Source organism: Brucella sp. HL-2, from assembly GCF_025846885.2.
Classification (GTDB): Bacteria; Pseudomonadota; Alphaproteobacteria; order Rhizobiales; family Rhizobiaceae; genus Brucella; species Brucella quorumnocens.
Genome location: NZ_JAOYTK010000002.1, coordinates 461,374 through 515,082, shown reverse-complemented (window position 1 = coordinate 515,082; position 53,709 = coordinate 461,374). Strand labels below are relative to the sequence as shown.

Here is a 53,709-nt window from a genome sequence, read left to right as displayed (position 1 = left end):
TGACGGGCGGATCATATCCTACATCCGCAAAAGGAGAATGACATGAAGAGGCTGCAGGACAAGGTTGCGATTATCACAGGTGCTGGATCTGGTTTCGGTTCTGCCATAGCGCGCCGCTTTGCAGCTGAGGGCGCCAAGGTTGTGCTGGCCGATGTGAATGTGAAAAGTCTGGAAGACGAACTTGCCGATATCGGCAAAGATGCGTTGTCCGTGCAGGCTGATGTGTCACGCAAGGATGATATGGAACGACTGGCACGTGCGGCTTTTGATAAGTTCGGTCGCATCGATATCATGGTCAACAATGCGGGTTTCACGCATCGCAATATGCCTTTGACGGAAGTGGATGAGCACGCGTTTGATCTCATCAATGCGGTCAACATGAAGGCGATCTACCATTCGACGCTGCTGGTCGTGCCAATCATGGAACATCAGGGCAGCGGCGTGATCATCAACACTGCATCTGCAATGGCCAATCGTCCGCGCAAAGGTCTTACGTGGTTTGCTGCGTCCAAAGGCTGGGTTGTAAGCGCGACCAAGGCGATGGCGCTGGAACTCGCCGAAAAGAATATTCGCGTCAACTGTATTTGCCCCGCTGAAAGCGACGGCGAAGCTTTAGGGATGTTTCTCGCAGAAGACACCCCCGCGGCACGCGAGAGCCTGAAAGGCACGATCCCGCTTGGCCGGTTCTCGAAGCCAGAAGACATTGCAGAGGCAGCGCTTTTCCTGGCGTCGGATGCATCATCGATGATTACGGGAACAGCACTCAGCGTTGATGGCGGTTATTCGATTTAGAGCGCATCCCTAAAAGCGTGAAACGGTTTTCGGACAAAGATGCGCGTTAAAACATACTGTTAGAGCGCCGATCTGATCCAACCAGATCGGCGCTCTAACTGCCTGCTTCACACAGGAAATCGTTGAATATAGCCTCCAGCTTTTCATGGCGCTCCGTAGCCATGCGGCTTCCGCTTTCTGTTTTGAATCCGGAAGCAAGCTTGAACAATTTGGCTCGGAAGTGATCAAGCGCATAGCGTTTGTCATCAAGTGGGCGGCTTTCTGCCTTTGGGTCTTGCCAATCATAAAGCGCGCTGCCCATACGGCCTGCGATGTAAAAGCAGCGTGCTGCCCCAATGACACCGATTGCATCGAGCCGGTCCGCATCTTGTAAAATCTTAGCCTCAACAGTGCGTGGCTCGATATTGGCTGAGAAGCTATGTGCCTCAATTGCATGCGCTGTTGCTGCGATCCGTTCTTCACTCCAGCTAAGTTCACGCAGCAGGCTGGTTGCTTTTTCCGCAGCAAATCTTGAAGCGCGGTGGCGATCAGGTGCGTTTTTTTCTACGCTCACACAATCATGCAGGAGAGCGGCTGCGCATAATACTTCTGCGTCGCCGCCCTCAGTCTGCTGAATGATGGCCGCATTTTTCCATACGCGAGCAAGGTGGGAGAGATCATGTGATCCGTCCTCATGGCTGTCGAGTGCGTGTGGCAAAAGCTTTGCTGCAAGTACGTCATAGGGCGCAAAAATTTGTGTTGTCATGGCTTGTCTCAGAGAATCGGGGAGTGAGGGTGACTATCGCCCTCATGCATCAATTCTGTGAAGCTTTTCTCAGAACACCCCAGTTATAAATTGCTCCTGCCCCCATGAGCGCGCATGTGCAGAGGAATACTGCGGGCATTCCAAAGCGACCGCCGATGAACCCGCCAGCAACTGGGCCTGCGACCTGACCGACATACTGCGCCGAAACTGAAAGCCCGAGAACACTGCCTGCGACCCGGTCGGGAACATTGTGCCGGATGACGCTGCTGATGCAGGGCAGAAGACCACCCAATGCCAGGCCCATTAAAAAGCGCAAGCCTATCAACTGCCAGGCTTGTGTGACGAAGGCTTGCGGGATCAGCAGGAGTGCTGCGATCGTCAGTGCGCCGATGATGACGCGTGTGTGGCCGATACGGTCTGCCAGACGGCCAAGTCTGGAGGCAGAAAGGATGCTGCCGAGTGCGGCAACAGCCATTACCACGCCGGAAATCAGCGTCACTTTGGTCTGGTCGTCCATCAGCTGCATCACATAAACGGTGATGATTGGCTCGATCGACATATTTGCGAACATCAACAACATGCCTGTCGCGAGCATGGCGATGATCGGTTTGCGATCTGGAATGGCAGCCCAGACAGATTCGCGGTTCTGTTCCTTGCTGCGCTTGGGTGGTTTCCGTTCCTCACGGATCAGAAATGTAGTGGCCAGGAAGGTGAGAAAAATCACGCTGCCCGCCAGCCAGAAAGTTGCGCGAATACCGATCAATGGCGGCAGCGCACCGCCGAGCAGAGGGCCAGCCAGATTGCCGCCCATAATGCCCGCCGAAAGTGCGCCCAGCGCCCAACCAGTTTTGTCTTTTGGTGTTTGCGTGGCGACAAGGATCATCGAACCCGACGAGTAGCCTCCCGCAATGCCGACGAATAACCGCAGGGCCACAAGTTGCCAGATATCTGTGACCATTCCCATCAAAGACATGGCAATCGCCATGCCGAGGCTAGCGCGGATCAGCATCAACTTGCGGCCGTAACGGTCACCAAGCCTACCCCAGAACGGCGCGACAATTGCTGCCGCGAGAAACGTCGCACCATAGGCGATGCCCGACCATTGCACGATTGCGGCATGATCAACGACGCCCAGTTGCTCCACATAAAGCGGAAGAAACGGCAGAAGCAGCGACATGGCGACGAGTGTCGTGAATGAACCGACGAGGCAGATAACAAGGTTCTGCTTCCAATAGCGTTCCTGGTTCTCGTCATTTGCAATCGCGGCTGGCGATTGTGTTGTGGCCTTGCTGCCGTATTCGGCCGGCTGGGTACGCATGCTCTGTTCCGTTGAAATTAGATATGATTGCTTTGTATTCCATTTTGGGATACCAAATTGGAATACACACATGCGCCTGTCGCAGTGGCTTGTCAATCAGCCGTTCGCCAGAATTATCGAGGGTCCAATGTCACAGATGCGGCAAGTCGAAGAACAGCTTCGCGATTTGATCCTCGGGCTTGAGCTGGGGCCGGGCGAACGGCTGACCGAACGCTGGATCGAAGCGCAGTTCAATGCATCGCGCACGCCTATCCGTGCTGCACTCTTACGTCTTGAAGCCGAAGGGCTCGTCGGACGGGAAGGGCGCGGCTGGACTGTTTCACCGATCAATCTTGCGGAGATTGAGCAGATCGGCGTCTATCGCGAGGCGCTGGAAATTGCGGCTCTGAAAGTTACTTGCGCATTGGAAGATCGCAGTGGTGTTGAGGCAATTGCTGAAATGCTCAATAGTTGCGATGCCGCGAGCGCACGCGAGAAATGGCATCGTGTGGGCATGGATTTCCATATCGAACTCGCGCGACTTTCAGGCAATGAATTTCTAAACCGTGGTGTTCGCGATGCCATGCAACGGCTTTCACGGGCACGCTGGCTAGAAGTGCGCGATGCGGACGCGCTAGCTTGCGCATGGCAGCAGCATCGTGCGATTCTTGATGCGGTGCGAGAAGGAAACGCGTCTCAAGCCATGGCTTTGATGACATTGCATCTTAGCGGAAGCCGGTCGCGCCTGATCGGTAATCTGCGCGAAGACCGGCGGGGTCTGAAAGCCCGTGGCTTTGCGGTGGTTAGTGGCTAAAAGCATTTCCGGCAAAAGTGCGAAGCGGTTTTGCGTAGGATAATGCGTAAAAACAGGTAACTTTCACCATTCAGGCAACTTATGTCCGTCGCGGGTAAATCGGGATGGTCGTCCCTCTTTGATACCTACATCGCGCAGCAGATATTCCGGCGAATTTTCGCTGATGACGTAATGGCTCGGCTTCCGCTTGAACAAACCTGCAATCCACGCACGCAGGCCGGACGACGCTATTTTTTCAGGGCAAACAACGGCAATCGCTGATGAGTTGATCTCAACATCACGCATGGTCGATCTCGATTTTTCTGAGCTTAGAGCCTAGTGGGAGGCTGGGCTGTCGGTTAAACTGTGCCTATAGTTATGACGGAAAAACGCGTTGTTTTCCAATTGAACGTCGATTATGATGCATAAGGAGAACTTATGTATTATGACGTCGCCCCTGCCGCCGCTCTCAGCTATTCGCGTTTTTGAATCCGCTTCCCGCCATGCAAGCTTTACGCGTGCTGCGGAAGAGCTTGGAATGACTCAGGCTGCTGTCAGCTATCAGATAAAATTGCTGGAAGAGCGTGTCGGCGCGCCGCTGTTTCTGCGCAAGCCGCGCCAGGTGGAACTGACCGAATTGGGCATGCGTCTTGCTCCTGCCATCAATGAAGCCTTCGAAGCCATGCGGACGGCATTCGCATCGGCGCGTGAAGACACGCAGGGCGTTCTGACGATCAGCGCTGTCGTCACCTTCGCGTCAAACTGGCTTGTGCAGCGGTTGGGGTCGTTTCAGATGAAGCATCCTTCGCTCGCGGTGCGGTTGGATACGTCCAATGATATGGTCGACTTCTCGACGTCGAATATCGATATGGCTATTCGCAGCGGAAGAGGTGATTGGCCGGGTATGATCTCGCATGAACTCATTAAGGCGCAATTCTCGCCGATGCTCAGCCCGAAGCTTATGGAGTCGGTGGGAGGAATTAACGAACCTGCCGATCTGTTGCGTCTGCGCGCGGTAGATCCAACGGATCCATGGTGGAAAATCTGGTACGAGGCTGCCGGAATTGAAAACCCGGAAATAAAGGGCAATGCATTCAGCCGTTATGGCGCTCAGCACCTCGAAGGGCGTGCAGCCGCTGCCGGGCAGGGCGTGGGCATCCTAACACCTGCATTCCATACTGCTGAATTGGCATCAGGGCAATTGATTCAACCCTTTGACCTTCTTTGCGATGACGGACGGGCCTATTGGCTGGTTTACCCAAAGGCGCGAAAGAATATGCCTAAGGTCCGCGCCTTCCGCGAATGGATTTTGGGCGAGTTAAGTTAAAGCTTGAAGACGAATGCCAAGGTCTTCAATCTGTGAATCGGGGAAGACTTCTATTCCGTGGCTGCGAAGAAGGGTGGCAGTGACACCGGCTCCGGAATGTTTTTGGCCGATGAATTTGCCGTCATAGATCGAGCGACTGCCACAGGATGGGCTGCCATCAATCAATAGAGCAAAACGGCAATCGTTTGCTTGTGCCACGGCAAGCGCTGCTTGAGCGCCAGCGACGAATTGTGCGGTGACATCGCCCCCATTTTCTTCAATAACACGACCTTGGCCTGAAAGTACTGCCTCGCCATCGTCTCCTGCTGCAATTTCTGCGGGGAGGCGAGGCACGCCAAAACCTGCCATTAATTCTGGGCAAACCGTCACTAACCGTCCTTCAGCACGCCACTGATCGACAAGCGGATGTGCGAGCGGTTTTGCCGATCCGTTGTAACGGACCGGATGCCCGGCGAGGCAGGCACTGATCAGTATTTTGCCGCTCATGGCGAGAAACTCCAATTACGGATGCGGATTGGGAAAACCATGCCGCTCGGAAAGCACTGCGAGAATTGCATTCTTGTCAGAAACAAAAGCATTGCCCCCATATTCACCCGTCTGATGGACCGAGCGATTACCTTTCGTCAATATGAACAAAGGTAACGACTGGTTTTCTTCCCCCACAAGCGCGATGACTTCTTGCCGCGGACGTGGCCAGGCTATGTGCCTGATGTCGAGATTTTTTCCGAGTTCAGGAAATGAAGCCAGAACACCTTCCATCAGGGCGCAATGCTCGCAATAGAATTTTTGACCGGGATAGGCCGGGTCATCAAAACCCGGCTGCAAAAGGTAAAGCGTATCGCGATTCATGATTTCAACTTCCATTATTGGTTCTGAACACGACACCAGAGTCATGATTGAGGGACTCGGCTCAATTCTTCATTCACATTAGCAGCCAGTTCGAAAAAACGCTGACGAATTTGCGGCGCAAAATCATTTGCACGTTCGATGGCATGGAAAACCTCCGGCGCATCGTGGCGCACCATGCCCACCGCCTGCATGATCAGGTCAAAGCTTCTGGTCGTCATGCGTGTGGGCAGAGGCTCCATCTGCACCAGCACTTTTGCGATCAGATGCGTCAGCCCCTGAACCATGGCCGCATCGCGATCATGATCTTCTGGAGTGGTCATGATGACATCAAGCGCCAGATGTTTGCGTAAGAATGCACCGATGCGAGGCCCTTGTTTGCCGCGAACCGGACAAATGGCAATCTTCAATCCGGCAATACCATTGCTGGCGCTTTGTGGGCCAAAAAGTGGATGCGTGGCGACAATTTCCACATTATCCGGCAGACCTCTGAGCATCACGTTGGCTGGGCCCACTTTCACTGATCCCACATCCATCACGAGCGCGCCGGGCCGCAAATGTGGCGCAATCGCTTCAACGACGGGCTCAAGATTTGAGACGGGCGTTGCCAGAATAACGACGTCGCAGCGGGCTGCATCTTCTATGCAGGTCAATGTTACGGAGAGAGCACCAGCAAGGTTATCCAGCCCTGCAGCAGGGTCATAAGCATACAGCCGGAAATATGGGCTGAGGTAGCGGGCGATAAGCTGCCCGAATGCACCAAAGCCGATAATTCCGATTGTTTTATGCTGATGATTTTTGTCGCGAGACATGGACTGACCTCTGAATGGCAGCATCGCCAGAGGCACTGTCTTCATACGAAACCGCTGGCAATGCAGCGGTTGAACTATGACAAAGCAAACCCGCCGCTATATGAGCGGGGCGTAATAAGAACGGGTGTTGATGAGCGCTTTAATCATGATGCTTTGCTATTCCTGCGAGGCCGCATTGTCAACAGCTTCAATGCGGCCTTGCGGTTAATTGAGCAATCAAAGATTGGTCACGCCGCCATCAACCCGGATCTCTGATCCCACGACGAACGTGGATTCGTCAGACGCCAAAAAAACCGCAGCTTTCGCGAGTTCGACAGGCTTACCCATCCGTCCGATTGGCACGAGTTTGCGTATATCTGAGCGTAAGATTTCTTCCTGCGCAGGCGCGAGGCCAAGTTTGCCGAATGCTGGTGTTTCTGTTGGGCCGGGGCTGAGGCCGTTCACACGGATTCCGCGATCTACTAATTCGCCGGAAAGGGTGCGTGCCAATGAAAGAAGCCCGGCTTTGCTCGCACCATAGGCGCTGCTTTGCGGAAGGCCGATATGCGCGCTGGCTGATCCGCACAGAATGACTGATGACGGATTGGCCAGAAGTGGTAGCAGTGCTTTGATCAGAAAGAACGGACCTTTCAGATTGGTCGCCATCAGCCGGTCGTAGGCGTCTTCATTAAAGTCCTGAAGCGGGCTGTGGGTGACGTCGCCCGCATTTATGTAAAGGACATCAAGTTGCGGCCACTGTTCCCGGAGTTTCTGTGCAAGCAGTTCCTGTGCTGCAACATCGCCGGAATCGCTTTGGATTTTCAGGACATTTTCAGGCAGTACGCGGGAAGCAGTCTCCAAACCTTGTGCCTTTCGTCCGGTGATGGCTACCGTTGCACCTTCAAGGGTAAATTGTCTGGCAGTTTCAAGCCCGATACCGCTCGTTCCGCCCGTGATGAGCGCGTATTTTCCTTCGAGACGACCCATAATTCACCTTTCTTCATTCGAAGCATTTTCGCTTCTGGGAGAAAGGACATTGTGTCCATTAGTATCTAATGTATAGTAGGCACCAATTTGGTACTAAAGGAATAATTTTCCAATATCGCGAGGCGGGCTGATGGACGACTTATCAGTAGACGTATCTAGCAACAGCCGGTGTCCCATGGTGGATTTCGTCAACCTGATCGCTGGAAAATGGGCGATACCAATCCTTTATCGGCTGATCGTTACGGATGGCCCCATTCGCTTTGGGGAGCTTCAACGTGCCGTTGCACCGATTACTCAGAAGGAACTTACGCGGCAACTCCGACTGTTTGAAACGCGCGGGTTGATTACCCGTGTCGTTTATCCAGAAATGCCACCGCGAGTGGAATATGAGGTTACCGCTCTGGGCAAGACCCTGCGTAATACGCTTGATTCACTTGCCTGCTGGATGCAGGCAAATGGATCAAAGCTAAAGGTATGAGAATGGTGGTTTAAAGCATTTCCAGTAAAAGTGGGAACTGATTCTACGTTCGGAAATGCGTAAAAACAAATAGTTACAGCGGTTCCAACGATTCAGTTTTAACTGGAACTGCTGTAAACAGTCTGGTTAGCAGCACGCATATAGCGAACTGTGGCAAACCAGAGCACGACACCGATACCGAGTAGTACCGCTGCAATAGCATATTGCTCCGTATCGCGGCCGGTCCATGGCCCCGCGAGGAAGGTGCAGCTGATTGCGCCTAACACCGGCAGGACAGTTGGTGTGCGGAAGTGCCTATGATCGACATGATCGCTGCGCAGGACCAAGACCGCAACATTGACCACCGCAAAGACGCACAGCAACAGCAGCGCCGTTGTGCCGCCGAGTGCCGGGACGCCGCCTGCGAAAAGAATGAGGCCAACAGCCAGCAGCGATGTGAAGATGATCGCGATATGGGGAGTACGGCGTCCTTTGTGTACTTTGCCCAAGGCCTCAGGGACAACGCCTTCGCGCGCCATACCGTAGATAAGGCGGCTTGCCATCATCATGTTGATGAGCGCCGAATTGGCGACGGCGAACATGGTAATCACTGCAAATATGCTGATAGGAAAGCCCGGCGCGCCTGCCTGAATTACCTTCAAAAGCGGTGTGTCCCCTTCGCCAAGTTCAGCAGCAGAGACCAGCGTAATGGCCGAAATGGAAACCAGCACATAGACGACGCCGGTGATAGCGAGACCGGTGAGCAGCACTTTCGGGAAAAGACGCGAGGGTTCTTTGCATTCCTCAGCCATGTTGACCGAGTCTTCAAAACCAACCATGGCAAAGAAAGCAAGAGTGGTAGCGGCGATGACGGGCCAGAAATAGCCGCTGCCTTCGGGTGTTTCGAAAGTCCATGCACGAGAGACATCACCTTGACCGCCAGCGATTGCCCAGAGGCCAATGCCAATAATGATCAATAGGCCGGTGACTTCAACGACTGTGAGAACGACGTTCATTTTCACGCTTTCGCCGACACCGCGAAAATTTACAGCGGCAATGAGTGCGATAAAGCCCACAGCAATGAGCGGTGTGCCCCAATCACCGAAACCTAAGCCCAGCGATGCTTCGAAGTTTGCTGCAAAGGCGCGTGAGGCGGTGGATGCAGACGTTATGCCCGACGACATGACGGCGAAAGCGACAAGAAATGTGATGAAGTGAATGCCGAATGCCTTGTGCGTGTAGAGCGCTGCACCGGCTGCACGCGGGTACTTGGTGACGAGTTCCAGATAGCTGCAAGCGGTTAGCAGGGCAACCACGAACGCAATAAGAAAGGGTAGCCAAACGACACCGCCAACTTCGGCAGCAACTTCGCCGGTGAGGGCATAAATACCTGTCCCCAAAACGTCACCGATGATGAATAGTAAAAGTAATCCGGGTCCCATCACCCGCTTAAGTTCTGTTTTTTCTTCGCCCGCATTACCGATCGGATTTTCCATCGAGTCCTCCTCATTCCGGGCACAAGCAGCTGTGAAACCGCAGGAAAGCAGAGAGTTGCAGCTGTTTTTGAAACCGTTGACAGCAAATCAACCCCGTCATCTTTAATGACGAGAATGCGAAGTGGTTCCGAACGAATGAGGAATTACGGGGCGGGCAAATCTGGTGGTTGCTTAATCTCGATCAACATATTCGGGTTTTCAAAAACCTCAAACCTCACCGAAACAACCACCTTTCGAGGTAGATCCTACGCCTATTCGCGGAGGCTTTAGCCCGGATTGCTGGAATATTTTAGGCCGGGTCATCAGGTATGATCAGATTCGTGATCTTGGGGCGAAGCAACAGAAGCGGCGATCCGCGCAACACGGATTGAAGCTTTAAATTTTTGATTTGGCGCATCGTGCTTTGCAAAAAATCCATGCTGATTTTAGCCCGATGCCCAGCACTCGAAAAGCGGAGGGATACATGTCACCTGATAATAACCCGCACTCGCCTCGCAATCGTGCGCGCCGACACTTTCTAGGAGCAGCCGCCGGGCTGGCTGCCAAAGCGGCAGCTATTGGCGCTTTGTCTGCTTCTCTATCGTCGCTGCCAGCGCGCGCTATGGGCACGAAATGGTGGGAAAGCGGAGGCGGAGGTTCCGGCTCCAACTGTCTTTTGAAAGGGACGCTCGTTGAGACGACGGAAGGTCCCATTGCTGTGGAAAAGCTCAGCGTCGGTGATCTTGTGGAAACCATTGATGCAGTGATGCCTGTGAAATGGATCGGTCGGCAAAGTCACAGGAAAAGCGGAGCAGAGTGGAACGAAAGCATCATGCCGATCCGTGTCGCGCGCCATGCGTTGGACGGCAAAACCCCTTACCGTGATCTCTATCTGTCTCCGAACCATGCGCTTTACATCGATGGTGTTCTGATCCGTGCAAAGGATCTCGTGAATGGTCGGACCATCACGCGTGTTTTGGCACAAGACGCTGTCGATTATTACAACATCGTACTGGATAGTCATGAGGTGGTTCTGGCTGAAGGGACAGCAGTTGAAACTTATCTGATGCGCGGCGAAAGCTACAAGAGCTTCACAAACTTCGCGGAGTATGAGGAGCTTTATTCAGAAGAGCCGAACGTTGTCATGCAGCCTTTCGCGCCAATCATGGGCTATGAAGGTGCACGTGAACACATGCATGCTCTGCTTTGCCTTAGTGGTGTGCTTCCATTCCGCGATGTCGTGGAAGAAACCTACCAGCGACTGGCTAGAGCATAATTCCTTAAACTTGGATCAGTTTAAGGGTAAAACTATGCTCTGATTTTAAAGTGTTCAAGCGACCTAATGTGCCTAATTGGGTGCACGCCGCTCTAATAGTGCCTGAGTAACAGTCTTATAGAGTAACAGGGCATGAAAACTCACGGGTGGTATATCAGAGGATATACCACCCTCTTTTTTTAAATCCGATCCATCAGCGCGTACCATGACAGAGCCACAAATAGCAGAGGTGCGCGGAAAGTGCGGCCGCCGGGGAAAGCGGGAATACGTAACTCTTCAAAGAGTTTGAGATTCTCGCGCTTGCCGCTGACTGCCTCTGCGTAAAGCCTGCCCATATAATTGGCCAGCATCACCCCATGGCCGGAATAGCCGCCTGCAGAAATGACACCGGGCATTACTTCGCGCACAAATGGCTGGCGTGGCATGGTTATGCCTACCGATCCGCCCCAGGCTTGCGTGATTTCAACCTTGTCCAGTGCGGGGTAAATCTCCGCAATCTGTCGGCGGATATGTTCGCTTATGTCGCGGGGATTGTCGGCTGTATAGGCCTCACGACCGCCAAACAGCAGGCGACCATCCTTGGATTTGCGGAAATAGCGTACAACGAAGCGCGAGTCATCGACCGACTCTCCGCCGGGGATGACTGGACTGTCATCGCCCAAAGGTGCTGTTGCGCCAATGAAAGACCGGATCGGCATGACGTGGGCGGCACTTGTCGGTTCCAGATCGCCGCCATGAGCATTGACCGCGATGAAGGCGTTCTTCGCTGAAATCGTGCCGCGCGGTGTTTCCACTTCGATGCGACCGCTTACCGTGCTGATCTTTGTAGCTTTGGTGTTTTCGTAAAGATGAGCACCAGCCGCTTCGGTAACTTTGGCCAAGCCGATCAACAGTTTCAGCGGATGAATATGGCCTGTGCCCGCATCATAAACGCCGCCATGATAGCGGTCAGAGCCGAGCAGCGTTGCCATTTCCTCGCGTTCGACATAGCGAATATGCGGATAGCTGAAGCGTGTCGCCATCAATTCCGCATGTTCCTGATAGTTCTTGAGGTAGCGCGGCTTATGCACGGCAGAGATTTGGCCGGGCATATATTCCATGTCGATATTGTGCTCGCGCGCAAAACCGAGGAGATGCGCCTTGGCCTCCTCCGCTATGTTGAAGAGAGCTTTCGCACGCTCCAAACCATACTGCTTTTCAAGATCTTCCGCCCATGTGCGTTGACCTGTGCCAAACTGTCCGCCATTGCGCCCGGACGCTCCATCGCCGAAACGAGCAGCCTCGATCAGGACGACGTCAGCGCCTTGTTTCGCCAGATGATAAGCTGCCGACAGCCCAGTATAGCCCCCGCCGATGACGACGACATCGGCCTGCCGAGCGCCATCAAGTTCGGCATATTGCGGACGCTCAGAAACACTCGCCTCGTACCATGAAAATCCGGGCGAGATGGGGCTTTGATAAGGCCGTTGATTGAGCATGTGGAACCGGTCAGACGTTGAGCAGCAGGAACTCACGCTCCCACGGGCTGATGACTTCCATGAAGGTTTCAAATTCAGCACGCTTGATCGCTGCATAAGTGGTTACGAACGAGCTGCCGAACAGGTTGCGCAACTCCTGATCGTTTTCAAATAGTTGCACCGCTTCAATCAAACCACGTGGAAGGTCGATCTCCTTGGTGTTCACGCTTGTCGATGCAGGTTGATCCGCTTCGATCTTGTTCACCATGCCGATCAGACCGCAGGCAAGCGAGGCAGCCAGCGCTAGATATGGATTGGCATCGGAAGAAGGAATGCGGTTTTCGACGCGCCTGCCGCCCGGCTCCGACCGCGGAACGCGGAAGGCCGTGGTGCGGTTGTCATACCCCCATTTGACGTTGACCGGAGCCGAAGCATCTGGCGTCAAACGGCGATAGGAATTTACATAGGGTGCAAACATGACGAGCGCGTTAGGCACATGTCGCTGCATACCGCCGATAAAGTGGCGGAAGGCTTCGCTTTCAGTGCCATCTTCATTGGAAAAGATGTTTCTTCCAGTTTTCTTGTCGACGATCGACTGGTGAATATGCATGGCCGAACCCGGCTGACCCTGAATAGGCTTGGCCATGAAAGTTGCATACATATCGTGCTTAAGGGCTGCTTCGCGGATCGTACGTTTGAACATGAAGACCTGATCGGCCAGTTCAACCGGGTCGCCATGACGCAGATTGATTTCAAGCTGGCCAGCGCCTTCCTCGTGGATCAGCGTATCGATTTCAAGGCCCTGACCTTCAGAGAAGTGATAGATGTCATCAATCAGTTCATCGAATTCATTGACGCCCGCAATCGAATAGCCCTGACCGCCACCAATCGCGCGGCCTGAACGGCCTACCGGAGGGGTCAGCGGATAGTCGGGGTCTGGGTTTTTGCGCACGAGATAAAATTCGATTTCCGGCGCGACCACGGGCTTGAGGCCACGCTTGTGGTAAGCGGCGACAACCGAGCGCAGCACATTGCGCGGAGTAAATTCGACAGCGCGTCCGTCCTGATAAACGAGGTCACAAATCACCTGCGCCGTGGCATCAGACTCCCAAGGCACGGTGCAAAGGGTTGAAAGGTCCGGCAGAAGCTTCAGATCGCCGTCGTCTTCCGGATATTGGAAACCATGGCCGTCTTCCGGGTAATCACCGGAAATAGTTGTCATGAACACTGCCGATGGCAGGGCAAGCGATGTGTTGGAGGTAAACTTCTTGGACGGCATCATCTTGCCGCGGGCAACGCCAGCCTGATCGGGTGTGATGCATTCGATGTCTTCAATGTCACGCCATGCAAGCCACTCAGTGGCCTGCTTCCAGTTTTTCACGCCGCGAAGCGATTTGACATAAGTAGGCGTACGGCGACGCGGCGCGCGCGTTACCTTCTTTTCCGTCGTATCAGCAGACATCCAACACCAAAAAATGATTTCGTATGTTGGCATGATAGCGGGGACGCTCGACAATGACAAATGGCCTTTGAGCAACAACAACATTAAATATCAGGAGTGATAAATGGGTGAAATCGAGTTCATAAGATGCTTGGTATAAACGTGTGGATTGCCATTTTTGTGCAATGTTGGCGCCATGTTTGAGAAGAGAATTCCCAGATGCATTCTTTTGGAGATTTTGTTGATGCAAAGACCAATCAAAGCGGCTTTGGGAATAGCAGGCGGCACCATGCTTGCGGCATTCGTTTTGCAAGGGCAGGCTTTCGCTGCAGGCGAAAAGCTCACCTGCATGATCATGCTCAACGCAAAGAGCGGTGAGGTGATCGCCAAGGAGGGTGAGATTTGTGACAAGCGCAATAGCCCTGCATCGACCTTTAAAGTACCGCTTGCGCTGATGGGGTTTGAGAGCGGCATATTGCAAGACAGTCATAATCCATCCTGGCCATTTAAGGAGGGATATCCAGCTTGGCGTGAGTCTTGGAAGCAATCGGTTGATCCGACATACTGGGAAGATCAGTCGGTGGTCTGGTTCTCGCAGGAGCTGACGCGGAAGCTCGGGAAAGACAACTTCCAGAAATACACAGATCAGCTCAACTACGGCAATCGCGACTTGAGCGGTGACCCCGGCAAGAACAATGGCATGTTGCGTTCGTGGATATCGTCGTCATTGACCATATCGCCGACAGAACAGGCCGATTTTCTTTTGAAAATGGTCAATAACAAGCTGCCGTTCTCGGAGGCAGCGATGACCAAAACCATGGCTATTCTTCCAACCCACTCACTTTCTAATGGCTGGACCGCCCATGGTAAAACCGGTTCTGCATTTGAAACAGGCCCGAAGGGGAAGCCTGATCGGCGTCGCCAGTTCGGTTGGTATGTCGGATGGGCTGAGAAAGGCGATGAGAAAGTGGTTTTCGTTCGCCTTAATCGGAATATGCCTGCACATAACAATGGCATGGGGACCGTAACGCGTGATGAACAATGGGCGATACTTGAAAAGACCCTGAAATAATTAAGAACGCGCCATCTGAATATTTTTGATGGCGCGTCAGAGCGCATCCCGAAAAGTGTGAAGACCACTAGCAAGTTTATGAATCTAGTGGATTTTTCGAATTTGACGTTTGAAACAGCTTGTGTGTCAGTCGGGATTCAAACGTCAAATTCAATCCACTAGAGACCGAAATGCTCTTTGATAGATGGTGCTGCGATGATCAGTTGATCTACCAGATCTGGATCGCGCTCGCGGATATATAAGAACACCTGATTTCCCGCATCGGTGATCTGTTCGCTGGAAAGGCCACTTGAACGTAAGCTGGCTGCGGCTTTCAGCAGGGCACTCATTTTTTCTCCGGCAAATGTATCCATCAGTCCTGAGAATATTCCCATAAAACCGTCACCCCCTGCTGCGAGTACATCATGGTTTGCAGCCAGTGGCTTTGCGTCAGGCAACAGCACAAACACTTTTTCTCCGATTTCAGGTGTGCTGTGCTGCAATACGGAAAAGACCGATCCTGTCAGTTTTTCTGCCAATGGTTGTTCGATGTTGACCCTATTGGCGACAGTATCGACGAGTGATTGAATAGACATGAAGGCTCCTGATTGTGTCTACAACGACGTTGGTTGCCATTTTTATTGCTGGTCATTGTCAAGAACGCATCAAGATTTGATCGAGGTGGTAACTTGCGATGCTTGGCGAAGAGGCGCAAAGACTATAAAGACAGTCGGTAACATTCTGGGAAATCCATTGAAATGATCGTTCGTCCGCGCCCGCCTTTGTGGAAACTGTTCTTCATCCTCAAAGGCTCGATTGTCACGCGGATATTGCCGCAGATATTTGCAGTTTTCGTGCTCTCGCTCGTTGTGGTCTGGGCACATCGCGCTTTCCCGGGTTGGGTGCCTGCTTTCAATAATGGCACGGCCTTTGCGTTGTTGGGTATCGCGCTTTCGATCTTCCTCGGCTTTCGCAACAATGCTTGCTACGACCGCTGGTGGGAAGCGCGAAAAGTCTGGGGTAAGCTCGTATATGTGACGCGCAGTTTCGCCCGCCAGACAATGGTTCTGGATCGGTTGCCGGGAGCAGAAAGCGCCCGTGAAAAGTTGCTCCACTATGTGATTGCATTCACACAAGCGATGGTTCCGCATCTTCGACCGGGTGATGGGCAAGCGAAGTTCCAAAAGTGGCTTTCCGCCGATGAGCAGAAGGCGTTTGATGCAAGCCGCAACGGGCCTGACTTCATCCTTCGCAAGATGGGTGAGACGCTCGCTGAATTGCGTGGGACGGGTCGTATTGAGGCAATTGATTTTCAGACACTCGATGAAACGGTGAACAGCCTTGCTGAAGTGCAAGCTGCAAGCAAGCGCTTACGTTTTACGCCGGTGCCGTTCGGCTACACTTTGCTTTTGCACCGCACCGCTTATCTTTTCTGCTTTTTCATCCCGTTTGGCTTTGCCGATATGCTCGGCTGGGGGACGCCTTTTGCAACCACGCTGGTTGCTTATACCTTCTTCGGCCTTGATGCTCTGGGCGATGAGTTGGAAGAGCCGTTTGGTACGCTGCCCAACGATCTGCCAATTGGCGCTATCGCTGATACGATTGAGATCAATGTGCGGGAAGCTTTGGGGGAAACGGATTTACCGGACATGCCGCAGCCGAAAGATTATCTGCTGATGTAAAAAAAACCCGACTGGCAGAGCCAGCCGGGGAGGTCAGTGGGGCCAGTCCAACATGAATGAACTGGTATATCAAGTTCTAATATATGTTCTTTGGATGAAACGACCGAATTGCGACTTTTACGCTTGATTGTTTCCGCCGCCACAGCGTTTTCGAAGTGAAAAGCACGGTGGCGACGGTGATTGCGATGACGACCATCATGGGTTTTTGGTGACGATAACCGGGATCAGAAGGTCGCCCCAGTTGCCTTCGCCGTTCCCGCGCTGCCGTAGGCACACAGAAGTATAGAACAGGGCGGCGAAGGCAATGATCATGGGTGCCGTTATGGGTACCGTCATGGGTTTCGGGTGACGATGACCGGGATCAGAAGGTCGCCCCAGTTGCCTTCTCCGCCATGATGGCGGGCTGAGCGAACCAGCTCAACGGAAACACCGGCCTCGACTGCATTCATGACCGACTGGTTGAGGCGGTGCAGATCATTGGCAAGCATACGGATCGCGCTTTGCTGATCGGTGCTCATCGAGGTTGACTGCTCTTCTGCTCTTTCCTTAACACGTGCAATCGAAGCCATGGTTGTTCTCCTCTTAAGAGCGCATCCCGAAAAGTGTGAAACGGTTTTCGGACAAGATGCGCGTTAAATAAATATTGGGTGTCACTCCGCAGCTGGGCGGAACTGTGCTGTTTCTGTCGATTCCTTCATGGCGGTGGTCGAAGACTGGCCGCCGGTGATTGCGAGAGACACGGCATCGAAATAACCGGTGCCAACTTCGCGTTGATGCTTGGTCGCGGTGTAGCCATTTGCTTCTGCCGCAAATTCCGCCTCTTGCAGCTCTGAATAAGCTGCCATCTGACGATCCTTGTAGCCGCGTGCCAGTTCGAACATGCCGAAATTGAGCTGGTGGAAACCGGCCAGCGTGATGAACTGGAACTTGTAACCCATCGCGCCCAGCTCACGCTGGAACTTGGCAATCGTCGCGTCGTCGAGGTTCTTTTTCCAATTGAATGACGGCGAACAATTGTAAGCGAGTTTCTTGCCCGGGTATGCCTTGTGCACGGCTTCGGCAAAGCGGCGAGCCTGTTCGAGATCGGGCTTGGATGTTTCCATCCAGATCAGATCGCAATAGGGCGCATAGGCAATCGCACGGGCGATGCATGGCTCGATGCCATTTTTCACCTGATAGAAGCCTTCCGCGGTGCGGCCTGCATCATAATCAACGAAAGGTTGATCGCGTTCGTCGATGTCCGAGGTCAGAAGCTTGGCGGCCTCCGCATCCGTGCGGGCGATAACCAGCGTTGCAGTACCCATGACGTCGGCCGCAAGGCGCGCCGCATTCAGGTTGCGGATATGTGCTGCCGTCGGGATCAGGACCTTGCCACCGAGATGACCGCACTTCTTCTCAGAAGCCAGCTGGTCTTCATAATGAACGCCGGCCGCACCTGCCTCGATGAAGGCCTTCATGATTTCAAAAGCATTCAGTGGTCCGCCGAAGCCAGCTTCTGCATCGGCAACGATTGGTGCAAACCAAGTATCGACCGACAGACCTTTGCCTTCTGATGTTTCGATCTGGTCGGCACGCTGCAATGTCTTGTTGATGCGCTTTGCCAGTTCCGGAGCAGCATTTGCCGGATAGAGCGATTGGTCAGGATACATGCTTGATGCCGTATTGGCATCCGCAGCAACCTGCCAGCCGGACAGATATATCGCCTTCAGACCGGCACGAACCATCTGCATGGCCTGATTGCCGGAGAGAGCGCCGAGCGCGTTGACGAAATCTTCTTCGTGGATCAATTTCCAGAGGCGGTTTGCACCCATCTCGGCCAGTGAGTATTTGATCTCCACCGAACCGCGCAGCCTCTTCACGTCTTCGGCTGTATGTGCACGCTGGATGCCGTCAAAACGACCCTTGGGTGCCGAAGGAATAAGGCTGTAAAAATCTGTCATTTCGGTGTCTCCTCACACTTGGACCAGGTTTTTGAAGAGCAGATTATCGCCGCTCGTTCTGTGACTAGATTTACATTTGTGAGAATCGAACAGCCAGAAAAACCCGTAAAACCGGCTTATAATTGAAGTAACGCTGTCTGAAAATTGACTGATGTGATCTGTAAATTTGTAAATGTTGTCAAAGCTATCAATTGCAGCTATTTTGTCATGAGTTGTAAAACTCATCGTTCTTGGTTTGGGAGGCCTGATGAGCGAACGCAAGATATTTGCTGGTCCCCGTATCAGGCGCATCCGCAACGAGCGCGGTTTGACGCAGACATCCATGGCCGAGGCGCTTGGTATTTCGCCGTCCTATCTCAATCTCATTGAGCGCAATCAGCGTCCGCTGACGGTGCAGCTGCTGTTAAAGCTAGCCAGTGTTTACAAGCTTGATCTCGATAGCCTTCAGGCAGAAAGCGGCGCGACGGTTGCGGGCCTAAAGGAAGTGTTTTCCGATCCGCTGCTGACGGGAGAATTGCCGGGCGATCAGGAGCTCGTGGAAATCGGCGAGGCAGCACCCAATGCTGCCAGCGGGATCGTCAAGCTTTATCGCGCCTATCGCGAACAGCAGCAGCGGCTTTCTGATCTGTCTCAACTGCTTTCTCATGAGGGAAGCGATGCGCAGCTTTCCGCAACGCGTTTGCCCCTTGATGAAGTACGCGATGTGATGGCTCGACGACCTAATCATTATCCGCGTATCGAAGAGGAGGCCGAAAGCTTTTACGCATTGCTTAAGCCCGAAGGGGATTTGTCAGGCGCGTTGAAAGAATGGCTGCGGCGTGAGCACGGCATTACCGTGCGAAGTTTGCCTGTTACGACTATGCCGAACTGGCGCAGACGTTATGACAGGCATTCGCAGCGGTTGTTTATTTCGGAACGATTGTCGCCCTTTGACCAGTTGCAGGAAATTGCGATGGAAGCAGCGCTCATCCGTATGCAGGTGATGATTGGTGCCGAAACCGAAGGGCTGAAACTGTCGTCCGGGGAGGCAAAGCGCATCGCAAGATTTGAATTGGCGCGCTATGCAGCACAAGCGTTGATGATGCCCTACAGGCAATTTCGCGATGCGGCAGTGCGCGCGCGTTACGATGTCGATGTTTTGCGCTCGCGTTTTGGCGTGTCGTTTCAACAGGCCGCGAACCGTTTGACGACCTTGCAACGCCAGGGCAATGCCGCTCTGCCGTTTTTCCTGATGGAAATCGACCACGCAGGCAATCGTCTTCGCATGGTCGGCGCTGAAGGTTTTCCAATCCGCTTTAGCGGGCAATGCCCGAAATTGCCGGTCTATGCAGCATTTGCTCAGGCAGGGCAGGTGTTGGTTGAACCTGCAGAACTGCCCGATGGTTCCGCTTTCCTCACAATAGCGCGAACGCTTGAAGGTCCGCAGGGCGCATTCAACGAGCGCCCCCGACGCACGGCGATACTTTTGGGCTGCTCTCGCGAACTGGGTGATGAAACCATTTATGGTGCGCGAAATGCTCTCAGCACGGAAATCGGACCAGCCTGCCGACTTTGTGAGCGTCAGGGTTGCATTACACGCGCCGAACCGCCACTGACCCGACCGCTCGGTCTCGACGAAATGGTGGCAGGATTATCGGCTTTTGACTTCCAGTAGAACCGCGATATTTCGGATCGGGACGTGTGCACCACAACTTTTTATGTTCGTGGTGTCATCACCCGGTTGACGAATGGTTCACAATCTAAAAAGGTATGAAGTTGAAACAGTTTACCCACCCTTGAGCTGTACCGGGAATGACGGTGCAGAATGGAGCACGCGATGAGGATGAAATCCTTTCTTCTGGCGACAACAATGGCGTCTTGCCTTGTGAGCGCCGCCGTATTTCCTGCAAGCGCGCAGGAGCGGGTGGTCAATATCTACAACTGGTCAGATTACATCGACGACTCGATCCTAAAGGATTTCACCAAGGAAACCGGCATCAAGGTCGTTTACGACGTTTATGATTCCAACGAAATTCTCGAAACCAAGCTCCTTGCTGGCGGTAGCGGCTACGATCTTGTGGTGCCATCGGGTGAATTTCTTGGCCGCCAGATCCCTGCAGGCGTGTTCTTGAAACTCGATAAGGACAAGCTCCCGAACCTCAAGAATATGTGGGACGAAATTTCGACCCGCGCCGCCACGTATGATCCGGGCAACGAATATTCCATCAACTACATGTGGGGCACGACCGGCATTGGCTATAACAAGGCCAAGATCAAGGAAGCGCTCGGCACAGACACGATTGACTCGTGGGATGTGCTCTTCGATCCGGAAAAGTCGGCAAAGCTGAAAGGCTGCGGTATCTATCTTCTGGATTCGGCCAGCGAAATGCTGCGTCCAGCTTTGAACTATCTCGGCCTTGATCCGAATTCGCCATCACCAGATGATCTGGAAAAGGCGCAGGAACTTTATCTGAAAATCCGTCCAAATATTCGCAAGTTCCATTCATCGGAATACATCAATGCGCTGGCGAATGGCGATATCTGTATGGCAGTCGGCTATTCCGGGGATATTTTCCAAGCCCGTGACCGTGCCGAGAAGGCCAAACAGGGCGTAGAGATCGGTTATTCTATCCCGAAGGAAGGCGCACTGATGTGGTTCGACCAGATGGCGATCCCGGCAGATGCGAAGAATGTGCCTGAAGCGCTTGAATTCATGAACTATATCATGCGTCCGGAAGTTGCAGCCAAGGCGTCGAACTTTGTGTTCTATGCAAACGGCAACAAGGCATCGCAGGAATTCATCGACAAGGAAATTCTCGAAGATCCGGCAATCTATCCAAGCGATGAAGTTCTGAAGAAGCTGTTTGTGCCGACGCCTTACGACACCAAGGTACAGCGTGTTGTTACGCGCGCCTGGACGAAGATCGTCACAGGCCAGTAACAGTCGAATAATATGACGGCTATTATTAGCCGATGCGGGCTTGCCCGTTTGAAATCTGAGAGCGGCTCACTGTTCATGCAGGAGGGCCGCTCTACGTCTTGTGACATACATCAATGGCAGGCTGCGGTCTGTGGATCGGGTTCCTGATAAGTCGATAGGGGAACGGAATGGAATCTTTTGGCAGCTTTCGCCGCAAATTCGCACCGTGGAATGATCCGGCAGCGAAACCTTATATTTCTTTTGAGAATGTGACGAAGGTGTTTGGCGATTTTACCGCCGTCGATAATCTGTCACTCAATGTCTTCAATCGTGAGTTCTTTGCGCTGCTGGGGGCGTCGGGGTGTGGCAAGACCACCCTCATGCGTATGTTGGCAGGCTTTGAAGAGCCGACTTCGGGCCGTATAACTCTTGATGGTCAGGATATGCGCGGCATTCCTCCTTATAAGCGCCCCGTAAACATGATGTTCCAGTCCTATGCCCTGTTCCCGCATATGACGGTTGAGAACAACATTGCTTTTGGTCTCAAACAAGACGGAATGGCGAAGTCGGAAATCGATGCACGCGTTGCTGAAATGCTCAAGCTTGTGAAGCTGGAGCAATACGGCAAGCGCAAGCCGCATCAGCTTTCCGGTGGTCAGCGCCAGCGCGTGGCACTTGCGCGCTCTGTCGCAAAACGTCCCAAAGTTCTGCTGCTTGATGAGCCACTTGGCGCACTCGATAAGAAGTTGCGTGAGGAAACTCAGTTCGAACTGATGGATTTGCAGGTCAAGCTCGGTATGACCTTTATGGTCGTTACCCACGATCAGGAAGAAGCCATGACCATGTCTGATCGTATTGCGGTCATGGACAAAGGGCGCATCATGCAGGTTGCAACGCCTGCGGAAGTTTACGAAGCGCCACGCTCCAAGTTTGTGGCTGACTTCATCGGCAATGTGAACATCATTGAAGGTGAGGTGGTGAAAGCTGTGAATGGCGAGGCGGAAATCGCCACTGAAAAATTCGGCTTCCATATTCACACCGAAACACGTGAACAACTTAATCCGGGTCAGAAGGTCTGGTATGCGGTGCGGCCTGAAAAGACCCGCATTACCCGCGACAAGCCGGAAGACGCATCGGTCAATGCGGTTGAAGGTGAGCTATGGGATATCGCATATTTTGGCGATATGACGGTTTTCCACGTGCGCCTTGAAAACGGACGCACCATCAAGGCTGCAAGCCTCAATGCCGTGCGCAAAACCGATAATCCACTCGGTTATGATGACCGTGTCTGGGTCTCATTCGATACTGACGCCGGCCTGGTGCTAACGGCTTAAGGAGGGGACGCGTATGCAAAAGCTGATCGCCTCCATAACCAGTCGCCTCGTGATTGCGGTGCCATATTTTTGGCTGCTGCTGTTCTTTCTGGTTCCGTTTTTCATCGTCTTCAAAATTTCTCAGTCTGAAGTCACGATGGCGATCCCGCCCTATATGCCAGCTTTTGATTGGGCTGACAGTTTTGCGCAAAGCTGGGAAAAAATTAAGCAGCTGTCATTCGATAATTATTTATGGCTGCTTGACGACCCGCTTTATTACAAGGCTTATTTGTCGAGCGTTCGGATTGCTGCCATTTCCACCGTTTTGGCGCTGCTTGTTGGCTATCCTATGGCTTACGGCATTGCGCGCGCACCATCAACGATCCGTCCGACACTCCTGATGATGGTGATCCTGCCATTCTGGACGTCATTCCTGATCCGCGTTTATGCGTGGATTGGCATTCTGAAACCAGAAGGCCTGCTCAACCAGTTTTTAATGTGGCTGAACATCATCGATACGCCGCTGACCATCCTCAATACGGATACGGCAGTTTATATCGGTATTGTTTATTCCTATTTGCCATTCATGATTTTGCCGATCTATTCATCACTGGAAAAAATGGATTATTCGCTGATCGAAGCTGCACAGGATCTTGGCTGTACTGCAATTGCTGCTTTCTGGAAAATTACATTTCCTCTGTCGCTTGCGGGCGTTCTTGCCGGCTGCTTCCTTGTCTTCATTCCAGCTGTGGGTGAGTTTGTTATCCCTGACCTTCTCGGTGGATCTCAGACATTGATGATCGGTAAGACGATCTGGAGTGAGTTCTTTTCCAACCGCGACTGGCCGGTTGCATCGGCTGTAGCTGTCGTTCTTCTGTTGATACTGATCATACCGATTGTGATCTTCCAGCAAATACAGGCGCGTCAGCAGGAAAAGGGGAAATAGGCCATGAACAATAATTGGTCCCGTTTCAATATCGCCTCAGTCGCACTTGGCTTTGCCTTCCTTTATCTGCCGATTGTTCTGCTGGTCATCTATTCGTTCAATGAATCCCGTCTGGTCACTGTCTGGGCGGGTTTCTCGACCAAATGGTATGTTGAGCTTTTCAGAAATCAGGCTTTGATGGATGCGGCGTGGGTGACAATCCGCGTTGGTCTTCTGTCGGCAACAATTGCAACCGTGCTCGGCACGCTGGCAGCACTTGCGCTGACCCGCTACACGCGCTTTCGCGGACGTATCCTATTTTCTGGCATGGTCTATGCACCGCTTGTCATGCCTGATGTCATCACGGGTCTGTCGCTGCTGCTTCTGTTTGTGGCGATGAACTTTGACCGTGGTTTCTGGACGGTCACACTTGCACATATCACCTTTTCGATGTGCTTTGTGGCCGTTGTCGTGCAGTCCCGACTGGTAAGCTTTGATCGCTCTTTGGAAGAGGCGGCGATGGATCTCGGAGCGCCACCGGTGACGACCTTTATGAAGATCACCCTGCCGGTGATCCTGCCTGCGGTAGTTTCTGGCTGGATGCTTGCTTTCACGCTTTCGCTCGACGATCTGGTGATTGCAAGCTTCACATCTGGGCCGGGTGCAACGACGCTGCCGATGAAAATCTACAGCCAGGTTCGCCTTGGAGTGACGCCGGAAATCAATGCGGTCTGTACGATCCTGATCGCGTTGGTGACGACGGGCGTTATCATCGCCTCGGTTGTTAACAAGCGTCGGGAAGTTCAGCGCCGCCGTGATGAGCAGGCTGCATTCAGGCTGGGGTAGTTCTTACAGCGGTTCCAGTTGACACTGATTGTCGGAACCGCTGTAACTATTTGTTTCTACGCATTATCCTTCGCAAAACCGCTTCGTACTTTTGCTGGAAATGCTATGAGCGAAACAGAGCGGTTTCATTGCCCCGTGGCTGTTCCTGTCGATGATGGGGAGATGAACGGACGATCCCATGAGCCGCCGACAAAGAAATGCAGCGGTGGCTTGGTGGGGGTCGTTTCGGCTTGTTGTCCGTCTGAGTTTTCTTGTTGTTGCTGTTGGCTTTCAGGGAAGATCACTTCACCACTGAGAGCCAGGCTGCGATCAACAAACGGGACAATGCCAGCAAGATTAAGCGTGCCGTCGGTCGTGCCAAGGCGTGCGTTTTCGAGTGTTGCAACTCCGTCCGAAAGATTGGCCTTAAGATCGAGCCGGTTGAAGGCAAGCGAAACATTTTCCTGCCGTTCGAGTGCGAAGAAGCCTTGGCTCTGAGCCTTAGTCAGAAAATCCTGTACCGCGAAACCTTGCATCTGGCCGTTGTTGAGCTGCACTGAAACATTGCCCTGTGCACCGGTCAAGAGTGCCGACCAACGGTTCGCCGGTCCTTTCATGAACAGTGAGACATTTCCTTTGCCGTTGACGAATGGCTTATCGAAACCGAATGCTGCGAAGAGCTGAGAACTATCAATATCAGATGCGTTGAAACGGAGTTCTCCAGTGGCAGTTTTAAGGTCGCGAACGATCTGCAGATTGGCCTGAAGGATGCCGTTGAAAGCTTTGGCATCACCAATATCAAACATCGCACGACCGCCCCTGATCTGCACAGCCGCAGCCACACCCGTCATGGAAACGGGACCGGCGGTAGCGGTTTGCGCCGAGAGGCGAAGGTCGAGTTCAGCGCGATCGATAAAGCTTGTATCGATATTGTCTTTCCCGCTTTGATCGCGCTCATTCGGGGGGCGAGGCCGGTTGTCGGGCAATGGTACGAAGATGGAAAACAGTCGCCGCAGATCGAGTTTATCGAATGCAAGAGTTCCGGTCACAGCCGGTGTATCTTGCTCAAATCCGATTTCGATAACGCCCTTGGCCGGGCTTTCGTCTGTGGTCATCTCGACATTATCGAACTTCAATCGACGTGGCGTCGAGGTGATCGTTGAATCGAGCGAGAAGACGCCAATTTCTGTGCTGCCTGCAACGGGAGGCAGACCAAGCCAGCGAACTGCATTGCTCAGGGAAGGAGTTTTGGCGCTCAACGCACCTTCGAAGAAGCGGTCGTTGGAGATGTTGGCCTTGCCTTCGAATGTAATGTTGACCGGATTGGAAGTGAAACTCGCGGTAACATCAGATGTACCCCCGGCAAGGAGTGGCAAAGCCTGCGATGCAGTCAGGTTGAACTGGGTATTTTCCCCGCGCCAAAGAGCGCTGCCACGCAGTGTTGCCGCGCTCGAGGTGCGTGGCCATTCAAGCGTGGCGTTCAACTTGGTAATTTGTTGATCTTCCTTCGGTTCCTCTTCAGCGTCTGCTCGATTGAATGAGACGGTACCGTCTCGGATAACGACGCGACCAAAAGGTTGTGAGGCTTGCTGTGCAGCAAGCGTTTTGTCGTTTGCACCATTCTGCTGCAATGCGCGTTGAGCGCGGATCGCGGTGCCAAGACGTCCGTTGGAACTTGCGATGGCATCAAGCAGGCCAGAGAAGTTATCGACTGGGCCACCGATGTTGAAATGCGGTCTCACAATCTGTGTTTCTGAGAAAGACAAGCGCCCCATCAACGCATCAAGAGGCGACAGTTCGACCTCGATCCGGCTGGCACTCATGAATGGCTTGGCGCCTTGCTCGGAAAGCTTGCTGAGTGTCACACCTTCAAGCGAGGCTCGCAAAACCGGGAACACGCGCAGACGCGGTGCTTCTCGCAGTTCGACACTATAACCGGTCCAGGCGCTGATTTCCTGCGCCACTCGAACACGGATTGAATCTGTGGAGACGATAAAAGGTATAAGGGCAAGCAGGGTTGCCACGGCTGCCGCGCTAAGAATGATGATCGCAACAATAAGGCGCGTAAATCTGGGCCAGCGCATCAACCATCCTATCAGTGAGACATATTCTGTAATCTAAACCAGCACTGTGGCAAAGCAAAGCCGTCCATGCTGATTCTGACATATGGTTAAACAAATGTTTCTAGGAAATTAACCCTGATTTTACAGGAGTTTCCAATGTCTAAACTCTGAACCTTAATTTTAACGACCGATTAACCGGCTATGCGTCATAAAAAGTGCAACACTGAGTAATGATCGAGCCGCCGTCAGGCCCTCATTTGCGATTGCTTTTGTGTCTCTTTGTCTCTGAGATTCTCCAACGCTGGTTTTTACCGGCGTTTTTTTTGGTTTGTATATAAAAAGCCCTCCATGTGGAGGGCTTCAAATTGTCAATCTGCGAGAACGCGGGTCGGCGGAAAGATTATTTCCACCACGGTGCCGCGTCCGGGCGTCGAGTCTATCGCAAACTGCGCGCGGTTTGCTTCGACCATCGCTTTTGTAAGGGGCAGGCCTAGGCCGGTACCCTCATTGCGCCAGTCTTTTGCGCTTTCTGTCTGTCTGCGCTGCATCGTGTTGACCTGGCGGAAAGGCTTCAGAGCCTGCTCAACTTCGGCCTTCGTCATGCCTACGCCCGTATCACGAACGCGCATGACCACATCACCATTCAATTCATAATTGGTGGAGACGATCACCTGTCCGCCGGTTGCTGTGAAGCGAACCGCATTAGACAACAGATTGAGCGCTACCTGCTTGATCGAACGTGCATCGGCAACAATGTCAGGCAAATTCGACTGGAAACTCGAGCGTATAATGACGCGCTCACGGTTTGCTTGCGGCTGCATCAGAGCAATAGCTTCACCAATCGCATCATTGAGCGAAACCGCCTCAAACTGCATATCGAGTGCACCGGCTTCTATCTTGGAGATATCGAGCAAGTCATTGACCAGTGCCAGCACATGATTGCCTGAACGGTTGATGTCGCGCAGATAATCGCGATAGCGATCATTGCCGATGGAACCGAATTTCTCGTCAGCCATCAACTCGGAAAAGCCAATGATCGCGTTAAGTGGTGTGCGAATCTCGTGGCTGATACGGGCCAGAAAGTCAGTTTTCTGGTTGGATGCACGTTCAGCTTCCTTGCGCGCATTCGTCAGCTCTTCTTCTGTACGCTTCCATTGCGTGATGTCGCGCAACACGGCGCAGAAACCGCTGGTGTGTGGAAGTTTACCCATTGTCATGAAGAGGGGGATAAACCCGCCCTGAGCTTCGCGACCAATCACTTCCCTGCCGTCGTTCAAGACGCTGAGAACACCATTTTCGGACAGCCCGTGCAGATAATCCATCGCTGCACGCTGGCTCTCGATCGCAAACAGCATCGAGAAGAATTTGCCTTCAGTGTCACTCCGGTCGTAGCCGAAAAGAGCAGCGGCAGAATGATTCATCGAGCGAATGCGACCTTCGGGATCAATCAGCACGACGCCATCTGTTGCCGTGTCGAGAATGATTTTCAGTTCTTCAACCTGAGCTTTAAGTGCCTGCTTTTCAGTATGGTCTTCACTGGATATTTCGGCTTTTGCAGGAGCCTCAACTTCGTTGGATGCAGGTGCGACCAGCATAAGGCTCAGCATGAGCGCACGACCGTTGCGCCAGCCAATGGCGTTGAGATGTGCATCTACTGGCTCTTCGCTGCCGTCTGCACGGCGCAGCACCATACCTTGAGGGTTGCTGCCTTCATCACTGTCACTGTTAAATAATGCCTGGACGCCACCCGCATCACGGATGTCTTCGAGCGTTTCATAACCTGTCAGGTCTAGAAGTGCCTCATTGACATAATGAATCTCGTCACCCGAATGGATGATGACGGGGATAGGCAAATTAGCGAGCAGTGCTGTCTCATCGGTACGGTGTTTTTGGTCTGGTTTTGCAGCTTCAGGTTTGTCGTCCGCCGCAGGCAAATTTTCAGACCCGACCGCAACTGGCGCGTTACGCTCTGCGGCTGGCTGCTTCTGTTCAATCTTTTCTGCTGGCTTTTCTACTGACTTTTCGACTGGTGCTTCGTCGTCCTGACGAGAATTAGCCAGTCCTTGCTTGCGCAGACGGTCAGCAATTTCTCGAAATGCGTTGCGCTCCGTTGCGGTCAATCCGCCTTCAGGACGCTGTTCTTTACCCTTGAACTGCTTTGCCTGATCAGCTTCCACTTTTTCGCGTGCGGCTGCATTGAGTAACTCAATGACCTTGTCGGACTCACGACGACCGGGGTTCGGCGTCAACTCAAAAGGCAACGTCTCTACAGCTGTGATCTGATGCCCGGTGTCCGGGTGGTCGTCATTGGCAACTTCTTCGGAAAGCGCCAACACATCGTCATCACTTTCAGCGCTCAGCATTTCCTGTATTGTGGGGGCTGCTTCACGCTTCTGCGGAATGCCGCCAGCAAGCACAAGGCCGATTGTCTCAGGGTCTTCTTCCGCATCTTCAGGGCGCACAAGGCCAAATCCCCGGAAGCCGATAAATTCACGATCACGCGAATAAACGGGCAGGGCGGCAAGCTCGACCGGCACGCGAAGGTTTGTGCCTTCCACGGGCCAAAGCAGTTTTTTGCCAGACCAGGTGTCGCGCTTTTCCAGAAGCGAGCCGATGCTGCCATCCGTATCGAAGGCGAAAACATTGGCGACTTCCGCAAAGCGCCTGCCTATGACATCAGCCGCATTTGGACCGATGATCACACCGAGTTCCGGTGAAACCTCTGTAAACGACCCCGCTGCGTCCGTCTTCCAGATGAAACGGGCAGGTGGGCCGTTGCGATCAAAGACAAAGCTTTTCGGCTTGGTTTCTGTCGCCGCAATCTCTACCTCACGCGCGATGTTATCTGCGGCTGCATTTGTTTTCGCATCATTGGTCGTTGCAGGGGTTATGGCTGCTTCTCCGACGATGCAGATAAGATGTAAGACTGGATTGTCGGTAAGCCGTGCGATTGCACCTGGAACTGAGCTTCTGCCTGCGCGAATACGGCGCTTTACGATCCGATCGCTGGTATCGCCTGCTTCAACAATCAGATCTTCAAGCGTTGATGCGGAAATATCGAGGGCTGCAAAGCGTGGGCTTGAGGCAATCACCTTTGCTCTAGCATCGATCAGCGCGACATGCGTCGTATTATCTCCGAGACCGGAAATAATTGCGTCAGGGGTAGCATTCTGCTTCTCGACAGCAAGCAAGAGCGCTTCGATACCGTCAGGCATTGTCAGGTGGGAAACTTGAAGGCGTGTGAGTTCTGAACGCATGCCAGCACCAAGACGCACGGCCACAACGCGCGGCGCAGTTTCAGCTTCGCTGCTCGAGCCCATAATCTGGCGGCGGGTTGAAACAGGCAGATCGAGTTCGTCACCGATGACATCTTCGATCCGTTCAAAACCGAACAACTTGGCTCCTGGACCATTGATCCATAGAACGGTCGAAAGGTCGCGCGTCAGCACGAGCTGCGCATCGCCCTTGGCAAAGCCTTCGCGGATATGATCCAGCGCGGCAATGTCGATGAAGGGGTATGATCCTGACATACCGGTCCTTTACCTGTTCTTCCGACCACCCAAAGTGCTCTTTAACGACCTGTTAATAAGCTTCTTGCGGGTTCGGGTCCATATTGCCATTCGATATGGACCTCATTTTCTGTTCCATTAGTTAATGCGGGTGCGGCAATTTTATGTGTCGAGCGATTATCCAGCTTTGTGCACAGGCATGCATAAAACATGGTAATCAAAACCCGTCCAATTTTAACGATTGGGCCGCTTTGGCTAACAAACGTGGATTTCTTCAAAAAAGATCATTGTAATCACTTGCAATGTGGATCGATTCTCCGTATGTGACCCCCTGTCAGCGGACACCACAAGCGAGTTCGTTGAGATTTAGGTACGCGGTCGTAGCTCAGTTGGTTAGAGCGCAGGATTGTGGCTCCTGAGGTCGGTGGTTCGAATCCACCCGTCCGTACCATTTTCAGCCACTTTTTTGTTGGGTCAAATTGTAATTTATACATATATTACAATTGCTTAGCTACATAAATTAATGCTGGTACGATTTGTATGTGTACCATTTTGTGCAACAATCAGTGCAACAAATAGCGATACAATACGCGACACATGTGATATTTTCTTTGCATGTCAGGATATCGCATCAAGAATAATCCAAATCGATATTTGCAAGAGCGGGATGGCGTATTTCAGTATGTGAGGCGTGTTCCCACCACTGTTGCGCCCACAGATGGTCGTGCCCCGATTGTTCGCATCAGCTTAAAAACCTCAAATATTGCCGAAGCCATGATTAAGCGCGATCATTATGAACGAGCTGATGATGATCTGTGGCGGGCAATGAAGGCTGGGGGAGGATCGATAGATGCGCATCGAGACAAGTATCGGTCAGCTGTCGCACGGGCAGAAGCTGTAGGAATCTCTTATTCGCCCGCTGTCTACATTGCTGACACACCCCTAGATCAATTCACGGCCCGATTTGTAGATCGTTCCGCGTCTGGAATAGAAGACGCTAAAACCATCCTCGGGGCTATAGATCGTCCGCCTGTTACAGTGTCTGAGGCGTTAAAAATATATTTTAATGAAATTACGCCTCATGAGGTCTCCAGTAAAAGCCCGAACCAGAAGAAGCGTTGGGTTGCTCATAAGCAACGCGCAATAGACTCTTTCATTGAAGTCCTCTCAGATAAGGCGCTGGATCAGATAACTCGTGAAGACGCTCAAGTGTTTTATCGACACTGGCTGCAAAAAGTTGCACCCAAAAAGGGCATGCCAACCCACTCAGCAAGTGCTGGAAATCGAGCCATAGGTGGAATGCGCGTGCTTTTTTCGGACTATTACAAGCACATGGGGGATGCGGATAAGCAAAATCCTTTTCGCGACCTTGGGTTCTCCGACAAAATCAAGCGAACCCGACCTCCTTTTTCATCGGCATGGATTCAAAACAAAATCCTTGCTGTAGGAGCCTTAGACTCCCTCAATCATGAGGCCCGTGGAATTGTTTTAGCTATGATTGAGACAGGTTGCAGGCCAAGTGAATTATGCAATATTACCCCGCAGCACATCATGCTGTCGCACAGGGTGCCGCATATAGTCATTCAGCCTCGGCATGATCCTAAAGACCCTCGTGAAATCAAGACAGGGTCTTCAGTGCGGACGATTCCTTTGGTTGGCATAGCGCATGATGTTTTCAAAAAACATCGCGCCGGTTTTCCAAGGTATAAAGACAAAGAGGACCTGCTCTCCGCTACCTTAAATAAATTCTTCAAAAATAATGAGCTGTTTCCAACAGACGATCATACGATTTATTCTCTGCGGCACGCGTTTGAGGACCGAATGAAAGAGGCTGGTCTCGACGATGAGCTTCGACGATTGCTGATGGGGCATACTGTTGACCGCCCGCGCTACGGAACGGGCGGATCATTAGAGTGGCGCAAAGAGCAAATGGAGAAGTTCACGCTGCCTTACAATGCTTCAATTGTTTAGCTCTGTGTGAAATGCGCTGTTTGGCATTGTCATTGTCTGCCATCGCCGCAAGCTCTCGCTCAAATCGTTCGTAAAGAGGTATCAATCCTTTTTCTGTAGACGGATCGTCTTCGATAATCCTGGCTATCCAATCCATCCAGTAGTTTATCTTTTCTTTCGTGAGCCGCATTCACCCACCGCCTTTCAGGGCTTGGCGACCGTCGCTGCCCGTATCGCCCCAAACGCTAACGATTTCATGGTTGCGTGTGCGTAAGAATGGCACAAAGTCAGAGCCTTCGTACTTTTGAGCATCACTCGACCTGGCTTCGATAATTTGGAACTGATCGCCTATCTCAAGCTGTTGTGATGCTTGATCTATCGCAGCCTCGCGTGTCGGGGCATCTGATACTAGATCATACGTAACGATCAGATCGCACGATGCAGAAACATCTGCGCAATCACCCAGGTACAAGGTAACGTTGCTATTCTCGAAGTAGGGCTTGCTCATTCCGACGCTCCCGGTGAGGCTGGGAGGGGACGCCAGTGGGTGAAAGTGAAGGGCTTCAAGTCCTTATTTCCCACGCAAAGCGTCCCGTTAACTGCCTTAAACCCTTCCGCAGCTACCTTATCCCCGTGCCTATCCACCCCGAAAAACAAGACATGTTCGGGAGGGCACGTCTCAATCGGCAACCAGCCATCCGATAGAGGCTGAGACGAGAGGGTGCGAATGGCGGCGGCAATGGCAACTCCCGGTTCCGACTGAGTTGGGAACACACCAGTTCGCATATCATGCGCAATCCAATCTTTGTTTCGGAATTGCTCTGCGACCTTCGCCGCTTCCTCCAACGCCTGCGCACGCGGGGGTGGCCCACAGTCTGGGCAGCGTTCTTCCCATCCATCTACATCGCCATCCCCAACCCGATACATGCCGCCAATGATCCCGTTGCCTTTGCAAGTCTTGCAGATGGATGGTCCTGACACCTCGGCCATTGACCAGAAACGAGCCTCATAGTCGGCCTGCGCTGCGGCTTTGGCTTCGTTCATTATGCGAAAGCGGCGCATCGTCGTGTAGCTGTCGACGTATAGAGGCTTGCCGCCTTCCATCCATATACTGATATCGTATACTCGATCAGTGACGCATCGTGATCCATGTTGATGATCTGACCACTCCAGCGCCTTCACCTTCACCCCCGTAAGGAAAGGCAGGGCGGCGGTGAGGGAGGCACGGGCTATACCGCTTGGCAGTATATATCGCTTCGACCGCAGATATGCTTGCATGGCGTCCACGGCCCGTTCATTAACCAACATAACGCACCTCATCACCAACGACGACGGCCCGACCAGTTGCTGCCAGACGGCGAGCAACGGGCAGGGGGATTCCAGCGGTTCCACGGGATGCGCGGCATATGCGCTGCGGGCCTAGCCGCAACGCGTTGAGATATGCAGCGTCGATACGGCTGCCCTGCCTGTCTGTGACGCGTATGTCCATTACGCCGCCCTCCGCTTGAAAGGATGGAGATTGTCGTTGGCTGGCCTAATACGGCGCATACGGATCTTCTCGCCCGTTTTGCGCGATACGTCATAGGCAATGTCCTTTAGTTTGGCTGCGGTGGCCGGGTCGCTCTCGCGATACCAACGCGCTATCGACAGGATTGCTGCTACAGAGGTGCCTTGAGCAATGAACTCGTCGGCAGTCAGGATGTGCGTCTGTCTGTTAGACATGAATAAGTACTCCTCGTGCGGTTTTGGTAAGCGTGACGACCCGTGGCGTGAAAACGCTCGGATCGTCTAAGGTTGGGAAATCCTGGGGCGCTATGCCCCGTCGCTATCTTTCGCGATAAATCATGTGACGCCCAGCCCCACTGCGCTGACGGTCACAAAGAAGCCGATGACAACCGTCATCTCAACAGCTTCGCGAGCTGCGTATCGTATCCAGGGCATGGGGCGAGCGTGCTTCTTTGCGCGGTAATCCGGGCGCCGCATCGGCTCATCACTGCCAGCACGTGCTGCGTCAGTGTGCAGGTCTGGTTCCATATCGGCGAGCATTTCCAGCAGGGCGCGGTTCATCACGCAGCCTCCGCTAGCTCGACAGTCTCAACGCTGGCGGGCAACGCTTCAACGAGTGCTTCATTGCTCGTCGCGATCGCGCCGCTTGTCTGGAAAACTTCGTATGTTTCGCCCGGGCAGAGCTTGGCGAGGCGCGTTGCCTCCGCCAGTGCTTGCTCAAAGGAGCCGTGTTCATACGGCAGGGTAGTGGCAACGCTAACACGGCCGGTCTGTTTTCCGCGGCGGAATACAAAGAATCCGCCGCCGATAACTTCGTTCTTGCGAGGTGCTGGAGATCTTCTTCTTCTCGGGGTCTTCGCGTTCATAATAGGTGTCTCCTCGTGTTTGGTTGGTTCAGCAGATCTGCGGTTGACTTATGGCCGGTGGCTTCTTCGTGCTGTTCTGTCACCTTAATATGTCGATTCGTCATCTGTTGTCAACACATGCGTTGACATAATCGCATCAATCAATCCACAAGGTTAACTATTACAAATTATGTTCTTGAAATGTTCCTATAAAAATGAAATCTAAGGCTTGAGTATGCGTGGGAGGCGTTATGTATCCGATATTTGTCGTTCAGTCATTTACCGCAGGAAGATGGGGTATAATTCCTGATGTGCCGATTCATGTTGAGAATGAGGATCAAGCGCTTCGATTAGCCAGAAGACTGTCAAATGAGAAGCCAGCCGTACTCGCGATTTATAAATGGAATAATGAAACAGAGGTAATCGCCGCTATAGGCAACGTGCCTGATAGCGCAATCGAAGCGATATCAAGCTGTTGAAATTATCGCGTATTATATTTGCCGACAACGCGATGGCAGACAGGCCAATCCGCACGAAACTGTTTGAATTCCTTATGCGGATTGTACTGTTCCAGCATCCATTCACGATCGTTGAAGCCGATCAACCGCTTGATGATCGCTTCATTTTCATCCATTGCGCTCGTATGATAAAGAATAACATCCTCATCGCGAACTGGTGGTAGATTAGGGTTCACAAGCGCCGTTTCTCCGGGACGATAGGCTGGAACCATTGATTCACCAGAAAGCAAAAGACCATACCCGCCTTTCACGCCCTGAAGCACCGCTGGCATTTTCATGTAGCTGATAGGGTCGAACGTTATGATAACGTGCCCGTCGCCGCCCTTAGCTGCTGCATAGACCGGAAGGTCGCGGTTCTGTCCTACTAATTCATCACCAGGAATAATGGATGGGGCGAAGACGTCGGATGGTTTCTGCGGTGACAATGCGCCTGCCGAAGCCATCTCGCCATTACCGAAGGCCAGCCAGTCCTCATTGAGATCAAGCGCGCGCGCGAGGCGTGCAACAAAATCAACGCTTGCTCCGCGTTTCCCGCCTTCCAGCAGACTGATCGACGACTTGTCGCGCCCAATAAGGGTGGCAAGGTCGGCTTGGCTCATTCCTTTAAGTTCACGTGCCGAACGGAGGCGCTGTGCGAAATCTTTGTCCATGATGCGCTTTTCGCATATAATTGTGAAAATGTAACGTGCGTTTTTGTCATCATGTGTTGACATGGATGCGAATCTGTCATATATAGGTGTCATCAACCGGCACAAAGAAGGTCGGGACGTAAAAAAAGGAGAATGAGTTGCAAAAAGAGAAGCCGGAGCTTCCGCGACCGGACAGATAGTGAATATCCATCCAAGACCAGTGACACGAGGAGTTTTACAATGACCAGATTTATTCCAGAGCTTAACAACTCGCCTTAGTCAATTTAACAGGGACACTGGCCGCAGAAATGCGGCTGGTGCTTTCGGCGTGCTTATTAGTGGGTGCTGGCGGCCGCAGTGTTAGAAGTTGAAGGCTAGCTGATTAGGCCAGGAGCGGGTGTGGCTCCTAACGTTCTCAATCTTGCCGAAGCGCGCACGGACATATGCCCGTACATGAACGATACGTTCAATAATCTTCTTCATGCGGTTTGACCCCTCGTGTTGGTGTTTGGTGTTGGTTTGCATAACGGTCATTCAAGATGACCAGGGTACGCGAACACCACACAGAGCAAGCACGTGAAGAAAGCCGCCAGCGCCTACCAATAAGCATGCGCAGGAATAAAAGCATATAGAACAAAAGAATAGGTGTCGGTGGGGATTGAGCTAGTTTGTAACGCCAGCCTAGAAATCGAAAGCCAGTTGTCCCGGCCATGAACGCCAATGAGCACTCACATGCTCTGAGCGTCCAAATCGCAGACGAACGTAAGCACGTACTGCGACCAACTTAGGTTTCAGCATTAGCCAATACCTCCAAGCTCTGACGGTTGAAGCCGCCTCTCAGCGGACGCAGTGATGCGCCGCTTGTCCTACATGAGAACAGCCGAAGCTGCAGAGTGGCTATTTGCTCCCCACCGACACCTACCCATAAGCATGCAACCCAGAAGTTTGCAACCTATAGAGGAGATATAAAATGCAAACAGTTCACGCAAGAGGCCGGGAAATTCCGGTGACGACCCGCAGCAAGAGATACACGCCTGAGCGCGCCCGCGCCGAAGCGCTGTTCAATAAGCCGATGGCCATTGCTAAGCCTCGTATTCTTGAAGATGCGGCGAAGCCCACCACAGGCCTTACTTCAAGGGCTGTTGCAATCAAGCCAGCATCGCCGAATGAAACAGATCATGAGAAGGTGTACCGCTTCGTTCGGGAAACCAAGTTTGAAGACGCAGCACGCCTTGCGGCTCGGCTCATCAACGCGGGCCAAGTGAACGGCTTCTTTATCTACGGAAAATCGCTAGAGTTCACCAAGGCATCCGAATGGCATCAGCGCCTCGTTCGCGATGGAGACGCTCGCGCCAATGTTCATATCATTTCGCCTGAGAGAGCGCAGATCCTGCTCGAGCACAACATCGGCAACCGCCGAGTTAATGCCGCGAACCTTGCCGCTATCATGCGGGATATTGCGAACCATCGTTTCGACCTCAACGGTGAATCGATCGTCGTATGCCAAGACGGAACAGTGAACGACGGCCAGCATCGCACGTTCGGTGTCCTGCTAACGGGCCAGCCGATTGAATCTGTCGTCTCTTACGGCGTCACAAAGGAATCGATGCGCACCGTTAATATCGGGCGTAAGCGCACCGGCGTCGATCGGCTGAATATCGCGAGCATTCCGAACGCAGTGCACATGTCTGCTATCTCAAACCTCGCTTTCGAAATGTATAATGGCCGATCCGCAACTCCTGCAGAGGCGCAGGACTATTATTTCGAGAATCAAGATCATGTCGTTCTTGCCAATTCTCTTATTGGTAATCCCCAGAAGGGGCTAGGGTCTGCTGCCCCAGGTGTTGCTGCGCTCCATCTGCTTTCCTTGGGAGCCAATGAAGATGACATCCGTCATTTCTTCACGGCCTTCCGCACTGGCGAGATGCTTAAGCGTCGCAATCCGATTTACACGCTACGCGAGGCTCTACGCGAAAAGACCGTCAAGTGGACACGCCAGCAGTGGGCGCGTGGGATCGTGCATCATTTCCTGATCTGGCGATCCGGTCGCTCCCTCGCTGTTGCAACGTCCCCTGCATCCTTGCCTGAGGTGATATAACAATGGAACGTCGGCGATTATTCATTGACGACATATTTATCGGCAATCGCCATCGTAATGCTGATGGATCTAAAGTTGCAGAGATTGCGAAGAGCATTGCCGAAGTCGGACTGATGAACCCGCCGGCGGTCTGCATTCGTGACGAAATCGTTATGGACGATGGAGAGTTGTGCGATGGGGTGGCTGTTCTGATTTACGGTCGCCACCGCTTGGCGGCTCTCAAACTGAATGGCGAAGAGTACGTCGAATGCGTCGTTCATGATGTTGACGATCTTCATGCTGAGCTTATGGAGATCGACGAGAACCTAGCGCGCTCCGAACTGTCGCCCGCTGAAGAAGCTGCGCATATTGCACGTCGTAAGGAAATATGGTGGGAAATGAATTGTGGGAAAAATTTGCCCACTATTCAAGATGGTCCCGGGAGGCCAAAAGAATTTGCAGCAGAAGTGGCGAGCGTTACCGGCAGTTCGAAACGCGACGTAAACCTTAAAATCGCTCGCGCCCGCGAGCTCGGCCCCGACATTCAACGCATCGTTGGGACTAGCCTTGATAAAGGCGTCGAAATGGACGCTCTCATGGCCTTGCCAGCGGGCAAGCGCGAAGAGCTTATTTCGCGAGCAGAACAGGGTGAAAAGGTCAGCGCTCGCACAACGAGTGACCCTGTCGACCTCAAAGCACGTCAACGCCAGATGTTCTGGGATATGTGGGCAAAGCTCGATGATGATGTACGACAGGAGCTGTCCACAGTCATTGTTGCTCAGCATAAAGATTAAAGGCGGAGTTTAAGAGCCGGCACCACCCGCTGCTCGCTCCGCCTCGTAATACCCCGGCTTACACGAGGAGGGCTTGCGCCACTTCTACACCGGGGGTTCCTTGCCAGGTACCACCCCGGCCAACGAGAGAGATGGCTGCCAGCTAGCCATTTGTCAATACCAACCAATACGAGGAGCTATGAATCAACCACAGCTACAAGACAGACCTGTCTTGCAGGCGGAGGCTCGCAGCCACCGTGATGCAGGAAAGGCATATAGCAAAATTGCATCGATCATGGGTTTAACCAAAGGGCATGTCTGGTCGTTGCTGGCTGAACGTGCGCCACAGTCTAAGCCCCCGGAGCCAAGCGAAGGCGTTGTTGTCAAACGGCGTACCAACCGAGGCTCATGCTCATCTACGTGTCGCGATGTCTTTATCGCGATGCCGCGTATTACTGTTCTGGACGGCCCGTTTGTTGGCGCCACAGTCCACTAGCCTTTAAGGCACGACGGCCCGGACGATTGGGCCACAGATCAACCTCCTGACAGGAGGCATTATGAAATCCCATAACTTGCGTGAGCCGCAAAAGGCTTCCCAGTCACTGAACTTGCTGCGATGCCAGACATTGCAGCCGATGCCACTCCGGTTGTCTTTGGTGACTTCCAGCGTGGTTATCTGGTCATTGATCGAATGGGCATCCGCATTCTGCGTGATCCCTACAGCAACAAGCCTTTCGTGCAGTTCTACACCACCAAGCGTGTTGGTGGCGGTGTGACCGATCCGACTGCTCTGCGCTATCACAAGATCGCAGCCGCTTAACAATTATAGGGTGCCTCCGGGCACCCTGTTATTTCACGGAGGCGTAATTGGAAGCGCGAGTTACAAAGAATTTTAAAGGCGTACCTGAAGGCGATGTTTATCCTCGCGAGTACGAGGTCGGCGAAAAAGTCACGGGGCGTATGGCCGAGGTTGCACTGTCCGAAAAGTGGGCCGAGCCTGTTGTTGATTTGAAGGGTAAGCGCCGTGGCGGTGACACTTGAACTTGCTAAAAAGCATTTGCGGGTGTCGCACGATGATGAAGATCAGGAAATCGAGCTTTATCTAGCGGCGGCCGTCAATTGGACGATGACATACACCAAGCGAACAGCAGTGCCCACGGGTGCTGAGTTTGCGTTTGATGCGGCTGCGTTGCTTATGATGGCGGGTATGTTTGAAAACCGTGAGATTATTATCACGGGCACAAACCAAGCGGAAATTCCCACGGCTCGACGTCTTATCGATCCATACAGATTGTTGAGGGTTTAATGATCTCAACCAGGCAGAGAAAATGGGCAGCCTATATTGGCTTTTGCCCATTTGTTCCAAACAGTCTCAAAACGATCATGTGGAAAGGCCTGCCGGTCTTTGTAAAATGACGCATCCGCATACAGCAGCTTGGTCCTCAATAGCTCCATCATGAAGTTGAGAAGCAAGTGCTTCCTTTTTGTGAGCAAATCAACAACCGGCTTATTTAGATCGGACTCAGAGAATTCACCGGCTTTGTTCGGCAGATCAAAAATCCTGACCCGTACAAGATGCCTCATGATTGGATCTGGATTGAGTCTCCAGACTGACCCACCCGGCTCATCATAAAATGGCTGAGTATGTTGATGATTGTCGATGACTGCTTCGCAGCACGTAAGAATATTGTTGACGATGTCGGAAAATACATCGGTCACAACTGAAGTGTGCGTGTTGTTCGGTAAGCTCAGAACAAGATTTGACCATCCATGCTTTCTTACAAGCAGGGAAATCTGAAACTCGTCAAAAATTTCGTTTTGTTCTGCAATCATCGATACACGCGCGCGGCTGATTGGCGTTTAAATTTTGCTCTAACCGCGCTTCTCCAGTCCTTGCCGCCATATGATCAGACTCGTTCTTTGCTGTCGAGCGAAGGAGGGAAAAATGCCCCACGTCCGCTTCTCCGAAGACTTCGACTGGTCGCCACGTTACGGCGTGACGATCGCCTATGAGGCCAGCATGGAACTGAACGTCACAACGCGGTGCGCCGAAGCCGCGGTAAAAAAGGGCAAGGCTGTAAAGTTACCGACGCCAAGACGTGAGGATTTAGATGGTAAATCGTAGTGGCGCAGGCAGCCTCGGTTCTAAGGTAACCTTCCAGCGCCGCGAGAATGTTGACGACGGGTTAGGCAGCACCCGCGGCATGTGGGTAGATCAATTCACAGTCGCAGCGCGATTGACACCTAAGTTCGGCGGTAATGCTGAAGGCCTCGTTGCATCACGTCTAGTCTCACAGCAGCCATACAACCTCACGGTTCGCGCAAGCGGAAAAACGAGGCAGATTACGGCTGCATGGCGGGCTTACGATGCGCGTGCCGGCGTCGCGGTCGGGGACAACGGCGAGCAACGGCCAAACCGAGTGTTCGGCATTAAGACCGTCGTCAATCCTGACGAGCAGAACGCTTATCTCGAGATGCTGGTGATTGAAGGCGAGGATGGGTGATGACGAGCATTGGTAAAATCATCGGCATGGAAAAGCTCAAACGAAAGCTTGCCCGCATTCCTGATGCCGTCAAGGCTCGTGCTCAGTCCGATCTCACGCTTGCCGGTCGTGAAGTAAATATGCAGCAGCGCTCATTCGTTCCTGTAGATGATGGCACGTTGCGAGGCTCAATTCGCACAGAGCCGCTAACAGACGGCACAATTGGCGTGTCCATAGTTGCTGGCGGTCCGTCGACGCGCAAGGTTGTTCGCAAGTCTGCTAAAGGAAATGCGCCATCCTATGACTATGCTCTAGCGGTTGAGTACGGCACCAAGAATATGGCGCCGAAGGCATTCTTCTGGCCGGGCTATAAGCTGGGTAAAAAGAAAGCGATGCGGCGCGCCAGATTTGGCATTAGGCGGGCGCTTAGGCAGGTGATGTCCAATGGCTAGTCCAAATCTCGCCATTCAGGCAGCGCTTGTATCAGCCATTCGCAACATGAATACAGCTGCTGGCCAGCGCGTCTTTAGCGAAATACCTGGCAAAGCGCAGCATCCCTACGTGCAGGTGTGGTCGGGATTTGAAACACCGATCGACGAAGAATGCTGGGACCGTACTGAAAGCACGATGCAAATCGATGTGTGGACGGATTCGCATACTTATGCGGGCTCAAAAAGTGTGGCCGCTGTAATCCGTGATGCTCTTCATGAAAAGACTTTGGAAGTTGTCGGTCACACCGTTGATCGAATCCGGGTTGAAACAATCGTCTACTCCGACGATCCGCCGCATTACAGGGCACGCATGTCAGTCGCAATCGATACCCAGCCCAAATAAATCCCGAAAAGCAGCCGCCATAGAGCGGCTTTTTCTTTGAAAGGAACAGCCGACATGGCCGTTACCAAACAGCTACTTATTCAGTTTTCAGATGGCGCCACACCAGCAGAGTGGTCGCATTCTTGTACAATTAATAGCTCACAAGAATTCTCGATCGAAGCGACGACCACCGATGCGAGCGCCCCGAACTGCGAACAGCCGGATGCACCAAATTGGGTCCTGCGTTCCGTCGATACGCTTTCTGCCGGCATCAATGGCGCTGGCACGATGGACCCGGTTAGTTACGGTGTCTTGCGATCTAAGATGCTGGGTGGCGAAGCGTTCCCCGTTCGCGTGACCCTCGGGGGGCTAACAGCGGTTCTTGGTGGCGGACATTTCGAAGGTAACTACGTGATGACCAACCTTGGACTGGCGAAGGAAGGTAAAGGCTATCTCACGTCGAGTCTTGCGCTTCAGAGCGATGGCGAAATCAAGTGGGTGCCAGCAACCTAATGACACAGACATATATGGACGAACTTGGCGGAGCGCAGCGCTCGTTCCGCCTCGGTATCGGTGAGTTGCGTACACTGCAGGAGAACTGCAAGGTAGGTCCTGCGACAGTCTTAGCGCGCTTGATGTCGTTTCAGCCGCAGGCCGCAGACCACAAGCGGCCAGATCCTGCAGATTATAGTCTTGGCGTGGACGATCCAGATTTTCGGGCAGACTTTAACGTCTATAGCTTGCTGCGTAACTTTGGCGGCGACTGGCGCATTGATGATGTGCGTGAGCCTATTAGGCTAGGGCTGATTGGTGCCGGCATCACTCCGACAGAAGCAAGTATCTTGGTTCAGGCTTACGTCGATAGCCGCCCGTTGACAGAGCACATTGGTCTTGCCGCGCAAATCATCATGAAATCGCTATCTGCGGACGAGCCGGTGACTTCGGGGGAGCCGAAGGTGGAGACGACAACGGAACCCTAGTCTTCTCCACGTATTACGGCATGGGTGCCGTAATGGGTTTCACGCCACGCGACGTCGATAGCTTGACCCTATGGGAATTGTCTGTCGCAGCAAAAGGCTGGTCGAAAGCCAATGGCGCCGAAGAAGAAGTTGTCCCTCCAAGTTGGGATGAGCATCTAGCTATGGTGAAATCGGCAGGGGTTAGTTAGGTAGGTCCGAAAAGGACGAGCTTTGGGATTGGGTTAAGGCTAGGTAGTCAGGGTTAACCCATAATCCCCTTATGTCGACCACGGCATAATAATAACAGGCTGAAATCCGGGCTGATCGAAATGCAGAATGCCGTCTACTGGACGCTTGGCTCTAATAATTTTATACAGGCCAAACTTGTTAAGCGTTCGGTTTCCTTTGCCAGCCTTGAAACTATCAATTGCATCGGTGGTCAATAGATACCTAAGCTTCTTATTATTGGATGAATCGCGGAAATCTCTAGCTCTGTGTTTGGATATCCAATGTAATAGTTCGATTGAGCGGTTCAAAACCAAAATTAATCGGGCTACGCAATCTGCCGGGGTTATTGGTGCTGGTTGCACAATTATTTGCGGCGATGTCGGTCTTGGCCGAGTTTCCTCGCGAAGTTCGCCGAATTTCCATATAGGTTCTAGGTGCGCAATTCGATTTCTTATATCTGCCACTAAATCCAGACGGCTGAATAATTTGTCTTGCCATTTTAATTTTGACCAATAACTCACAGACGAGTTGGGATGATTTGGAAAAGAAGAGGTTAAAACTTGAGCAAGTCCAACGGGTGTGCCGTCCTTATATTTCACCACATCTAGTAAGTGTTTCCAGAATCCGAAAGTAAGTCCCGCTACCACATCATTTGGGGAGGGGGCAGGAATCAATGGTAATTGATTTTGTCCTTTTCTTTTGTGGGTGATTTTCTTCACCTTCTCCTCGGATTTGAATTGCAAATCCAAATGCTCATACCAATTTTTTTGTTGATGATTATTCAGTGACAACTGAGCAGCTGCAAAATTCCTGTGCATTGAATTTCGCAGCGTCACTTCGATCGTGGCGAGCAAAATTTGAAAGCACTGAGAAACGCTTTCATTCCAACAGTAGACTCCGTATAGTTCGTATTCGTCGGCTGGATTGAAAATGTTTCGATAGCTACTCAATCTTGCTGGGGAGATAGCGTCCAGCGTTTCGATAATGTTTAAGGGTTGCATACGTCACCAAATGTTAGTACATTGGATTCGTAGGCACACAGATAGAACAGTCGGAAGTCCATTATGCGACGGGCCCCGGATGCTGTGATGCAATAGAGTTTACAAGGAAAAAAGGTTCTCGAAAGGGAGCCTTTTTTTCTTTCAAGCTGTCTTAATTCTTTCATCTAGCCCGCCCCGTCATCTTAGAAACTATGGATTCCTAAAGCTAAGGCGCGACCTTCCGCAAGGTGAACATTTAATGAACGCAATAATTCGTGAGCGAAAGCATCAGTGAATTCACTAATGTGCCCTTCACTTAACGTGGCGTGCGGATAGAACTTAACTTGATTTTGCTAATTCCAGTTTTTTCTCTAGCTCTTGGATGTATGTATCCATGACGTTGTCTAAATCGTGGAATAGATTCTTCGAAATAGACGATTGGATGCCAACTGCTTGTGCAAGTTTTTTAATGTCTTCATCAGTAAGTATCGCAGATGGCAGCAACTTATTCAAAACTCGCGTCATTTCGATAGATGCGTCTTCATAATCGTCAAAAATCAGACCGCGGTTGATCAGTAGGCGCATTGCTTCTGCGCGTGACGGAACGTGGTTCTCATAACGCCATTTATCGATAGCTTTAGCTTCTGACGCCGTGACCATGAACGGTAGGCGAACGTCTTTGGGTTCTTCTGACATAGTTGTAAAATGCCACATTTGTTGTGTTTGCACAAGTTGGGTTGACAAACCCTATTTCTCTTGTAGCATTTGGTTCACTTGTGCAAATGGCACAAGCGGCATCTAGGCCGTTGGCGCGGCACTAGATACCTCACTCCAGAATGGATGGACCAGATGACTAGAGCTATGCAGAACAATAGCACAAGAACGTTTACAATTGCAGACCTGAATACCGATATTGATAATGAACCGCGCGTTCATGACATCTGCTTAGCGGGTGCACTGGGTTTCTCGCGCCCTCGCGCAATCCGTCAGATTATTGATAGAAATATAATAGAATTAGATACTTACGGCTCACTCGCCACACGGCGTGGCAAGTCACGTGGCCAGTCCTTCACGGAGTATTTCCTGAATGAAGGGCAGGCGCTTCTAATCTGCATGTTTGCACAGACGGTTGCAGCCGCCGCGGTACGCAAGGCTCTGATCAACGTGTTCATGGAATATCGCCTCGGGAGAATCGAAAAGCCAATCAAAGTGCAGGCGCACACCATAAAGATCGATGTGTCAGGCGCGCGTGGCAACGCAGAAATCATGGACATGGTGTCAGCGGGAGTGCAGCAAGGCCTGACTCAGTTTGATCGAGAAATCTTGCCCCGGCGCTTCAAACAAATTGCGCAAGACCCTTATGCAGTGGGATGATGAATAATGGCTGATCCAATCCCGCAGTCTGAACTATCCGACCTGTTGCCAATGGTCAGCGCTCCATGGGTTCTCAAAGAACAGATGGAATATTCTGGCCTTGGTACAGGTGAAGTTCTGGCTGCCAAACTTGCGCCTTCCCGATGGTCTGCTGATGTGGTTCTGGTGCCGATGGTTCACACCCAAGCGCGTGCCATTCAGGCAAAGCTTGAAGCGCTCGACGGGCCGATTGGCAATTTCTATTTTGCCAGTTGCACAAACAGCTATCCAGCGAAAGACCCGGGCGGCGTTAAGCTCGGTTCAACGGCTCCCAAGATCGATATTCTGGGAGCGAATAATAAATCGTTCTCAGTGAAGGAACTGCCAGCTGGCTATGAGCTTTTGGGCGGTGACATGCTTTCAATCAGCTACGGCACTAATCCGGTTCGTCGGTATCTGGGACGCATTGTTTCGGATGCTTCGGCGTCAGCTGGCGGTTTCACAGGCGTGTTTGAAATCCGGCCGCATCTTCCGGCTGGAATTGTCGCCAACATGGCGGTGAACTTTCTCAAGCCTGCCGCCAAGGTGTTTGTTGTTCCCGACAGTCTGCAAGTGGCTCATTCGGGCCGCTTCAGCACAATCTCATTTTCAGTGATGCAGCGACCATGAAAGGAAGCGATATGAGTGAGAAAGAAAAGGCAGGTAAAGACCTGCCTCTACAATTTGTCAAAGGCCGTTTGGTGCTTACTTTAGCTCGGCTAGTCGGTCCTTCGTCATCGTTGCAATGCCCTCAACAACAGACTTAGCCATTTCCGAAATTTCTGTCGGGCGTGGAACATTCCCGCCTGCTTCTCGCACCATTGTATTGTTGATCTCTGTTACAATCGCGTTGCGAAAACCGTCTACCCATTGATTAGCTTGTTCACCCTTGGTTTTTGCTACCTCAAATGCCAACCGCTGGATCATAAGCAACATCGCCTGTTCCATGGCATTATAGCGGATCTCAAATTCTTCCATTTCAAGCCTCCCGTTGTTGAACTTGGCCAATCAAGCCGAGTCGCTGGCGCTTGTCGATCATTCCAAGGTCTAAATCATGAAAGCTTATGATCAGGCGACACTCACGGCCTTGCAGAACCGTGAGGCTATTGCGCCGTTTAATCTGCTGTGGATCGAAGCCAAGAACCGTGACAACGGCGGCTTGGAAGCAATCGGCTTCTGGAACGGTTTTGATGTTTCCGACGTGACGGTGATCAATCCAGAAACCAACTTGCCAACGGTGCGGACATATTACGGCGCAGGCGCTTTGCTTGATGTTCCGGCAATCCCGCAGGAAAGCGACCTGACCATTCGCTCGATCCGCATCTTGCTCAGTCAGGTGGATGCTGCAACGCAATTGGCTGTTCGTGGTTATGACGTGCGCTTGGCTCCGATCCAAGTTCACCGCGGCTATTTCGATGTTGATACGATGCTGCCTGTTGCACCTGCACGGCCCCGGTTTATCGGTTGGGTCAACAACATGAAGATCAACACACCGGCTGTTGGTGGTTCGGGCAACATCGAACTGACCTGTGTTTCTCACACGCGTCAGCTCACGAAAACCAATCCATTGCGCCGGTCGGATGAACAGCAGAAGCGCCGCCAAGGTGATCGCTTTCGTCGTCATACAGATGTTGCAGGCGAATGGCTTCAGAACTTGTTCTGGGGAGAGGCCAAGTCATGACCATTCAGCGTTACCTCGACTGGCGCACCCGGCTTTCTGGCTATCTGCATGAAGTTGCTCACAAGCCTTTTCAATGGGGCGAGCATGATTGTGCGTTGTTCGCAGCCGGTGCAGTGCATGCAATGACAGGCGAGGATTTCGCAAAGGATCATCGCGGCAAGTACAAAACGCTTATGGGTGGGCTTCGCAGGCTGAAAAAGGCAGGCTTTTCCGATCATGCAGCTATGGCCGCATCGATCTTTGAGGAATGCCATCCATCATCGGCACATGTCGGTGATCTGGCTGCGATTGAAACACATGAAGGCATCGCGCTCGGCGTGGTGCAGGGACAGCGCATCTATGTGCTTCGTCCAGATCAAGCCGGTATTGGCACAGTGGCGCTACTCGACGCCAAGCGGACGTTTCACGTTCCCTTTAACTGACAGGTAAACAGCCCAGACCGCACGCGACGCACAATCCGCAACCAAAGCACGGAAGATAGAAAATGAAGTCAGCCGTCTTGATGACAGCGCTGTTGACGCTCGGCTTGCTAAGTGGATGCGCGACAAGCAGTAATTACTGCGACGTGGCGCGCGCTATCTACGCCAGCCACGACGACACGTCAGAGACCAAGCGCCAGATCCTGGCGGAGAATGAGAAAATGGAAAAGCTATGCAAGGTACGGCCGTGAGCCTAGTTGACACTTGGTTGAGTGGCTCCGGCAACACCAGTTGTCTGCGCGATGTTCCTGTCTCTATCGTAAGTGACGATCATCGCCATAGCCACGAGAGCAATAAGGATCGGCAAAGAGATGCACAGGACACGGAGCGCCAAGCAAGTGGCGCGGCGGATGTTAATCATTGGTCTAGCTCTCGCCGGATAAAAACACACAAAAAATCTATCAAGCCCATGAAAGGCTACATTTATGTCTAATCTAAGGAAATCAGATAGATGACCGGCACTGAAATCATGGGCGCTGTCGGCTTCATCGTGATGCTGTTCGGCTTTCTGTTTGGTCTATGGAAGTATGTCGACAGCAAGATTAATGCGGCAAGAAACGAAACCGCCGCCAAAGCCGACGCAGCAACCGCACTCGCGGCGCTGACGAGGCAGGAATTGTCAGATTACAAACTGCGAGCCGCCGAAACGTTCGCCACAAAGGCCGGGATGCAAGAGCAGACGTCGCAAATCATGCGCGCCATCGAAAGCGTTGCGAACCGTATCGATGGGCTCACCGAGCGCATGGATCGGGTGTTTGAACAGAAGACGACGCGGGCGCGATCCTGATGTTGAAAGAAAGCGGTCTCCGGGCCGCTCTTTTTTTATGTTTAGGACTTGACAGATTGTCTCGAGACTCTTTCCATCCTGCTCATCGGACGACCAATCCGACTCTGCGAATAGCCCTGACGGGCAACCGCAGAACCAACCAAACACGAGGAGACTGTATGTCTGAACAGGTACAGGGCGCGGGTGCGCGCGTAAATACGGGTGGTCCAGCCCATCCATTCCTTACATGGCAAAGCCCGCAAGGGTTCGGCATTGGCAGCCTGCATGAAGGCCTGACAATACGCGATCATTTTGCTGGGCAGGTGCTGGCCGCTTGGCCCGTAACTGACCACGGCACCGATACTGATGCCCTAGCTCGTAAATGTTACGCGATGGCCGACGCCATGATTGCTGCCAGAGGACAATAAATGCTTTCAAAACAAGAACTAGCACGCCGTGTTGCTGCGTATCAGCAGCACGGCACAATAACGAAGGCTGCGCACGCATGCGGCGTAAAGAAGTCTGCGTTTCACGACAGCATCAAGCGCGCCGCTGAACTTGGGTTGATGGGAACTAAGCCTGTACTAGAAGGATTCAGGCTGACTAAAACAACCGCCGTGACTAATTCTGAAGGCGATGTAGTTCGTGAGTTTATACAGCAGAAGCCAGATGTTGGCGGGAAGTTCGATGTTCCCGATGGGCACTCTGTTAAAGGCGTATCTGCTCTGGTCGACTCGCAGGGTCGGCTTATGCAGCAATGGGTTAAAACACGCGAAGAGCCGTCTGCGGTAGACATTGCCGAGACAGTCAAAGCGGCATTTGATGGCTGGCAGCCAGCAGCGGAGCCGAAGCCCGCTCCTGCCGTTGCAAACACTGATCTACTGACGCTGACGCCATTGGCAGACCTCCATCTTGGGCTTTTCTCTTGGGGCAAAGAAACAGGCGTCAATTGGGATCTGGAAATAGCAGAGAAGGTCATTGGAGAAGCGATTGAAGATTTAGTCGCCAGAACTCCGCCAAGTGGGAATGCGATTGTCCTTGGAGGCGGTGACCTGCTGCATAGCGACAATAACGAAAACAAAACCGCACGCTCTGGCAACGCCTTGCAGGTCGATGGGCGTTATCAAAAGGTGCTGATGGCAGCTTGCCGTCTGATCGTAAAAACCGTTGATGCCAACCTCCGACGACATTCGCGTGTCACGGTACGCATTTTACCGGGCAACCACGACGAGCATGCATCGGTTGCGGTCGCTTACTTTTTGCTTGCTTGGTATCGCAATGAGCCGCGCGTCGTCGTTGATGTCGATCCGTCTCTTTTCTTTTGGTTCCGCTTCGGTTCGGTTCTCTTAGGCGCTACGCACGGCCATACGGTCAAGCTGAAAGACATGGCCAGTATCATGGCCCACCGCCGCGCAGAGGATTGGGGAGCAACGAAGCATCGCTTCATTCATGGCTTTCACATCCATCATTCCAGCAAGCTTGCGACTGAAGGAAACGGCGTAATCTCTGAATCGCACCAGACACCCACGCCTCAAGATGCTTGGCACTTCGGTTCTGGATTCTTGTCGGGTCGTTCCATGCAGGCGATCACGTACCATTCCACGTTCGGCGAGATATCGCGCGTTCGAGTTGCCATGATGGACGGGGTGAATACGAAGTATCAGGCGACGAATGACAATGTGGCAAGCGAGAGGAGGGTGGCATGATATTTCTTCAGAGCGTGCTGATGATCGTCGGTGGCTTAGTTGTACTTATTGTTTCAACCAGCTTCATCGTCGAGGTTGTGCGCGCGGTAAGAAACAGCCACAGAGTTGCAACCGTAGTAGTCAGGACGAAACAAAGGCGTAAGCCAAGTCTAAATGAATGGTGGTTCGCTTTTAAAAGAGACCTCTACTCAGGGTACAGCGAACTTCAGATCGGATGGATTGGCATTCCGCATAATCCGTCGATGCCTTTGCGAAATCGCCTTCCACGGCATTAACCATCAACGCGCCGCCCACCAAGCGGCGTTTCACCACAGACACGAGGAGAGAATATGCTTGAAGAAGCAGAAGACAAAGCCGCACGCAACGCTGTTGAAGGATTTAGCAATGGCGTCTTGGTCGGCAGCGGTTCCGGCAAGCCTGCGATTTTGGACACGCAGTACGTTATTTCGCGTGAGCGATATGAGCGTGTTAAGTCAAGGTCGGCGGCAATTCTTGCAAAGTTTCACTATTCACTCGTCATTATCGAAACGCCTTACAGCGGCGACGTGGAATCCAACACCGCATATGCACGGGCTTGCCTCCTAGACAGTCTGCGACGAGGCGAGGCGCCAATTGCCAGCCATTTGCTGCACACGCAAGTGCTGGACGATATGCAGCCCGATGAGCGGACGTTGGGCATCGAGGCCGGCCTTGCCTGGTATCGGGTGGCAACGAAATGCGTTGTTTACAATGATCGTGGTATTAGCGGCGGCATGAAGATGGGCATTGATCGAGCCATATTGCACGGAGTGGCAGTCGAGTATCGAAGCATTGAGGCATGGCGAGCAGGAGAAGCACATGAGCAACATTGAAACAGCAATCGCAGTGGCTTCAGCGGCTCATATGGGGCAGCTGGACAAGAACGGCGAGCCTTATATTTTTCACCCTATCAGGGTGATGATGGCTCAGACCACTGCCGAAACGCAAATCGTCGGCGTGATGCATGATTTGATTGAGGACACAGACACTTCTCTGAACGACATCTATTCGTTCGGCTTTGATGACGACATCGTGCTGGCCTTGAATGCAATTACCCGTCGGGATGACGAGGACTACTTCGTTTATGTCAAACGAGCTTGCTCTAACCCTATCGCAAGGCCAGTCAAAATAGCTGATCTGCGAGACAATCTTCGCCCTTCAAATGACGATGCTGACAGGCGCGCTCGATACACTAAGGCGCTCGAAATGCTTGGGGAGGCCCCATGAACCAATTCCACGTCGGGCAAAAAGTGGTCTGCATCGATAGTGCTGTCGGCTTCGAGCAGTTCATCGAGGTCAAGGAAGGTGAGATTTACGAGATCGATTGGATCGGACCTTTCGAACATTACATTCACGGCTCTTATATTGGCGTTCGGCTCAACGGCGTTGATCGCGGAACCTGTCCGCAGTTCGGTTACGAGAACCCGCCTTTTGCAGCGAGCCGATTCCGTCCGCTTGTTCGTGACAAGCTGTCATCCTTGCGCGGATTGCTGGACGACGGGCCTATTACCGAGAAGTTTGAAGAGCCGAAGCGTAAGGTGAGGGAGGAGGTGTAATGGGGATTTTAAATTACACCATCGAAGATGCCGCCAATTCATACTTCCGAGGCAACACTGACCTCGCCCTTGAAACATTCGGCCCACTCGAACGCTACACGCATGCTAACGACAATTGGCCGAAGGTAATTGCTTTCACAGGAAAGGCAGGGAGCGGTAAGTCGACGGCGGCCAAATACGTCATGCAGCGCGGTTATAAGCTGGTGAAGTTTGCCGACCCGTTGAAGGACATGCTGCGCGCTGTTGGCTATAGCCAGCAACAGATTGAAGGCGAACTAAAAGAAGTTGTCGATTCATCAGGTCGGACACCACGCCATGCAATGCAGACTCTCGGCACAGAGTGGGGCCGCAAGTGCATGGGCGAAGACTTCTGGATTAGCATCTGGCGTGAACGCGTCACTGGTGCCACGTCTGTCACTGACGACTGTAGGTTTGCAAACGAAGCCGATGCAGTCCGCAAGGCTGGAGGCATAGTAATCATGCTGGAAGGTCGAGGCGGCATAAACAGCAGCCATCCATCTGAGAAGTTAGATTTCGAGCCGGATTTGGTTATCGCCAACGATGGCAATCTTGCCAATCTCCATGAGACGATCGACAAAATCCTTGTTGCCTAAACAAACAGCCGCCCTTCGGCGGGGTTTTTCTTTTCAGGACTGGAACATCGTTTCAGATGTTTAGGCCTCTTCTGTCATTGAGTTCTTACTGCACCGAATTGACGGACGCTAGAAATTCAACCTAGTAGAAGGCCTTGGTTTTGACAATTCAGAACGTCGTCGAGTGCCAGTCCATACAGCATCGCGTATCCTTGATCGGCCGTTACCATTACAGCCGATGGTGCCTCTGAGAATGTCAGGTTTGTACCAATTAGTCTGTCTTCTCCCAATGAGAAATCAAAAAACACGTCAGTTCCAGCGCTTATCTGGAACTGGTCACTTCCCGATCCCCCGGTAAGCACGTCATCGCCAGCCCCACCATCAAGGAAATCGTTACTGTCTCCGCCACTCAGGTGATCGTTCCCGTCGTCACCATATAGATTGTCGGTTTGATCGCCGCCTAACAAATTATCATCGCCACCACGACCGTGGGCTTCGTTCTTTCCACTGGACAGGGAGAGCGTGTTGTTGGCAGCGTTGCCGAAGATTAAATCGTTCCCATCATCAGCGTAGATATCCTCGATATTCTGTAGGTTCAAAGTGACACTACCTGGTCCATCGATGTCTGAAATCGTTGCGGTTCCGACGGTTTTGTTGAGGTCAATGACAATGTTTCCGGTATCCAGGCTGAAATGAATACGGTCAGCTCCTTCACCTCCGTCGATTGCAAGCGTGGGAAACTCCCTGGAACTGTGCGAACTTAGCGTAAATTTATCGTCCAGACTGGTTCCGGTCAGGGCTTCAATATGATGAAACTTCTCGCCCTCGATCAAATCATGACTATTGTTGAAATATGTCACATTGCCGGAGAACCCTTGGTCGATGCCATTGATAGTGGTGTCGGTACTTCGTACATCCGACGGAGTCTGCAAAACCAACCGATCAGAACCGCTGCCGCCGTCAATTCTGGCATCGGTGCCGTTACCGAGAATGGTATCGTTGCCGCCAAGGCCAAGCACGATTGTCTGCTTGCCTGCCACCATCAGGTCGTGGGTGTCGAGATAATCATCGCCCCGTGTACCCATATTCACGACTGCAGTATCGGCATTAATCGGAAAGGCGGGCGACCGTGAGACGTCAGCGATGGCTTCCCATACGGCTTCAGTCCACATATCAGCCAGTGGACCAAGGCTTCCACCTGACCATTGAGTAAGCTCGATGGTAGCAAGAATTACTGCGGATCCCGCTTTGAAATCCAGATAGTCGCCACTGACAAGCCAGTCCCAGGCGACAGTCTCTCCGAGAACCTGAACTGGCAACCACGCCGTCCAGGCGGCAATGCTCACCCCCTGACCTTCAGGGACCGTTCCGCCCAGCGTACCGAACGCTCTGTCGTGGTAATTTTCGATGTCCTGATAAGTGAGATCGGAGTAAGTATAATAGTCGCGACCACCATCGGAGTGTTGGTCCCTCTTGGCAAATCTTGCATCAAGATCACGGTGCATCAGGTCGTTACCGATCGCATCCCATTGTTGGTTGCTGACGTTGACACCTTCGGACGCTGCGACGCGCATGAAATATTCGTTGGCAACTTTTCCAGAGAGCTGATCCTCAAACACAACACCAAGTGCCAGATTGCCATAGTCGATGCCATAAGAGGCAAGTGTTGTGTAATAAAGAGCACGTGCCCCGCTTTGTCCGCTATTTGCAATTTCGCTTAGCTTGTCAAATTGCTCTTGAGAAAGGTCTGTCATCAAATCACCTGAAATTATTTATCAACTTCAAAACTGTCTATTAATTGCTCTGCCTTGCGGCGTATCTCTTTATAATTCTCAACAAACTGGCGTCCGAAGGTGACCTGCCAAC

General features: G+C 52.4%; 65 protein-coding genes, 1 tRNA gene and 1 pseudogene (1 of these 67 only partly in view). 39 read left to right on the top strand and 28 right to left on the bottom strand.

Annotated elements, in window-relative coordinates:
* Positions 1 to 42 precede the first annotated feature (42 nt).
* Positions 43 to 792, top strand: a complete 750-nt coding sequence (locus OIV19_RS05610; RefSeq protein ID WP_264230928.1) for an SDR family oxidoreductase — start codon at positions 43 to 45, stop codon at positions 790 to 792.
* 94 nt (positions 793 to 886) lie between these two features.
* Here the strand turns inward: OIV19_RS05610 and OIV19_RS05605 are convergent, their stop codons facing one another.
* Both OIV19_RS05605 and OIV19_RS05600 read right to left on the bottom strand, forming a co-directional pair.
* Entirely contained in the window at positions 887 to 1,537 is a 651-nt protein-coding gene (locus OIV19_RS05605; RefSeq protein ID WP_264230927.1) for an HD domain-containing protein, read from the bottom strand.
* Positions 1,538 to 1,586: 49 nt separating this feature from the next.
* Entirely contained in the window at positions 1,587 to 2,855 is a 1,269-nt protein-coding gene (locus OIV19_RS05600; protein WP_151091611.1) for a multidrug efflux MFS transporter, read from the bottom strand.
* A gap of 127 nt (positions 2,856 to 2,982) precedes the next feature.
* On the opposite strand from OIV19_RS05600, the gene OIV19_RS05595 reads away from it, so the two are divergent.
* Positions 2,983 to 3,648 (top strand): GntR family transcriptional regulator, encoded by a 666-nt coding sequence (locus OIV19_RS05595; RefSeq protein WP_264230974.1) that lies wholly within the window; start codon positions 2,983 to 2,985, stop codon positions 3,646 to 3,648.
* A gap of 63 nt (positions 3,649 to 3,711) precedes the next feature.
* Here the strand turns inward: OIV19_RS05595 and OIV19_RS05590 are convergent, their stop codons facing one another.
* Entirely contained in the window at positions 3,712 to 3,933 is a 222-nt protein-coding gene (locus OIV19_RS05590; protein ID WP_191792728.1) for a hypothetical protein, read from the bottom strand.
* Positions 3,934 to 4,072: 139 nt separating this feature from the next.
* Here OIV19_RS05590 and OIV19_RS05585 point away from each other — a divergent pair, with 139 nt between their 5' ends.
* Positions 4,073 to 4,954, top strand: coding sequence for a LysR substrate-binding domain-containing protein (locus tag OIV19_RS05585; RefSeq protein ID WP_151091609.1), 882 nt, complete (start codon positions 4,073 to 4,075; stop codon positions 4,952 to 4,954).
* Here the strand turns inward: OIV19_RS05585 and OIV19_RS05580 are convergent.
* From OIV19_RS05580 to OIV19_RS05565, 4 genes are all read right to left on the bottom strand, one after another.
* Positions 4,946 to 5,440, bottom strand: a complete 495-nt coding sequence (locus OIV19_RS05580; RefSeq protein ID WP_264230926.1) for a 2-thiouracil desulfurase family protein — start codon at positions 5,438 to 5,440, stop codon at positions 4,946 to 4,948. The two genes, OIV19_RS05585 and OIV19_RS05580, sit on opposite strands and share 9 nt — an antisense overlap.
* Before the next feature lie 15 nt (positions 5,441 to 5,455).
* Positions 5,456 to 5,803, bottom strand: a complete 348-nt coding sequence (locus OIV19_RS05575; RefSeq protein WP_264230925.1) for a DUF3088 domain-containing protein — start codon at positions 5,801 to 5,803, stop codon at positions 5,456 to 5,458.
* A gap of 41 nt (positions 5,804 to 5,844) precedes the next feature.
* Positions 5,845 to 6,612 (bottom strand): prephenate dehydrogenase, encoded by a 768-nt coding sequence (locus tag OIV19_RS05570; protein ID WP_151091607.1) that lies wholly within the window; start codon positions 6,610 to 6,612, stop codon positions 5,845 to 5,847.
* Positions 6,613 to 6,828: 216 nt separating this feature from the next.
* Complete coding sequence (locus tag OIV19_RS05565) at positions 6,829 to 7,578, bottom strand: SDR family oxidoreductase (RefSeq protein WP_191792730.1); 750 nt, start codon at positions 7,576 to 7,578, stop codon at positions 6,829 to 6,831.
* 175 nt (positions 7,579 to 7,753) lie between these two features.
* On the opposite strand from OIV19_RS05565, the gene OIV19_RS05560 reads away from it, so the two are divergent.
* Positions 7,754 to 8,056 carry a winged helix-turn-helix transcriptional regulator gene (locus OIV19_RS05560; RefSeq protein ID WP_235901730.1) on the top strand — a complete coding sequence of 101 codons (303 nt, stop codon included), beginning with the start codon at positions 7,754 to 7,756 and terminating at the stop codon, positions 8,054 to 8,056.
* A 98-nt stretch (positions 8,057 to 8,154) separates the two neighbouring features.
* On the opposite strand, the gene OIV19_RS05555 is transcribed toward OIV19_RS05560, so the two are convergent.
* Complete coding sequence (locus OIV19_RS05555; RefSeq protein WP_264230924.1) at positions 8,155 to 9,531, bottom strand: APC family permease; 1,377 nt, start codon at positions 9,529 to 9,531, stop codon at positions 8,155 to 8,157.
* Positions 9,532 to 9,994: 463 nt separating this feature from the next.
* On the opposite strand from OIV19_RS05555, the gene OIV19_RS05550 reads away from it, so the two are divergent.
* Complete coding sequence (locus OIV19_RS05550; protein ID WP_264230923.1) at positions 9,995 to 10,786, top strand: Hint domain-containing protein; 792 nt, start codon at positions 9,995 to 9,997, stop codon at positions 10,784 to 10,786.
* A 179-nt stretch (positions 10,787 to 10,965) separates the two neighbouring features.
* Here the strand turns inward: OIV19_RS05550 and OIV19_RS05545 are convergent, their stop codons facing one another.
* The gene (locus tag OIV19_RS05545; protein ID WP_151091603.1) at positions 10,966 to 12,264 is read right to left on the bottom strand and encodes an NAD(P)/FAD-dependent oxidoreductase; all 1,299 of its coding nucleotides are present in this window, start codon (positions 12,262 to 12,264) and stop codon (positions 10,966 to 10,968) included.
* A 10-nt stretch (positions 12,265 to 12,274) separates the two neighbouring features.
* The gene (locus OIV19_RS05540; RefSeq protein WP_151091602.1) at positions 12,275 to 13,705 is read right to left on the bottom strand and encodes a glutamine synthetase family protein; all 1,431 of its coding nucleotides are present in this window, start codon (positions 13,703 to 13,705) and stop codon (positions 12,275 to 12,277) included.
* Positions 13,706 to 13,928: 223 nt separating this feature from the next.
* On the opposite strand from OIV19_RS05540, the gene blaOXA reads away from it, so the two are divergent.
* Positions 13,929 to 14,756, top strand: a complete 828-nt coding sequence (gene blaOXA, locus OIV19_RS05535; protein ID WP_151091601.1) for an OXA-919 family class D beta-lactamase — start codon at positions 13,929 to 13,931, stop codon at positions 14,754 to 14,756.
* 158 nt (positions 14,757 to 14,914) lie between these two features.
* Here the strand turns inward: blaOXA and OIV19_RS05530 are convergent, their stop codons facing one another.
* Positions 14,915 to 15,331: a DUF2267 domain-containing protein gene (locus OIV19_RS05530; protein WP_151091600.1), complete on the bottom strand. Its 417-nt coding sequence runs from the start codon at positions 15,329 to 15,331 to the stop codon at positions 14,915 to 14,917.
* 162 nt (positions 15,332 to 15,493) lie between these two features.
* Here OIV19_RS05530 and OIV19_RS05525 point away from each other — a divergent pair, with 162 nt between their 5' ends.
* Positions 15,494 to 16,417 (top strand): bestrophin family protein, encoded by a 924-nt coding sequence (locus OIV19_RS05525; protein ID WP_264230922.1) that lies wholly within the window; start codon positions 15,494 to 15,496, stop codon positions 16,415 to 16,417.
* Positions 16,418 to 16,749: 332 nt separating this feature from the next.
* Here OIV19_RS05525 and OIV19_RS05520 read toward each other — a convergent pair whose 3' ends face one another.
* Together OIV19_RS05520 and aceA are read right to left on the bottom strand one after the other, a co-directional pair.
* The gene (locus tag OIV19_RS05520) at positions 16,750 to 16,986 is read right to left on the bottom strand and encodes an SMc00767 family acetate metabolism repressor (RefSeq protein ID WP_007879671.1); all 237 of its coding nucleotides are present in this window, start codon (positions 16,984 to 16,986) and stop codon (positions 16,750 to 16,752) included.
* Positions 16,987 to 17,067: 81 nt separating this feature from the next.
* Positions 17,068 to 18,357, bottom strand: a complete 1,290-nt coding sequence (gene aceA / locus OIV19_RS05515) for an isocitrate lyase (protein ID WP_095444551.1) — start codon at positions 18,355 to 18,357, stop codon at positions 17,068 to 17,070.
* A gap of 247 nt (positions 18,358 to 18,604) precedes the next feature.
* Between aceA and OIV19_RS05510 the strand changes: the two genes are divergently transcribed.
* From OIV19_RS05510 to OIV19_RS05490, 5 genes are all read left to right on the top strand, one after another.
* Positions 18,605 to 20,011, top strand: a complete 1,407-nt coding sequence (locus OIV19_RS05510) for a helix-turn-helix domain-containing protein (protein ID WP_151091598.1) — start codon at positions 18,605 to 18,607, stop codon at positions 20,009 to 20,011.
* Between the two features lie 162 nt (positions 20,012 to 20,173).
* The gene (locus tag OIV19_RS05505) at positions 20,174 to 21,277 is read left to right on the top strand and encodes a polyamine ABC transporter substrate-binding protein (protein WP_191792737.1); all 1,104 of its coding nucleotides are present in this window, start codon (positions 20,174 to 20,176) and stop codon (positions 21,275 to 21,277) included.
* A gap of 167 nt (positions 21,278 to 21,444) precedes the next feature.
* Complete coding sequence (locus tag OIV19_RS05500) at positions 21,445 to 22,590, top strand: ABC transporter ATP-binding protein (protein WP_151091596.1); 1,146 nt, start codon at positions 21,445 to 21,447, stop codon at positions 22,588 to 22,590.
* A 13-nt stretch (positions 22,591 to 22,603) separates the two neighbouring features.
* On the top strand, positions 22,604 to 23,515 hold the full coding sequence (locus tag OIV19_RS05495; RefSeq protein WP_151091595.1) for an ABC transporter permease subunit: 912 nt from the start codon (positions 22,604 to 22,606) through the stop codon (positions 23,513 to 23,515).
* 3 nt (positions 23,516 to 23,518) lie between these two features.
* Positions 23,519 to 24,340 carry an ABC transporter permease gene (locus tag OIV19_RS05490; protein ID WP_151091594.1) on the top strand — a complete coding sequence of 274 codons (822 nt, stop codon included), beginning with the start codon at positions 23,519 to 23,521 and terminating at the stop codon, positions 24,338 to 24,340.
* A 125-nt stretch (positions 24,341 to 24,465) separates the two neighbouring features.
* On the opposite strand, the gene OIV19_RS05485 is transcribed toward OIV19_RS05490, so the two are convergent.
* Positions 24,466 to 26,403 (bottom strand): AsmA family protein, encoded by a 1,938-nt coding sequence (locus OIV19_RS05485; protein WP_264230921.1) that lies wholly within the window; start codon positions 26,401 to 26,403, stop codon positions 24,466 to 24,468.
* Between the two features lie 347 nt (positions 26,404 to 26,750).
* Positions 26,751 to 29,912 (bottom strand): cell-division control histidine kinase PdhS, encoded by a 3,162-nt coding sequence (gene pdhS, locus OIV19_RS05480; protein ID WP_264230920.1) that lies wholly within the window; start codon positions 29,910 to 29,912, stop codon positions 26,751 to 26,753.
* 353 nt (positions 29,913 to 30,265) lie between these two features.
* Between pdhS and OIV19_RS05475 the strand changes: the two genes are divergently transcribed.
* Positions 30,266 to 30,342: transfer RNA gene (locus tag OIV19_RS05475), tRNA-His, on the top strand.
* Positions 30,343 to 30,506: 164 nt separating this feature from the next.
* On the top strand, positions 30,507 to 31,862 hold the full coding sequence (locus OIV19_RS05470; protein ID WP_264230919.1) for a tyrosine-type recombinase/integrase: 1,356 nt from the start codon (positions 30,507 to 30,509) through the stop codon (positions 31,860 to 31,862).
* A gap of 169 nt (positions 31,863 to 32,031) precedes the next feature.
* On the opposite strand, the gene OIV19_RS05465 is transcribed toward OIV19_RS05470, so the two are convergent.
* From OIV19_RS05465 to OIV19_RS05435, 7 genes are all read right to left on the bottom strand, one after another.
* Positions 32,032 to 32,349 (bottom strand): hypothetical protein, encoded by a 318-nt coding sequence (locus OIV19_RS05465; protein ID WP_264230918.1) that lies wholly within the window; start codon positions 32,347 to 32,349, stop codon positions 32,032 to 32,034.
* Positions 32,346 to 33,149 (bottom strand): hypothetical protein, encoded by an 804-nt coding sequence (locus OIV19_RS05460; RefSeq protein ID WP_264230917.1) that lies wholly within the window; start codon positions 33,147 to 33,149, stop codon positions 32,346 to 32,348. Before OIV19_RS05460 ends, OIV19_RS05465 begins: the two co-directional genes overlap by 4 nt.
* Complete coding sequence (locus tag OIV19_RS05455; protein WP_264230916.1) at positions 33,139 to 33,330, bottom strand: hypothetical protein; 192 nt, start codon at positions 33,328 to 33,330, stop codon at positions 33,139 to 33,141. The genes OIV19_RS05460 and OIV19_RS05455 overlap by 11 nt, the downstream gene beginning before the upstream one ends.
* Complete coding sequence (locus OIV19_RS05450) at positions 33,330 to 33,563, bottom strand: hypothetical protein (protein ID WP_264230915.1); 234 nt, start codon at positions 33,561 to 33,563, stop codon at positions 33,330 to 33,332. The genes OIV19_RS05455 and OIV19_RS05450 overlap by 1 nt, the downstream gene beginning before the upstream one ends.
* Before the next feature lie 120 nt (positions 33,564 to 33,683).
* Positions 33,684 to 33,908, bottom strand: coding sequence for a hypothetical protein (locus OIV19_RS05445; RefSeq protein ID WP_264230914.1), 225 nt, complete (start codon positions 33,906 to 33,908; stop codon positions 33,684 to 33,686).
* Complete coding sequence (locus OIV19_RS05440) at positions 33,908 to 34,213, bottom strand: hypothetical protein (protein ID WP_264230913.1); 306 nt, start codon at positions 34,211 to 34,213, stop codon at positions 33,908 to 33,910. The genes OIV19_RS05445 and OIV19_RS05440 overlap by 1 nt, the downstream gene beginning before the upstream one ends.
* A 460-nt stretch (positions 34,214 to 34,673) precedes the next feature.
* Positions 34,674 to 35,360, bottom strand: a complete 687-nt coding sequence (locus OIV19_RS05435; RefSeq protein ID WP_264230912.1) for a helix-turn-helix domain-containing protein — start codon at positions 35,358 to 35,360, stop codon at positions 34,674 to 34,676.
* 949 nt (positions 35,361 to 36,309) lie between these two features.
* On the opposite strand from OIV19_RS05435, the gene OIV19_RS05430 reads away from it, so the two are divergent.
* From OIV19_RS05430 to OIV19_RS05405, 6 genes and pseudogenes are all read left to right on the top strand, one after another.
* Positions 36,310 to 37,437, top strand: a complete 1,128-nt coding sequence (locus tag OIV19_RS05430; RefSeq protein ID WP_264230911.1) for a hypothetical protein — start codon at positions 36,310 to 36,312, stop codon at positions 37,435 to 37,437.
* Positions 37,438 to 37,439: 2 nt separating this feature from the next.
* Positions 37,440 to 38,210: a ParB N-terminal domain-containing protein gene (locus tag OIV19_RS05425; protein ID WP_264230910.1), complete on the top strand. Its 771-nt coding sequence runs from the start codon at positions 37,440 to 37,442 to the stop codon at positions 38,208 to 38,210.
* 178 nt (positions 38,211 to 38,388) lie between these two features.
* A complete protein-coding gene (locus OIV19_RS05420; protein WP_264230909.1) occupies positions 38,389 to 38,685 on the top strand; it encodes a hypothetical protein in 297 nt (98 codons plus the stop codon).
* 93 nt (positions 38,686 to 38,778) lie between these two features.
* Positions 38,779 to 39,009, top strand: a pseudogene (locus OIV19_RS05415) (phage major capsid protein); the annotation flags it as partial.
* A 47-nt stretch (positions 39,010 to 39,056) separates the two neighbouring features.
* On the top strand, positions 39,057 to 39,230 hold the full coding sequence (locus tag OIV19_RS05410) for a hypothetical protein (RefSeq protein WP_264230908.1): 174 nt from the start codon (positions 39,057 to 39,059) through the stop codon (positions 39,228 to 39,230).
* Positions 39,214 to 39,495 (top strand): head-tail connector protein, encoded by a 282-nt coding sequence (locus OIV19_RS05405; RefSeq protein ID WP_264230907.1) that lies wholly within the window; start codon positions 39,214 to 39,216, stop codon positions 39,493 to 39,495. Before OIV19_RS05410 ends, OIV19_RS05405 begins: the two co-directional genes overlap by 17 nt.
* A 5-nt stretch (positions 39,496 to 39,500) precedes the next feature.
* On the opposite strand, the gene OIV19_RS05400 is transcribed toward OIV19_RS05405, so the two are convergent.
* Positions 39,501 to 40,022, bottom strand: coding sequence for a hypothetical protein (locus tag OIV19_RS05400; RefSeq protein WP_264230906.1), 522 nt, complete (start codon positions 40,020 to 40,022; stop codon positions 39,501 to 39,503).
* A gap of 112 nt (positions 40,023 to 40,134) precedes the next feature.
* Here OIV19_RS05400 and OIV19_RS05395 point away from each other — a divergent pair, with 112 nt between their 5' ends.
* From OIV19_RS05395 to OIV19_RS05365, 7 genes are read left to right on the top strand one after another with little or no spacing between them, the layout of a single operon-like run.
* On the top strand, positions 40,135 to 40,314 hold the full coding sequence (locus OIV19_RS05395) for a hypothetical protein (RefSeq protein ID WP_264230905.1): 180 nt from the start codon (positions 40,135 to 40,137) through the stop codon (positions 40,312 to 40,314).
* On the top strand, positions 40,301 to 40,693 hold the full coding sequence (locus tag OIV19_RS05390; protein WP_264230904.1) for a head-tail adaptor protein: 393 nt from the start codon (positions 40,301 to 40,303) through the stop codon (positions 40,691 to 40,693). The genes OIV19_RS05395 and OIV19_RS05390 overlap by 14 nt, the downstream gene beginning before the upstream one ends.
* Positions 40,693 to 41,124: an HK97-gp10 family putative phage morphogenesis protein gene (locus tag OIV19_RS05385; protein ID WP_264230903.1), complete on the top strand. Its 432-nt coding sequence runs from the start codon at positions 40,693 to 40,695 to the stop codon at positions 41,122 to 41,124. Before OIV19_RS05390 ends, OIV19_RS05385 begins: the two co-directional genes overlap by 1 nt.
* On the top strand, positions 41,117 to 41,506 hold the full coding sequence (locus OIV19_RS05380) for a DUF3168 domain-containing protein (protein ID WP_264230902.1): 390 nt from the start codon (positions 41,117 to 41,119) through the stop codon (positions 41,504 to 41,506). Before OIV19_RS05385 ends, OIV19_RS05380 begins: the two co-directional genes overlap by 8 nt.
* 54 nt (positions 41,507 to 41,560) lie before the next feature.
* Complete coding sequence (locus OIV19_RS05375; RefSeq protein ID WP_264230901.1) at positions 41,561 to 41,998, top strand: phage tail tube protein; 438 nt, start codon at positions 41,561 to 41,563, stop codon at positions 41,996 to 41,998.
* On the top strand, positions 41,998 to 42,465 hold the full coding sequence (locus OIV19_RS05370; protein WP_264230900.1) for a gene transfer agent family protein: 468 nt from the start codon (positions 41,998 to 42,000) through the stop codon (positions 42,463 to 42,465). Before OIV19_RS05375 ends, OIV19_RS05370 begins: the two co-directional genes overlap by 1 nt.
* Positions 42,466 to 42,485: 20 nt before the next feature.
* Positions 42,486 to 42,653: a hypothetical protein gene (locus OIV19_RS05365; RefSeq protein ID WP_264230899.1), complete on the top strand. Its 168-nt coding sequence runs from the start codon at positions 42,486 to 42,488 to the stop codon at positions 42,651 to 42,653.
* A 69-nt stretch (positions 42,654 to 42,722) separates the two neighbouring features.
* On the opposite strand, the gene OIV19_RS05360 is transcribed toward OIV19_RS05365, so the two are convergent.
* On the bottom strand, positions 42,723 to 43,673 hold the full coding sequence (locus tag OIV19_RS05360) for an Abi family protein (protein ID WP_264230898.1): 951 nt from the start codon (positions 43,671 to 43,673) through the stop codon (positions 42,723 to 42,725).
* A 318-nt stretch (positions 43,674 to 43,991) separates the two neighbouring features.
* The gene (locus OIV19_RS05355; RefSeq protein ID WP_264230897.1) at positions 43,992 to 44,396 is read right to left on the bottom strand and encodes a hypothetical protein; all 405 of its coding nucleotides are present in this window, start codon (positions 44,394 to 44,396) and stop codon (positions 43,992 to 43,994) included.
* 105 nt (positions 44,397 to 44,501) lie between these two features.
* Between OIV19_RS05355 and OIV19_RS05350 the strand changes: the two genes are divergently transcribed.
* Positions 44,502 to 45,026 carry a hypothetical protein gene (locus OIV19_RS05350; RefSeq protein ID WP_264230896.1) on the top strand — a complete coding sequence of 175 codons (525 nt, stop codon included), beginning with the start codon at positions 44,502 to 44,504 and terminating at the stop codon, positions 45,024 to 45,026.
* A gap of 6 nt (positions 45,027 to 45,032) precedes the next feature.
* Positions 45,033 to 45,674 carry a hypothetical protein gene (locus OIV19_RS05345; RefSeq protein WP_264230895.1) on the top strand — a complete coding sequence of 214 codons (642 nt, stop codon included), beginning with the start codon at positions 45,033 to 45,035 and terminating at the stop codon, positions 45,672 to 45,674.
* A gap of 75 nt (positions 45,675 to 45,749) precedes the next feature.
* Here the strand turns inward: OIV19_RS05345 and OIV19_RS05340 are convergent, their stop codons facing one another.
* On the bottom strand, positions 45,750 to 46,022 hold the full coding sequence (locus tag OIV19_RS05340; protein ID WP_264230894.1) for a hypothetical protein: 273 nt from the start codon (positions 46,020 to 46,022) through the stop codon (positions 45,750 to 45,752).
* 76 nt (positions 46,023 to 46,098) lie between these two features.
* Between OIV19_RS05340 and OIV19_RS05335 the strand changes: the two genes are divergently transcribed.
* The 10 genes from OIV19_RS05335 (at position 46,099) to OIV19_RS05290 (ending at position 51,864) form a co-directional block, all read left to right on the top strand.
* The gene (locus tag OIV19_RS05335) at positions 46,099 to 46,725 is read left to right on the top strand and encodes a hypothetical protein (protein ID WP_264230893.1); all 627 of its coding nucleotides are present in this window, start codon (positions 46,099 to 46,101) and stop codon (positions 46,723 to 46,725) included.
* The gene (locus OIV19_RS05330; protein WP_264230892.1) at positions 46,722 to 47,147 is read left to right on the top strand and encodes a DUF6950 family protein; all 426 of its coding nucleotides are present in this window, start codon (positions 46,722 to 46,724) and stop codon (positions 47,145 to 47,147) included. Before OIV19_RS05335 ends, OIV19_RS05330 begins: the two co-directional genes overlap by 4 nt.
* A 62-nt stretch (positions 47,148 to 47,209) precedes the next feature.
* The gene (locus OIV19_RS05325) at positions 47,210 to 47,395 is read left to right on the top strand and encodes a hypothetical protein (RefSeq protein WP_264230891.1); all 186 of its coding nucleotides are present in this window, start codon (positions 47,210 to 47,212) and stop codon (positions 47,393 to 47,395) included.
* A gap of 260 nt (positions 47,396 to 47,655) precedes the next feature.
* Positions 47,656 to 47,991, top strand: a complete 336-nt coding sequence (locus OIV19_RS05320) for a hypothetical protein (protein ID WP_095444056.1) — start codon at positions 47,656 to 47,658, stop codon at positions 47,989 to 47,991.
* A 158-nt stretch (positions 47,992 to 48,149) separates the two neighbouring features.
* Positions 48,150 to 48,398, top strand: a complete 249-nt coding sequence (locus tag OIV19_RS05315) for a hypothetical protein (RefSeq protein WP_264230890.1) — start codon at positions 48,150 to 48,152, stop codon at positions 48,396 to 48,398.
* On the top strand, positions 48,399 to 49,676 hold the full coding sequence (locus OIV19_RS05310) for a metallophosphoesterase family protein (RefSeq protein WP_264230889.1): 1,278 nt from the start codon (positions 48,399 to 48,401) through the stop codon (positions 49,674 to 49,676).
* Between the two features lie 329 nt (positions 49,677 to 50,005).
* A complete protein-coding gene (locus OIV19_RS05305) occupies positions 50,006 to 50,527 on the top strand; it encodes a DUF7768 domain-containing protein (RefSeq protein WP_264230888.1) in 522 nt (173 codons plus the stop codon).
* On the top strand, positions 50,514 to 50,921 hold the full coding sequence (locus OIV19_RS05300; RefSeq protein ID WP_264230887.1) for a nucleotidyltransferase family protein: 408 nt from the start codon (positions 50,514 to 50,516) through the stop codon (positions 50,919 to 50,921). Before OIV19_RS05305 ends, OIV19_RS05300 begins: the two co-directional genes overlap by 14 nt.
* Entirely contained in the window at positions 50,918 to 51,250 is a 333-nt protein-coding gene (locus tag OIV19_RS05295; protein ID WP_264230886.1) for a hypothetical protein, read from the top strand. The genes OIV19_RS05300 and OIV19_RS05295 overlap by 4 nt, the downstream gene beginning before the upstream one ends.
* The gene (locus OIV19_RS05290) at positions 51,250 to 51,864 is read left to right on the top strand and encodes a deoxynucleotide monophosphate kinase family protein (protein WP_264230885.1); all 615 of its coding nucleotides are present in this window, start codon (positions 51,250 to 51,252) and stop codon (positions 51,862 to 51,864) included. Before OIV19_RS05295 ends, OIV19_RS05290 begins: the two co-directional genes overlap by 1 nt.
* Positions 51,865 to 51,980: 116 nt before the next feature.
* On the opposite strand, the gene OIV19_RS05285 is transcribed toward OIV19_RS05290, so the two are convergent.
* Complete coding sequence (locus tag OIV19_RS05285; protein ID WP_264230884.1) at positions 51,981 to 53,597, bottom strand: calcium-binding protein; 1,617 nt, start codon at positions 53,595 to 53,597, stop codon at positions 51,981 to 51,983.
* 14 nt (positions 53,598 to 53,611) lie between these two features.
* Positions 53,612 to 53,709, bottom strand: the 3' end of a protein-coding gene (locus tag OIV19_RS05280; RefSeq protein WP_264230883.1) for a hypothetical protein. Its footprint extends 559 nt past the window's final position; 98 of the gene's 657 nt are visible here — the last part of the coding sequence; its start codon lies beyond the right edge, outside the window; the stop codon is at positions 53,612 to 53,614.

Coding starts and splice junctions, on each gene's coding strand:
- OIV19_RS05300 (WP_264230887.1), top strand. CDS start 50,514: ATGAGCAACATTGAAACAGCAATCGCAGTGGCTTCAGCGGCTCATATG.
- OIV19_RS05565 (WP_191792730.1), bottom strand. CDS start 7,578: ATGGGTCGTCTCGAAGGAAAATACGCGCTCATCACGGGCGGAACGAGC.
- OIV19_RS05570 (WP_151091607.1), bottom strand. CDS start 6,612: ATGTCTCGCGACAAAAATCATCAGCATAAAACAATCGGAATTATCGGC.
- OIV19_RS05425 (WP_264230910.1), top strand. CDS start 37,440: ATGGAACGTCGGCGATTATTCATTGACGACATATTTATCGGCAATCGC.
- OIV19_RS05330 (WP_264230892.1), top strand. CDS start 46,722: ATGACCATTCAGCGTTACCTCGACTGGCGCACCCGGCTTTCTGGCTAT.
- OIV19_RS05320 (WP_095444056.1), top strand. CDS start 47,656: ATGACCGGCACTGAAATCATGGGCGCTGTCGGCTTCATCGTGATGCTG.
- OIV19_RS05295 (WP_264230886.1), top strand. CDS start 50,918: ATGAACCAATTCCACGTCGGGCAAAAAGTGGTCTGCATCGATAGTGCT.
- OIV19_RS05315 (WP_264230890.1), top strand. CDS start 48,150: ATGTCTGAACAGGTACAGGGCGCGGGTGCGCGCGTAAATACGGGTGGT.
- OIV19_RS05485 (WP_264230921.1), bottom strand. CDS start 26,403: ATGCGCTGGCCCAGATTTACGCGCCTTATTGTTGCGATCATCATTCTT.
- OIV19_RS05445 (WP_264230914.1), bottom strand. CDS start 33,908: ATGAACCGCGCCCTGCTGGAAATGCTCGCCGATATGGAACCAGACCTG.
- OIV19_RS05435 (WP_264230912.1), bottom strand. CDS start 35,360: ATGGACAAAGATTTCGCACAGCGCCTCCGTTCGGCACGTGAACTTAAA.
- OIV19_RS05285 (WP_264230884.1), bottom strand. CDS start 53,597: ATGACAGACCTTTCTCAAGAGCAATTTGACAAGCTAAGCGAAATTGCA.
- OIV19_RS05540 (WP_151091602.1), bottom strand. CDS start 13,705: ATGTCTGCTGATACGACGGAAAAGAAGGTAACGCGCGCGCCGCGTCGC.
- OIV19_RS05335 (WP_264230893.1), top strand. CDS start 46,099: ATGAAAGCTTATGATCAGGCGACACTCACGGCCTTGCAGAACCGTGAG.
- OIV19_RS05520 (WP_007879671.1), bottom strand. CDS start 16,986: ATGGCTTCGATTGCACGTGTTAAGGAAAGAGCAGAAGAGCAGTCAACC.
- OIV19_RS05560 (WP_235901730.1), top strand. CDS start 7,754: ATGGTGGATTTCGTCAACCTGATCGCTGGAAAATGGGCGATACCAATC.
- OIV19_RS05390 (WP_264230904.1), top strand. CDS start 40,301: ATGGTAAATCGTAGTGGCGCAGGCAGCCTCGGTTCTAAGGTAACCTTC.
- OIV19_RS05550 (WP_264230923.1), top strand. CDS start 9,995: ATGTCACCTGATAATAACCCGCACTCGCCTCGCAATCGTGCGCGCCGA.
- OIV19_RS05490 (WP_151091594.1), top strand. CDS start 23,519: ATGAACAATAATTGGTCCCGTTTCAATATCGCCTCAGTCGCACTTGGC.
- OIV19_RS05340 (WP_264230894.1), bottom strand. CDS start 46,022: ATGGAAGAATTTGAGATCCGCTATAATGCCATGGAACAGGCGATGTTG.
- aceA (WP_095444551.1), bottom strand. CDS start 18,357: ATGACAGATTTTTACAGCCTTATTCCTTCGGCACCCAAGGGTCGTTTT.
- pdhS (WP_264230920.1), bottom strand. CDS start 29,912: ATGTCAGGATCATACCCCTTCATCGACATTGCCGCGCTGGATCATATC.
- OIV19_RS05305 (WP_264230888.1), top strand. CDS start 50,006: ATGCTTGAAGAAGCAGAAGACAAAGCCGCACGCAACGCTGTTGAAGGA.
- OIV19_RS05510 (WP_151091598.1), top strand. CDS start 18,605: ATGAGCGAACGCAAGATATTTGCTGGTCCCCGTATCAGGCGCATCCGC.
- OIV19_RS05455 (WP_264230916.1), bottom strand. CDS start 33,330: ATGGACATACGCGTCACAGACAGGCAGGGCAGCCGTATCGACGCTGCA.
- OIV19_RS05290 (WP_264230885.1), top strand. CDS start 51,250: ATGGGGATTTTAAATTACACCATCGAAGATGCCGCCAATTCATACTTC.
- OIV19_RS05495 (WP_151091595.1), top strand. CDS start 22,604: ATGCAAAAGCTGATCGCCTCCATAACCAGTCGCCTCGTGATTGCGGTG.
- OIV19_RS05555 (WP_264230924.1), bottom strand. CDS start 9,531: ATGGAAAATCCGATCGGTAATGCGGGCGAAGAAAAAACAGAACTTAAG.
- OIV19_RS05370 (WP_264230900.1), top strand. CDS start 41,998: ATGACACAGACATATATGGACGAACTTGGCGGAGCGCAGCGCTCGTTC.
- OIV19_RS05600 (WP_151091611.1), bottom strand. CDS start 2,855: ATGCGTACCCAGCCGGCCGAATACGGCAGCAAGGCCACAACACAATCG.
- OIV19_RS05500 (WP_151091596.1), top strand. CDS start 21,445: ATGGAATCTTTTGGCAGCTTTCGCCGCAAATTCGCACCGTGGAATGAT.
- OIV19_RS05525 (WP_264230922.1), top strand. CDS start 15,494: ATGATCGTTCGTCCGCGCCCGCCTTTGTGGAAACTGTTCTTCATCCTC.
- OIV19_RS05360 (WP_264230898.1), bottom strand. CDS start 43,673: ATGCAACCCTTAAACATTATCGAAACGCTGGACGCTATCTCCCCAGCA.
- OIV19_RS05575 (WP_264230925.1), bottom strand. CDS start 5,803: ATGAATCGCGATACGCTTTACCTTTTGCAGCCGGGTTTTGATGACCCG.
- OIV19_RS05595 (WP_264230974.1), top strand. CDS start 2,983: ATGTCACAGATGCGGCAAGTCGAAGAACAGCTTCGCGATTTGATCCTC.
- OIV19_RS05590 (WP_191792728.1), bottom strand. CDS start 3,933: ATGCGTGATGTTGAGATCAACTCATCAGCGATTGCCGTTGTTTGCCCT.
- OIV19_RS05580 (WP_264230926.1), bottom strand. CDS start 5,440: ATGAGCGGCAAAATACTGATCAGTGCCTGCCTCGCCGGGCATCCGGTC.
- OIV19_RS05395 (WP_264230905.1), top strand. CDS start 40,135: ATGCCCCACGTCCGCTTCTCCGAAGACTTCGACTGGTCGCCACGTTAC.
- OIV19_RS05345 (WP_264230895.1), top strand. CDS start 45,033: ATGGCTGATCCAATCCCGCAGTCTGAACTATCCGACCTGTTGCCAATG.
- OIV19_RS05430 (WP_264230911.1), top strand. CDS start 36,310: ATGCAAACAGTTCACGCAAGAGGCCGGGAAATTCCGGTGACGACCCGC.
- OIV19_RS05350 (WP_264230896.1), top strand. CDS start 44,502: ATGACTAGAGCTATGCAGAACAATAGCACAAGAACGTTTACAATTGCA.
- OIV19_RS05530 (WP_151091600.1), bottom strand. CDS start 15,331: ATGTCTATTCAATCACTCGTCGATACTGTCGCCAATAGGGTCAACATC.
- OIV19_RS05375 (WP_264230901.1), top strand. CDS start 41,561: ATGGCCGTTACCAAACAGCTACTTATTCAGTTTTCAGATGGCGCCACA.
- OIV19_RS05400 (WP_264230906.1), bottom strand. CDS start 40,022: ATGATTGCAGAACAAAACGAAATTTTTGACGAGTTTCAGATTTCCCTG.
- OIV19_RS05545 (WP_151091603.1), bottom strand. CDS start 12,264: ATGCTCAATCAACGGCCTTATCAAAGCCCCATCTCGCCCGGATTTTCA.
- OIV19_RS05585 (WP_151091609.1), top strand. CDS start 4,073: ATGACGTCGCCCCTGCCGCCGCTCTCAGCTATTCGCGTTTTTGAATCC.
- blaOXA (WP_151091601.1), top strand. CDS start 13,929: ATGCAAAGACCAATCAAAGCGGCTTTGGGAATAGCAGGCGGCACCATG.
- OIV19_RS05420 (WP_264230909.1), top strand. CDS start 38,389: ATGAATCAACCACAGCTACAAGACAGACCTGTCTTGCAGGCGGAGGCT.
- OIV19_RS05450 (WP_264230915.1), bottom strand. CDS start 33,563: ATGTCTAACAGACAGACGCACATCCTGACTGCCGACGAGTTCATTGCT.
- OIV19_RS05380 (WP_264230902.1), top strand. CDS start 41,117: ATGGCTAGTCCAAATCTCGCCATTCAGGCAGCGCTTGTATCAGCCATT.
- OIV19_RS05460 (WP_264230917.1), bottom strand. CDS start 33,149: ATGTTGGTTAATGAACGGGCCGTGGACGCCATGCAAGCATATCTGCGG.
- OIV19_RS05505 (WP_191792737.1), top strand. CDS start 20,174: ATGAGGATGAAATCCTTTCTTCTGGCGACAACAATGGCGTCTTGCCTT.
- OIV19_RS05325 (WP_264230891.1), top strand. CDS start 47,210: ATGAAGTCAGCCGTCTTGATGACAGCGCTGTTGACGCTCGGCTTGCTA.
- OIV19_RS05385 (WP_264230903.1), top strand. CDS start 40,693: ATGACGAGCATTGGTAAAATCATCGGCATGGAAAAGCTCAAACGAAAG.
- OIV19_RS05470 (WP_264230919.1), top strand. CDS start 30,507: ATGTCAGGATATCGCATCAAGAATAATCCAAATCGATATTTGCAAGAG.
- OIV19_RS05610 (WP_264230928.1), top strand. CDS start 43: ATGAAGAGGCTGCAGGACAAGGTTGCGATTATCACAGGTGCTGGATCT.
- OIV19_RS05310 (WP_264230889.1), top strand. CDS start 48,399: ATGCTTTCAAAACAAGAACTAGCACGCCGTGTTGCTGCGTATCAGCAG.
- OIV19_RS05365 (WP_264230899.1), top strand. CDS start 42,486: ATGGGTGCCGTAATGGGTTTCACGCCACGCGACGTCGATAGCTTGACC.
- OIV19_RS05440 (WP_264230913.1), bottom strand. CDS start 34,213: ATGAACGCGAAGACCCCGAGAAGAAGAAGATCTCCAGCACCTCGCAAG.
- OIV19_RS05465 (WP_264230918.1), bottom strand. CDS start 32,349: ATGAGCAAGCCCTACTTCGAGAATAGCAACGTTACCTTGTACCTGGGT.
- OIV19_RS05605 (WP_264230927.1), bottom strand. CDS start 1,537: ATGACAACACAAATTTTTGCGCCCTATGACGTACTTGCAGCAAAGCTT.